The 56070-nt window shown below is 41.3% G+C and carries 60 protein-coding genes and 1 pseudogene (1 of these 61 only partly in view); 13 read left to right on the top strand and 48 right to left on the bottom strand.

Going from position 1 to position 56070, the window contains the following annotated elements:
• From comGB to ACQCVE_RS00275, 7 genes and pseudogenes are all read right to left on the bottom strand, one after another.
• Positions 1–513: the 5' portion of a competence type IV pilus assembly protein ComGB gene (comGB, locus tag ACQCVE_RS00305; RefSeq protein ID WP_426861214.1), read on the bottom strand. 513 nt of this gene lie to the left of the window's left edge; only the first 513 of its 1026 coding nucleotides appear in the window; its start codon is at positions 511–513; its stop codon lies off the left edge, out of view.
• Positions 503–1156, bottom strand: a pseudogene (locus tag ACQCVE_RS00300) (ATPase, T2SS/T4P/T4SS family); the annotation flags it as partial. The gene comGB and the pseudogene ACQCVE_RS00300, both read right to left, overlap by 11 nt.
• A 356-nt stretch (positions 1157–1512) precedes the next feature.
• The gene (locus ACQCVE_RS00295) at positions 1513–2157 is read right to left on the bottom strand and encodes a hypothetical protein (protein WP_426861212.1); all 645 of its coding nucleotides are present in this window, start codon (positions 2155–2157) and stop codon (positions 1513–1515) included.
• Between the two features lie 4 nt (positions 2158–2161).
• Positions 2162–2404 carry a hypothetical protein gene (locus tag ACQCVE_RS00290; protein WP_426861211.1) on the bottom strand — a complete coding sequence of 81 codons (243 nt, stop codon included), beginning with the start codon at positions 2402–2404 and terminating at the stop codon, positions 2162–2164.
• 20 nt (positions 2405–2424) lie between these two features.
• Complete coding sequence (locus ACQCVE_RS00285) at positions 2425–2898, bottom strand: hypothetical protein (protein WP_426861209.1); 474 nt, start codon at positions 2896–2898, stop codon at positions 2425–2427.
• Between the two features lie 45 nt (positions 2899–2943).
• Positions 2944–3336, bottom strand: a complete 393-nt coding sequence (locus ACQCVE_RS00280) for a hypothetical protein (RefSeq protein ID WP_426861207.1) — start codon at positions 3334–3336, stop codon at positions 2944–2946.
• Positions 3333–3590 carry a helix-turn-helix domain-containing protein gene (locus ACQCVE_RS00275; protein ID WP_426861205.1) on the bottom strand — a complete coding sequence of 86 codons (258 nt, stop codon included), beginning with the start codon at positions 3588–3590 and terminating at the stop codon, positions 3333–3335. Before ACQCVE_RS00275 ends, ACQCVE_RS00280 begins: the two co-directional genes overlap by 4 nt.
• 160 nt (positions 3591–3750) lie before the next feature.
• Between ACQCVE_RS00275 and ACQCVE_RS00270 the strand changes: the two genes are divergently transcribed.
• From ACQCVE_RS00270 to ACQCVE_RS00260, 3 genes are all read left to right on the top strand, one after another.
• A complete protein-coding gene (locus tag ACQCVE_RS00270; RefSeq protein WP_426861203.1) occupies positions 3751–4338 on the top strand; it encodes a hypothetical protein in 588 nt (195 codons plus the stop codon).
• A complete protein-coding gene (locus ACQCVE_RS00265) occupies positions 4331–4585 on the top strand; it encodes a hypothetical protein (protein WP_426861201.1) in 255 nt (84 codons plus the stop codon). Before ACQCVE_RS00270 ends, ACQCVE_RS00265 begins: the two co-directional genes overlap by 8 nt.
• Before the next feature lie 512 nt (positions 4586–5097).
• On the top strand, positions 5098–5655 hold the full coding sequence (locus ACQCVE_RS00260; protein WP_426861199.1) for a tyrosine-type recombinase/integrase: 558 nt from the start codon (positions 5098–5100) through the stop codon (positions 5653–5655).
• Between the two features lie 651 nt (positions 5656–6306).
• Here ACQCVE_RS00260 and ACQCVE_RS00255 read toward each other — a convergent pair.
• Entirely contained in the window at positions 6307–7188 is an 882-nt protein-coding gene (locus ACQCVE_RS00255; RefSeq protein WP_426861197.1) for a hypothetical protein, read from the bottom strand.
• Between the two features lie 457 nt (positions 7189–7645).
• The gene (locus tag ACQCVE_RS00250; protein WP_426861196.1) at positions 7646–8590 is read right to left on the bottom strand and encodes a hypothetical protein; all 945 of its coding nucleotides are present in this window, start codon (positions 8588–8590) and stop codon (positions 7646–7648) included.
• A gap of 148 nt (positions 8591–8738) precedes the next feature.
• Here ACQCVE_RS00250 and ACQCVE_RS00245 point away from each other — a divergent pair, with 148 nt between their 5' ends.
• A complete protein-coding gene (locus ACQCVE_RS00245; protein WP_426861194.1) occupies positions 8739–9596 on the top strand; it encodes a DUF5677 domain-containing protein in 858 nt (285 codons plus the stop codon).
• A 42-nt stretch (positions 9597–9638) separates the two neighbouring features.
• Here ACQCVE_RS00245 and ACQCVE_RS00240 read toward each other — a convergent pair whose 3' ends face one another.
• From ACQCVE_RS00240 to ACQCVE_RS00210, 7 genes are all read right to left on the bottom strand, one after another.
• Positions 9639–10211: a hypothetical protein gene (locus tag ACQCVE_RS00240; RefSeq protein ID WP_426861192.1), complete on the bottom strand. Its 573-nt coding sequence runs from the start codon at positions 10209–10211 to the stop codon at positions 9639–9641.
• 357 nt (positions 10212–10568) lie between these two features.
• Positions 10569–12038: a HEPN domain-containing protein gene (locus ACQCVE_RS00235; protein WP_426861191.1), complete on the bottom strand. Its 1470-nt coding sequence runs from the start codon at positions 12036–12038 to the stop codon at positions 10569–10571.
• Positions 12039–12262: 224 nt separating this feature from the next.
• A complete protein-coding gene (locus tag ACQCVE_RS00230; protein WP_426861189.1) occupies positions 12263–12535 on the bottom strand; it encodes a YjcQ family protein in 273 nt (90 codons plus the stop codon).
• Between the two features lie 254 nt (positions 12536–12789).
• A complete protein-coding gene (locus ACQCVE_RS00225; protein ID WP_426861187.1) occupies positions 12790–14265 on the bottom strand; it encodes a recombinase family protein in 1476 nt (491 codons plus the stop codon).
• 25 nt (positions 14266–14290) lie between these two features.
• Complete coding sequence (locus ACQCVE_RS00220) at positions 14291–14767, bottom strand: ATPase, T2SS/T4P/T4SS family (RefSeq protein ID WP_426861185.1); 477 nt, start codon at positions 14765–14767, stop codon at positions 14291–14293.
• Between the two features lie 162 nt (positions 14768–14929).
• Positions 14930–15175 (bottom strand): hypothetical protein, encoded by a 246-nt coding sequence (locus ACQCVE_RS00215; RefSeq protein WP_426845686.1) that lies wholly within the window; start codon positions 15173–15175, stop codon positions 14930–14932.
• Between the two features lie 108 nt (positions 15176–15283).
• The gene (locus tag ACQCVE_RS00210; RefSeq protein ID WP_426845684.1) at positions 15284–15664 is read right to left on the bottom strand and encodes a Spx/MgsR family RNA polymerase-binding regulatory protein; all 381 of its coding nucleotides are present in this window, start codon (positions 15662–15664) and stop codon (positions 15284–15286) included.
• 234 nt (positions 15665–15898) lie between these two features.
• On the opposite strand from ACQCVE_RS00210, the gene ACQCVE_RS00205 reads away from it, so the two are divergent.
• A complete protein-coding gene (locus ACQCVE_RS00205) occupies positions 15899–16144 on the top strand; it encodes a DUF2626 domain-containing protein (RefSeq protein WP_426845682.1) in 246 nt (81 codons plus the stop codon).
• A gap of 126 nt (positions 16145–16270) precedes the next feature.
• Here ACQCVE_RS00205 and ACQCVE_RS00200 read toward each other — a convergent pair whose 3' ends face one another.
• Both ACQCVE_RS00200 and ACQCVE_RS00195 read right to left on the bottom strand, forming a co-directional pair.
• Positions 16271–17326 (bottom strand): SAM-dependent methyltransferase, encoded by a 1056-nt coding sequence (locus ACQCVE_RS00200; RefSeq protein WP_426845681.1) that lies wholly within the window; start codon positions 17324–17326, stop codon positions 16271–16273.
• The gene (locus ACQCVE_RS00195; protein ID WP_426845679.1) at positions 17327–17959 is read right to left on the bottom strand and encodes an MBL fold metallo-hydrolase; all 633 of its coding nucleotides are present in this window, start codon (positions 17957–17959) and stop codon (positions 17327–17329) included.
• A gap of 195 nt (positions 17960–18154) precedes the next feature.
• Between ACQCVE_RS00195 and ACQCVE_RS00190 the strand changes: the two genes are divergently transcribed.
• On the top strand, positions 18155–18328 hold the full coding sequence (locus tag ACQCVE_RS00190) for a DUF2759 domain-containing protein (protein WP_426845677.1): 174 nt from the start codon (positions 18155–18157) through the stop codon (positions 18326–18328).
• A gap of 30 nt (positions 18329–18358) precedes the next feature.
• On the opposite strand, the gene ACQCVE_RS00185 is transcribed toward ACQCVE_RS00190, so the two are convergent.
• The 14 genes from ACQCVE_RS00185 to ACQCVE_RS00120 form a co-directional block, all read right to left on the bottom strand.
• Positions 18359–18676, bottom strand: a complete 318-nt coding sequence (locus ACQCVE_RS00185) for an MTH1187 family thiamine-binding protein (RefSeq protein WP_426845675.1) — start codon at positions 18674–18676, stop codon at positions 18359–18361.
• A 49-nt stretch (positions 18677–18725) separates the two neighbouring features.
• Positions 18726–19781, bottom strand: coding sequence for a hypothetical protein (locus ACQCVE_RS00180; protein WP_426861183.1), 1056 nt, complete (start codon positions 19779–19781; stop codon positions 18726–18728).
• Between the two features lie 166 nt (positions 19782–19947).
• Positions 19948–21069, bottom strand: coding sequence for a M14 family metallopeptidase (locus ACQCVE_RS00175; RefSeq protein WP_426845671.1), 1122 nt, complete (start codon positions 21067–21069; stop codon positions 19948–19950).
• Positions 21070–21202: 133 nt separating this feature from the next.
• The gene (locus tag ACQCVE_RS00170) at positions 21203–23092 is read right to left on the bottom strand and encodes an LTA synthase family protein (protein ID WP_426845669.1); all 1890 of its coding nucleotides are present in this window, start codon (positions 23090–23092) and stop codon (positions 21203–21205) included.
• Positions 23093–23518: 426 nt separating this feature from the next.
• On the bottom strand, positions 23519–24487 hold the full coding sequence (locus tag ACQCVE_RS00165; protein ID WP_426845667.1) for an ROK family glucokinase: 969 nt from the start codon (positions 24485–24487) through the stop codon (positions 23519–23521).
• A gap of 52 nt (positions 24488–24539) precedes the next feature.
• Positions 24540–24749, bottom strand: a complete 210-nt coding sequence (locus ACQCVE_RS00160) for a YqgQ family protein (RefSeq protein WP_426845665.1) — start codon at positions 24747–24749, stop codon at positions 24540–24542.
• 170 nt (positions 24750–24919) lie between these two features.
• Positions 24920–26089, bottom strand: coding sequence for a rhomboid family intramembrane serine protease (locus tag ACQCVE_RS00155; RefSeq protein WP_426845663.1), 1170 nt, complete (start codon positions 26087–26089; stop codon positions 24920–24922).
• Between the two features lie 244 nt (positions 26090–26333).
• Positions 26334–26510, bottom strand: coding sequence for a hypothetical protein (locus ACQCVE_RS00150; protein WP_426845661.1), 177 nt, complete (start codon positions 26508–26510; stop codon positions 26334–26336).
• Positions 26511–26751: 241 nt separating this feature from the next.
• Entirely contained in the window at positions 26752–27549 is a 798-nt protein-coding gene (locus tag ACQCVE_RS00145) for a DUF92 domain-containing protein (protein WP_426845659.1), read from the bottom strand.
• Positions 27542–28108 carry a 5-formyltetrahydrofolate cyclo-ligase gene (locus tag ACQCVE_RS00140; protein WP_426845657.1) on the bottom strand — a complete coding sequence of 189 codons (567 nt, stop codon included), beginning with the start codon at positions 28106–28108 and terminating at the stop codon, positions 27542–27544. Before ACQCVE_RS00140 ends, ACQCVE_RS00145 begins: the two co-directional genes overlap by 8 nt.
• A 452-nt stretch (positions 28109–28560) precedes the next feature.
• A complete protein-coding gene (rpmG, locus tag ACQCVE_RS00135) occupies positions 28561–28710 on the bottom strand; it encodes a 50S ribosomal protein L33 (RefSeq protein ID WP_426845655.1) in 150 nt (49 codons plus the stop codon).
• Between the two features lie 86 nt (positions 28711–28796).
• Positions 28797–31007 carry a sugar phosphate nucleotidyltransferase gene (locus tag ACQCVE_RS00130; protein ID WP_426845653.1) on the bottom strand — a complete coding sequence of 737 codons (2211 nt, stop codon included), beginning with the start codon at positions 31005–31007 and terminating at the stop codon, positions 28797–28799.
• A 17-nt stretch (positions 31008–31024) separates the two neighbouring features.
• Positions 31025–32170 carry a glycosyltransferase family 4 protein gene (locus ACQCVE_RS00125; RefSeq protein WP_426861748.1) on the bottom strand — a complete coding sequence of 382 codons (1146 nt, stop codon included), beginning with the start codon at positions 32168–32170 and terminating at the stop codon, positions 31025–31027.
• Between the two features lie 2 nt (positions 32171–32172).
• Positions 32173–32601, bottom strand: a complete 429-nt coding sequence (locus ACQCVE_RS00120; RefSeq protein ID WP_426845651.1) for a hypothetical protein — start codon at positions 32599–32601, stop codon at positions 32173–32175.
• 183 nt (positions 32602–32784) lie between these two features.
• Between ACQCVE_RS00120 and ACQCVE_RS00115 the strand changes: the two genes are divergently transcribed.
• Entirely contained in the window at positions 32785–33135 is a 351-nt protein-coding gene (locus ACQCVE_RS00115) for a hypothetical protein (protein WP_426861181.1), read from the top strand.
• Positions 33132–33602: a hypothetical protein gene (locus ACQCVE_RS00110; protein ID WP_426861179.1), complete on the top strand. Its 471-nt coding sequence runs from the start codon at positions 33132–33134 to the stop codon at positions 33600–33602. Before ACQCVE_RS00115 ends, ACQCVE_RS00110 begins: the two co-directional genes overlap by 4 nt.
• 28 nt (positions 33603–33630) lie before the next feature.
• On the opposite strand, the gene phoU is transcribed toward ACQCVE_RS00110, so the two are convergent.
• From phoU to ACQCVE_RS00060, 10 genes are all read right to left on the bottom strand, one after another.
• Positions 33631–34290 carry a phosphate signaling complex protein PhoU gene (phoU, locus tag ACQCVE_RS00105; protein ID WP_426845645.1) on the bottom strand — a complete coding sequence of 220 codons (660 nt, stop codon included), beginning with the start codon at positions 34288–34290 and terminating at the stop codon, positions 33631–33633.
• A gap of 326 nt (positions 34291–34616) precedes the next feature.
• Positions 34617–35447, bottom strand: a complete 831-nt coding sequence (pstB, locus tag ACQCVE_RS00100) for a phosphate ABC transporter ATP-binding protein PstB (protein WP_426845643.1) — start codon at positions 35445–35447, stop codon at positions 34617–34619.
• A 30-nt stretch (positions 35448–35477) separates the two neighbouring features.
• Positions 35478–36356 (bottom strand): phosphate ABC transporter permease PstA, encoded by an 879-nt coding sequence (gene pstA / locus ACQCVE_RS00095; protein WP_426845641.1) that lies wholly within the window; start codon positions 36354–36356, stop codon positions 35478–35480.
• Between the two features lies 1 nt (position 36357).
• Positions 36358–37263, bottom strand: a complete 906-nt coding sequence (gene pstC / locus ACQCVE_RS00090) for a phosphate ABC transporter permease subunit PstC (protein WP_426845809.1) — start codon at positions 37261–37263, stop codon at positions 36358–36360.
• A 104-nt stretch (positions 37264–37367) separates the two neighbouring features.
• Positions 37368–38366 carry a PstS family phosphate ABC transporter substrate-binding protein gene (locus tag ACQCVE_RS00085; protein ID WP_426845639.1) on the bottom strand — a complete coding sequence of 333 codons (999 nt, stop codon included), beginning with the start codon at positions 38364–38366 and terminating at the stop codon, positions 37368–37370.
• A 201-nt stretch (positions 38367–38567) separates the two neighbouring features.
• Complete coding sequence (locus tag ACQCVE_RS00080) at positions 38568–40703, bottom strand: peptidoglycan D,D-transpeptidase FtsI family protein (protein WP_426861178.1); 2136 nt, start codon at positions 40701–40703, stop codon at positions 38568–38570.
• 214 nt (positions 40704–40917) lie between these two features.
• On the bottom strand, positions 40918–42210 hold the full coding sequence (locus ACQCVE_RS00075; protein ID WP_426861176.1) for an MFS transporter: 1293 nt from the start codon (positions 42208–42210) through the stop codon (positions 40918–40920).
• 850 nt (positions 42211–43060) lie between these two features.
• Positions 43061–43669, bottom strand: a complete 609-nt coding sequence (locus ACQCVE_RS00070) for a superoxide dismutase (protein ID WP_426861174.1) — start codon at positions 43667–43669, stop codon at positions 43061–43063.
• Between the two features lie 194 nt (positions 43670–43863).
• Positions 43864–44346 carry a DUF456 domain-containing protein gene (locus tag ACQCVE_RS00065; protein ID WP_426845631.1) on the bottom strand — a complete coding sequence of 161 codons (483 nt, stop codon included), beginning with the start codon at positions 44344–44346 and terminating at the stop codon, positions 43864–43866.
• Positions 44347–44483: 137 nt separating this feature from the next.
• Entirely contained in the window at positions 44484–46115 is a 1632-nt protein-coding gene (locus ACQCVE_RS00060; RefSeq protein WP_426845627.1) for a Na/Pi cotransporter family protein, read from the bottom strand.
• Positions 46116–46321: 206 nt separating this feature from the next.
• On the opposite strand from ACQCVE_RS00060, the gene ACQCVE_RS00055 reads away from it, so the two are divergent.
• Entirely contained in the window at positions 46322–47104 is a 783-nt protein-coding gene (locus ACQCVE_RS00055; RefSeq protein WP_426861172.1) for a DUF1189 domain-containing protein, read from the top strand.
• 159 nt (positions 47105–47263) lie between these two features.
• Here ACQCVE_RS00055 and ACQCVE_RS00050 read toward each other — a convergent pair whose 3' ends face one another.
• Positions 47264–49027 (bottom strand): methyl-accepting chemotaxis protein, encoded by a 1764-nt coding sequence (locus ACQCVE_RS00050; protein WP_426861747.1) that lies wholly within the window; start codon positions 49025–49027, stop codon positions 47264–47266.
• Positions 49028–49261: 234 nt separating this feature from the next.
• On the opposite strand from ACQCVE_RS00050, the gene ACQCVE_RS00045 reads away from it, so the two are divergent.
• Both ACQCVE_RS00045 and ispG read left to right on the top strand, forming a co-directional pair.
• A complete protein-coding gene (locus tag ACQCVE_RS00045; RefSeq protein ID WP_426861170.1) occupies positions 49262–49585 on the top strand; it encodes a hypothetical protein in 324 nt (107 codons plus the stop codon).
• 106 nt (positions 49586–49691) lie between these two features.
• A complete protein-coding gene (ispG, locus tag ACQCVE_RS00040) occupies positions 49692–50804 on the top strand; it encodes a flavodoxin-dependent (E)-4-hydroxy-3-methylbut-2-enyl-diphosphate synthase (RefSeq protein ID WP_426845621.1) in 1113 nt (370 codons plus the stop codon).
• A 51-nt stretch (positions 50805–50855) separates the two neighbouring features.
• On the opposite strand, the gene ACQCVE_RS00035 is transcribed toward ispG, so the two are convergent.
• A complete protein-coding gene (locus ACQCVE_RS00035) occupies positions 50856–51170 on the bottom strand; it encodes a DUF4190 domain-containing protein (protein WP_426845805.1) in 315 nt (104 codons plus the stop codon).
• A 240-nt stretch (positions 51171–51410) separates the two neighbouring features.
• On the opposite strand from ACQCVE_RS00035, the gene ACQCVE_RS00030 reads away from it, so the two are divergent.
• On the top strand, positions 51411–51989 hold the full coding sequence (locus tag ACQCVE_RS00030; protein WP_426845619.1) for a hypothetical protein: 579 nt from the start codon (positions 51411–51413) through the stop codon (positions 51987–51989).
• Positions 51990–52425: 436 nt separating this feature from the next.
• Here ACQCVE_RS00030 and ACQCVE_RS00025 read toward each other — a convergent pair whose 3' ends face one another.
• The 4 genes from ACQCVE_RS00025 to ACQCVE_RS00010 form a co-directional block, all read right to left on the bottom strand.
• Positions 52426–52836, bottom strand: coding sequence for a Fur family transcriptional regulator (locus ACQCVE_RS00025; RefSeq protein ID WP_426845617.1), 411 nt, complete (start codon positions 52834–52836; stop codon positions 52426–52428).
• Positions 52833–53675, bottom strand: a complete 843-nt coding sequence (locus ACQCVE_RS00020) for a metal ABC transporter permease (RefSeq protein ID WP_426845615.1) — start codon at positions 53673–53675, stop codon at positions 52833–52835. Before ACQCVE_RS00020 ends, ACQCVE_RS00025 begins: the two co-directional genes overlap by 4 nt.
• Positions 53668–54441 carry a metal ABC transporter ATP-binding protein gene (locus ACQCVE_RS00015; RefSeq protein ID WP_426845613.1) on the bottom strand — a complete coding sequence of 258 codons (774 nt, stop codon included), beginning with the start codon at positions 54439–54441 and terminating at the stop codon, positions 53668–53670. Before ACQCVE_RS00015 ends, ACQCVE_RS00020 begins: the two co-directional genes overlap by 8 nt.
• Positions 54442–54588: 147 nt before the next feature.
• Positions 54589–55470 (bottom strand): YitT family protein, encoded by an 882-nt coding sequence (locus tag ACQCVE_RS00010; RefSeq protein WP_426845611.1) that lies wholly within the window; start codon positions 55468–55470, stop codon positions 54589–54591.
• Between the two features lie 160 nt (positions 55471–55630).
• Between ACQCVE_RS00010 and ACQCVE_RS00005 the strand changes: the two genes are divergently transcribed.
• Positions 55631–55885, top strand: a complete 255-nt coding sequence (locus ACQCVE_RS00005; protein ID WP_426845609.1) for a DUF2624 domain-containing protein — start codon at positions 55631–55633, stop codon at positions 55883–55885.
• The last annotated feature ends 185 nt before the right edge of the window (positions 55886–56070 follow it).

The raw sequence follows: 56070 nt of genomic DNA, 5'->3' as shown, positions 1-56070 counted from the left end.
AAAAAGGACGGGAAAAGCGAAGGAGGCTGCTGCCAGAAATTGAAAGGATGCCAGCAGCACTGTGTTTAAAGGAGAAGGTTTCATATTCATTGACTGATAAACAGAGAGGAATTGGGGAGCGATGATATGCTGTACGACGTACAAAACACCCATCATGATGAAGATTAAGAGAATCGGATACCGCATCATCCGGGTAATTTTTATAAACTGCTCATGCTTCCTGCTGAGCAGCTGCGAGCTCTCGTTTAAAGAGAACGCCAAATCGCCATGCTGTTCGGCAAAAAACAGATAAGTGACGGCATCCCGATGAAAATGCAGCTGCTGGAGAACCTGATGGAAAGGAGTCCCCCTCTTCAGTTCCATTAGGCAAAAGTGGTAATCCCCTCTTCTTTTCTGGGCAGCCTGCAGAGATAGGAAGCGTATGGCTTCATCCAGCGAGTAGCCTTTCTGGACGAGGCTGTTCAGACGGCCAATAAATACGGATTGCTCAGCATTGCTCCATTTATTCTTCATTTGCAAAAATCCACCTGTAATAAGCCGCATGGGATACAAACCCTAGGGCAATTCCTTTTTTGATTACTTCTTTTAGTGTGGCATAGTCGTTCGCTTCTTCCGATCCTCTAGTCTCCCGAAAGGCCGCGTTTAAATTTTTTCCGTATAAGAGTTCAAAAACAGCTGCTTTTCTTGCTTTTCTCATTTTTTTGCAGTAGGGCGAGCATGCTCCCGGGCAGTAAGGACATTTAATATCTACAAGTCTTTGAGCAGAGACAGCAATAAGCGTCTGTTCCATTTCTGCCTGGGGAACACCGAATTCAAGCAATCTGTATAGTGCCCCTTTTGCGTTTCTAGTGTGCATTGTACTCAGGACCAAATGCCCGGTCAGCGAAGCTCTGATAGCGATTTTAGCCGTTTCCGAGTCCCTGATTTCACCTACCATGATGATGTCAGGGTCATGCCTCAAAATCGCTTTTAATCCTGCAGCATAAGTAATTCCAGCTTTTTCATTCACCTGCACCTGCATCATTTCGTCATTTTTTGCTTCTACGGGATCTTCCAGCGTAATAATATTCCGTTTAAAGTGTTTTTTGGCATGGTTGAGCAGCGAATAAAGAGTCGTTGTCTTGCCTGAACCGGTTGGCCCTGTATTTAGGGATAACTTTTATTAAAAAAAAAAAAAAAATAATCCCTAAGTTATTCACTTAGGGATTTGAGGTAAATTGCTGTATTCATAATAGCCTTAACTGAAGGTATGTTAGTGGTAGTTATAATTATTTTAATGGGCTTCTTTGGATTTGTATTTGGCATATTGATTCCCCTTTGTACATTGGATTGTTTTTCAATCCTTTAACAACAAGGGAAATGACTTCAGACAAAATAATATATTGCTGAGAACAATTGCTACTTATAAAACTTAGAATAATTACTCAATAACTAAGCTTGTTCACTTCAGAAAAAAATGCACTTGTCAGTGGGGATTAATTCTAGCAAGTGCTTTTTAAATTTGATATCCAGTTATTTTCCTTCTTTTAAAGCACGTTCAATTTTAGAATCAATTCTACCGTACTGCAAAGCTTCATGGACTGCATACTGATCTACTTGCATATTTATATATGTTCCACCATAAGACAGTAAATTTAACGCATCATAAGAACCTGATTTATAAGTACGTACCTGTAAACCAAGCTTTACTTTAAGATTTTGAAGCTTGTAGGCTGGTTCAGTTACTTTGTAATAACGTTCTCTTGCTTCTGTAAGTTTCTGAAGATACTGGAATTTACTTTCAAGTAGTTCCATTTTAATTTTTTGAATTTCAGCTTGCTGTGCACCTGACCAGTCACTTTTTGATAATTCAAGTTCCTGGATAATTCCCTTTAAATCATCAGTTTTGTATTGTTCTATTAACTGAATATCACGTTCAATCTCTGTAACTTTCGTTTTAAAACCTTCTACATTTTCTTTTTCTTTTTGGTAAGCATCTTGAGTGGTTTCACCTAATAAGGACATTTTGTGGATATCTTTCAATATTGTTTCCCTTTCACTAAGTTTAACTTTTAAAGCAAGTAATTCTTCTTCCTTAGCTTCCAGTGTCTTTACATAGCGAATTTGAGTATTGTCTGCTTTTTTCATAAGTCCATTAAATTTCTTCAGTATTTGCATTATCCTATTCCCCTTTTCTTTCAAGATTAATAGTTAGTTCAGCCACTGCCTTTGTAAGCAGTTTAATTTGTTCTTCTACTGATAATTGTTTTGGAGGTAGCAACGCAAGTTCTTCTGCTTCAGCCTTTTTCCTTGCTTCTTCTTCAGCTTGTCTGATTTCTGCGAACCCTATAGAAAGGTCTTTCAGAGGTTGCTGCCTTTCTTCAATCAGTTTTTGTATATCAATTCGAACCTGTTCTTTTATCATTTTTACTATCATCCTAACTGTTATGATTTTGCTGTTAACCTTGCCATTAAAGCGGCTTTCTTTTCTTCCAACGTTCTAAATGATGACCCCGTACTTCCTTCAGCAATACCAAGTTCAACCATTCTTTCTTTTTTATCTGCATCGGCCACGTAACCAAACACATCATAAAAAAGTTCAATTTCTTTTGGTGTTGGACTTTCCTTATAAGCGAATTTCATGACATGCTTCTTCATGGCATGGTAAGCATTCCGTTCATCATCTGGGATAATCACCTTTCTAATTTCAGTGATATATCGTTTAAAATCAGGAACTTCCAGCCATTGATACCAGGTTTTAGAAGAAATGCTGTTATCCCTACAAAAGTTTGCAATATTAAACCCTTCAAGCATTTGTGCCTTTGTGTATGTTATAGCAAGGGTAGTTTGTCTTTCAGATAGTGTTGAAGGTACTATTATTTCACTAATAAGCTGTTCTGCTGACTTCTTGGTTTTCATTCTGTAATTCCTTCCATCAAATATATATAATCGTTTGCTTTGTTTTTATATATGAGGTGTTTTGCCACTTCCAATAGCTTCTTGCACACCGGCATTGTAAAGTTCTGTTTGCAACATTCTTTGAATTAATACAAGGACACGTTTTTCATTCGTTTTTTTGGATGCAAGTTCACCCCGCACTTCTTCCAGATCACAAAGAAGTTTGGCTTTTGATTGCCTTGCTGTATTAGAAAATGTGTAATATTCATTGGTAAGTTTATTACTGGTATATGGAACTTTGCAAAAGACTTTTGAAACCTTAATTAGATCAAGAGTTTCACAAATCAATAAAGCTAGGATTGCACCACTTTCTTTGTATGTTCCATGTTGTACACACTTTTCAATGTATTTCAGATTCTGTATGATAATTTCATTCGATTTTCTTTCTTCAGGTTTCATTGAAATCTCCCTTCCTTTTTTACTTGTTTCATCTTCCGATTAACAAAGATGGAATGCAGTAAAACAATATCTTGTCCACTGATACCTTCTTCTCCAAATACACGCAGCAGTGCTTTTACTGTTTTTGACTGAATGAAAGTTTCGCCTTTTTCAATTTTTGAAATCAATGTTTGGTGAACACCCACACGATCAGCAAGTTCTGCTTGTGATAGGTCCGTAATACTTCGTAAGTGCCGTACTAAATCTTTGTCCATAAGCTACCCCCCGTGATGTTATTATTAAATTAAGAATTATTATCACAATAAAAAGGATGCCGGTAATAACCAGCACCCAAACTTTTTCACTTATAGGTATTTGAAATATACAAAAAGTAAGACAAAACTGTTGCAAGAATTTTTTTTAGGAGGAATTTTGTTGGAAGGTTCCATATTAAGACCAGCCGATGCTGAAACACAATTTTTAAAAATGTCGTATGACAAGTTTTATGATGTATATGAAGAAGCTTTTACTGATGAATTCTGGCAAAAAGATGCTATTTATCGTTTCTCAAATATAAACACAGCTTTTTCAATCTATGCTGAATTACTAAATTACGAACCGTTGAATTGGGTAATTAAAGCAATAAAAAAACAACGACCACCGATGGAAGCGGAAATTGGAAGTGATCTTTTTAAGTTCATAAGAAATGTTCTTGCACACTTTCCTTATTTTGAAAGCTGGAATGATGTTTGGATTAGCCAATCCATTGTAAACTGGAATAAACCCGGATTAACAATTGATACATTCCTTAAAAAGTATGCTGGAAGAACAGAAGTAAAATATAGGTTTTGGGAACCTGCCAAAAAACAAATGACATATTTAAGCATTAACTTCCCAGAAAGATATTCAGGTGATACCAAGATCTACTTACATGCAATTCTTACAGAAAAAGATGGTATTAAATTTTCATTGATACTGATGAAAAAAATATTAGATACACAAGTGGAGGAAATTAATGAATAAAGAAAAGGAGTTAGAAGCTTTAGATGAAAAAGTTAATTCAATAGTTAAAAAGATAGAAGCATTACATCAGACTATGAATACTGGCTTTGTTGAAGTGAAGGAAAGTTTGGACAGAATTGAAAAGAATTTTGATGACGGAAATAAACAGCTTAAAAATGGTGTATATCTATATGAAACAGGAACTGAAACCACTGCCTACCCCCATCCCCCCAATGGTGGGTATCATTGTTTTAATGTGAAGCTTTGAAAATTATTATTCAATTATTGTTTAAATGGTTCAGAATAAATGCTTTAATCGTTCGTTAACATTTATTTCACTTCAATGGATTCAAGGTTTCAACATATAGACTATCAAACTACATATCTCCAAAGTGATCCTGCATGAAGGCTACATATATATTAAAGACTTATCCAGATAGATAAAGTTAAATACTGTTTAACAGAAGGAACTTATGAAGACTGTTAAGGTTCATTACAACTTCAGTATATATTTCAAAGATTCTTTACCTTCGTTAATACCTTTAATAAATTTACTATTTACCCTGAAACAAGTTGATCTATCCTTTTGTACATCAGTACATGTAAGTATCTGTATAAATAATTACCCCCCTATCTAATACAATCCCGAATGTAAGGTTTTGTTAAAACCATACATTATTTTCGTTGTATTCATTGATATAATTAGGATTTACGTGTATCATTGCATTTATAAACAAAAACCTTACATTCAAATTACTGATAAATAAAGGATTGTGACACATGGTGACAAAAGTACATATTGAAGATGTTCAGCCGATAAGAACTAAACAACAGATAGAAGATATGAAGTGGTCTTTAAAGAAATGGTGTTCTGAACGTGACTACATTCTTTTTGTAATTGGCATTAATACCGGATTAAGGATCAGTGATTTGCTGAAGCTTAAAACAAAGGATTTGATAGGAAAACGGTCAATCAAACTTCAAGAAAAGAAGACGAAAAAGCCAAGAACTATTCACCTAGATAACATCTATGAAGAAGTTCAAATGTATATCGCTTCTAACACATCAGAATGGCTTTTCCCAAGCCGTAAAGGTGATAAGGCTATCACTACAACCCAAGCTTATAGAACACTTGTAAAAGCTGGTGAAATGGTTGATATTGATACAATAGGTACACATACACTACGAAAGACTTTTGGATTTTGGCATTACAAGACACATAACAATATTGCGATGTTACAGGGGTTACTGAATCATTCAAGCCAAGCAATAACATTACGTTATATTGGTATAACTGAAGAAGAAGAACGTGAAAGTATCATAGCACTAAACCTTTAATGCTGAAGAATCGGTAATGCTAGGCATTGCTGGTTCTTTTTTTGTTTCCGTTTTGATTATTAATATTCATTGATACCTTAAGCCGTAAAGAAAAAATACTTTACAGTTATTTTCTTTTCCACCCCTATCCTTTATTTATTGGGTTAAATGCAAGGTTTCAACTGTACAACAAACTTCAACATCATATTCAACACTAACCCCATACATATTTAAACATTTATTAACATTAACTTCATATTAATAACCTAAAATACAGTGGAAAGGCGGTGAAAATATGAATAAATCTTACCAATTACAATTCGTAAACATACTTACTTTGGAGGTCCTTCATGTAGCAGATTATCAGTCACTCACAAGACTTAGTGCAATGATTGACGGTTATGAAAACAGAAAGGAAACTTGTCCTTATTCAATCATTCTGGATAAGCACAACAGTACATGTAGTGCTAAATACATAAGCTGCACCCGTTTCATTCAAAGTACTTCAGAAGTATACAAACTGTTTTTCAAAGTCAAAGCTGTGAAAGGCAATAATTTGCCAATAGCAGCATTCAATAAGTTGGACTAAAACCAGTGTAATTGCTGGTTTTTTATTTTGCAGGATGTTAGATCACCCCATATATATCAAGAGACCAGTAACTATACCAGTGTTCAATCATTATTTATTCCGTACTCTATAAGGTATTCTGAAGCTGTATATATCTTCATTATGTCACTAAAAGGCACTGTAACATCAAAGTTTAGTTGACAAAATAATACCTTTTTATCATATGAACAAATCGAATCACTGATAATTGATAATGATTGGTAAACCAACCACTTTCTTTTTAGTAATTCCAGTTCTTCACTACCAAGATATTTAAAATCGTTACCCGTTAAAGAACCTTGATCTCTTGAGTAAAATGTATCATTTGCACAATTTGATAAGGCTGTTTTGAACTTCAAAACGTAACACTTTTTATTTTCTTGATTCCACCAATTCAAACCAATGTCTTTCGAGTACAAAAATTCTGATAAACTAAAGAGAAATTCAGGCATATTCTGAACCCCATATTCAAGGACATTGTCGTATGAAATAAATGAATTTACCTGGTAATCATTATATATTTTGTGCGGTACAAAATCTCTTTCAGTATCCTCTATACCGCTGTGTTCCTTGTTAATACTGTACAGTTTATCTTTGTACTTTACTTGCTTATTTTCAATATCAATATGCACACCTTGATCCTTCAAGTATTTCCCCAATGGTGTATCCTTCTTTATCGTTTGCTGTAAATTCAGCAACCCATGCTTTTTAATTGCAGCACATCCATCATTATTGGTTGTTACATGCAAGGACACCAAACTAATGTCACTTTCCAAGAATACATTATCATCAATCTGGTAATAGTCCTGAAGGTCAGCCACATTATATGTATTTTTATTTTCTGCTACGTACTTACTAATCTGGGTTTCTCTTAAATTCAAATATTCCCCTAGTGAATCTACTGCATTATGAACAGAAGTAATATCATATAGAACTTCTTTTTTCATTCTTTATCCCCATTTCATCTACTGGTATATTTCCATTATTTATTAATATCACATTCAAATCAACAGTACATAAAGAGAATAAAAGATCAAAACATTCTTGAAAGGTGGAAAGACACCACCTTCCAAGCCATAAAAAATAAATCAATAATAATGTCTTTGATAATCCTGAAGAAAGAAGGACCGGCATAACTTCTATTTTGTTCAGAATAATAAACAAAGTTTCTTGGTTTTGAATTTATCATGGGAAGGTGCTTTTCCTTCCCTGCTGAAGTGAGTTTACGAACTGAAGCATTTCCTTCGCATCCTATCCTTTGTAGTTCAGAATTAAGTACATTGGATTGTAAGAATAAGAGGACCGAAACACCATAAAATACCGATTCAACCTTACAGCCACAAGGGTTTAATGCACTTTCACTTTTGGTAAGTTATTGTGCAGAAACCCTTGTTTTTTGGTAAGTTATTGTGTTCCATTTGATTCCAAATAATTGCGTAGTCTTTTTCCTGGCAATGCTTCCTGCCTACTGATTAAAAATTCTTTAGTTGCTTTGAAAGTTTGTGTTATGGCTTCAGGTGGTTCAGAAGTGTTCCGCCACACAATATATGGATTTACACGCACATATTCCTTATCTGCTTCGGTGATGATGCTAAAAACAGGTGAATCCGCCAGTTTTATATTTAACAGCTTACGCTTCAAACTGGATGATCTAGTTAAACCAAATTGGATTGCAAGTTCCGATAATAATAATGGTCTTGTCTCAGATGCAGGAATATCAGCATTTACCGATAAAAGATTGGTTTCATAATTAACAAACGGCAACATGCAAAACAGAATATACAAATTTGATGGTCTGTACTTTTGCCTTCCTTTTTGATCCTTTGAAGTATATAGTTCACGGAGTTGCCGATCATACAGTTTTATCAGGTTCTTTTCTTTCCTATGAGAAAGTGAAGCTTTTCCTTTGAAGTGATACTTTGAGGTCCAATACAGTTCTGCATTTTTCCCATTACCGTTTTCAATGATAATTTTCTTTTCAATCAACCTGTTGTAAAACTGGTAAAAACTTTTGTTGTGCGTAATCATCAGTAATTTTTGCAAATGCTTCTTTAATATTGGTGTGCCGTTTCCCTTTTGCAGCTTCGAATATTCACTTTCACCATATGTCACGTAAGTTCCTAAAAACATGATTCTTGTCTTTTCATCATCAGTGAAACTTGTATCTTCAATTAGTCCCTGAATACTTGATAAAAGTGTAAAAGTGAAGCTACCGGTCAGTTTTTCGTGTTCTTTTTTTGCCAGCATTTTTTCTTTCCATTTTGACTTTCTTTGTTTATCGTCTTCAGTATCAACCCACAAATCAAATGATTCGCCTGTTTTAGGATCAACCAACTTTTTTTGTGCCATTTGTATCTTCCTCTCATATTAGGTGTCAGCAGTGGTTCTGCTTCATACCTGGAACAACATGAGATATAAATCAAGACAAATACATATATTCCTTTTTAGGATTAAACTGGTTATTATTGAAGGAAGATAGCAATCGGAGGTGCTTAGTTTGTTCGATGAACTATACATTGAGGTGGAAACTCACGCAGGGTTCCCAGTACTTGATACCATTAGTAAAACAATTAGATATGGTGAAAATATCTTAAAAAAGTGTGTTGAAATAAAGGGACTGAAACAGAGTGATTCAATTATTTTGGCTATGTATAGGAAAATTCTTGAACAGACTGATGGTATTTATATACTTGTTGATCATGGATCAAATAGTGCACTTATAACTACGATACGAAGTCAGTATGAGACTACTATAGGCTTTCAGCACATTTTCGAAAAGCCACAATTGATTGAAAAGCGTGCGTTAGCATATCAAGTTTCATATTCAAACGAACATCTTCACTGGTTTAAAAAAGAAATTAATAAAGGGGATATCTTAAAAAGGTTTAAGATCGAAGATTTACGGAGAAGAATTGAATTTATGGAAACCTTTTTGAACAGCAACAAAACAATAAGTTCTGTTAATGAAAGATGGCATAGAAAGTATAAAAGTACAGGTTCAAAAAGATATCCAAAGTGGTATTCACTTTATGACGATAAAGCCAATTCTTTTTCAGCTTTAGCTAGGAGTATAAGAGGAACATCTCCCCTTATATATTCTAGTTATTCTATGGAAGCACACGGATATAACGCATTGGACGGAGTATATAGTGATGAAATAAATAAAAAGCAATACCTTTTTCCATTAAGAGGCATTCCAAAAGAACTTGATAATATCTTGTTAGCATGCCAATTAACTAATATATGCACTATGTTACTTGTGAAAAAATACAAGCCGGAACTATTAGATAACTACCTTGACTTTTACGAATGGTTAAATATGAGAAATGAAAATGAAAACAGTCTCTATAAATGAAAAAGCAAGCAACAGCTGCCTACTTTTCGAACAATTTAAAATTTATCTTTTTAATGCCTTTTTGTAACAAGAAGTACATTGCTTTTTCCACTGATTTTCTACATTCAACCAACGTTGCCTACCACATGTATTGCAAGGAATTTTCACCTTTTCCAATATATATTTCATATTGCTTGTATCAACCTTAAACACTTTTTCATTTGTAGATGGGTTTGGAACTTCACTCATGAATTGCTTTTCAACACAACCTGTGCAGAATGTTTCATTTTTCCACACTTTATATTTGATCTTTCTAAAAGTTTCTAATTCTTTAACACCACAAGCCACGCATGTCCTTTGATTCAGCCTACTATTATTAATATCCACTTCTATCTTTTCAAAATAAGGAACGTTATTTTTGTATTCTCCGCATTTAAAACAGTTTATTTCTGAATACTTTTCAGTTTGTTCCTTAAATTCATAACTGAACATTCCTTTTTTATCGGTATGACCACCAACTTCACTCATAACATATGAAACCATCGTATCAAAACCACATGCTTCACAATGAATACTAAACCTGTTCGTGCGGCAATCAAGACAGTTACAAGGTCTTCCCCAATCACAATTCGGCATGATATCCCCCTTTGAAATTTCTGTATTTTAACTTTTATTAAGAATTTGATTTAAATGACTATAAACATCAAAGGAGTCATTAAGTATTTCTTCGTAAAATACCTGCTTAGTAGCATTTACTCTGTTATTTCCAAACATTGCATTTATATACGATAGATATCTTGCGTTGGATTCTTCGGTGTCTTTAAGAAATGTTTCCAAAGCAGCGTTTTACTATGAACAAAATTATTCCTTATAGAAAATAAATTACTTAGTCTTTTATATTAACTATTGCCTTTCGGGAATTTTACATTATTAATTTTTTCATAAAACAATGCCAACTTTTTCAACGTATTCTCCTTTTCATGTTGAAAATCCCTAGCATTTATTTAATACCTTCTTAGCAGTTGAAATTGAGTTTGAATATTTACTGTTTTCCATTATTTTGCTTAAAATTATATCTTCATCTAAACCGATTTCTTTAAATAACACTATTGTAGAAATTGCCTTCACTCTTTGAAAAGCATAGTAGATCTCATCAGTCTCATGTAAAACGTTTTGTTTGTTTTCTAAGTCATAGTGCGTTAGATAATTCCTTGTTTCTACTAATTGTTGGACAAATCTATTTCTATCATCGCTGTTACCAATTAAAAACGTTTTAGTTTCTGGGTTCAATTCTTTAATAATTGTCCTTAATCTTTTCCCCAGTGAGTACTCGTTACCATAAGTAAGTTTACTTATAATAATTTCAGAAAAGTCTTCCGGAAAGTTGCCTTGGATTTGAAATAATAATTTTTGGCAGTTTTCCATGTACTCTTCGCTATCCATTGGTACATCGTAATTCTTTTTTCTATGGTATATTTCTAAAGTTTGAACTGCATTTAAAAATCGTGTTTCCAAATACATTTCCATATAGAAATCAGTAAAATAAATATCTTTAATATTCTTTAAAGCTTCACTCTTCTCAAACCATAACCCAATCACTTGGCTAAAATTATCCTTTATGGTTTCATAGTTTATTAAAGAATCATGTCTAGTGAAATTATTTATAATCTTCATATCTTTTTGTTTTTTGAAAAAATAATACTTCTTTCTTTGTTCAAATTTATTAAAGGGTGCATTTTCTTCTCCATAAAAAACTACTTTTTCTAAGTATGTAGGTGATCCTACCAGTAATGTGTAAAGTCTTAGAAACTGATATAACACCTCATTAAACTCGTTAAAACTTTTCCATTCATCTGGAATTATTTTCAATCCACCTTTATAAGTGTAGTTGAAATTATCCGAATAATCCCCCGTTACATTTGTAAAGAACACTTCTTTTACTTTAGCATTCATGGAAGGTATATATTCTTCGAATAAATCAACATCCGGAAATGATATATTATTTAGAGTGCCTATAGTGCCATCTTTTAGTCCGTATTCTTTAACAAATGGAGATTTCGAAGTCCACTTTGAGAAGTAAGTTGGATAAATAGCAATCGAATGAAAAGATATTTCATCAACCGAATTAAAATGTCCACCTACAATAATTGAATCAATAGAATAGGTCTCTGTATTAAAGCCATTCACTGTTAAATTAAAAGAAAAATTAGAGTTTGTACAGTTTAAAAGAGTAAATTTTTCACCAGAGTCTGAATCTCCCAATATTATTGGTGCTATATCTAAGTATTTGAATAGTGATTCCTTACTATTACTATCAAGTGTCCCGTTTAGTTCCAGCTTAATTTCATCACTTTTATAAAATAGAATACCTGATATCTTCTTGTCAGAATTAGGTAGTCCCCAGTAACCTTTTATTTGAAACTCGCCAAATAAGTCTTGATCCTTTATTTTAACTTTCCCCATCTTTACCAACCCCTTATGAACTAATTAGATGTAATTCTATTATAATCCATATTATCTATTATTAGGAATTAGCAGGTATTTTAATTTAAGTTGTTTATATTAAGCAGCTGAACATAAAAAGCCTGCATTTCAGTAAATACAATTGAATGTATTACTCTGATCAGCAGACGTTTATTAAAGTTATTTTCACTTTTCAGTTACAACTTAATCCAATCACGTGCTTCCTATAATCCACTATATAGCCTTGCCATTGCGTTATTTGCTTCCAGATATTCAATACCCTTGAAAGTGATCTTTGCTTTATTCAACCAAGCATATACAACTGGATTACCTATTCCGCCACGTTGAACAGTTACACTCTTTGCATAACCTTCATCACGTATTAATTCCAGCATTTCCCCCCACTGTTCATTATCCAGTTCATAGTCTGTTTGTTTCGGTTCGTTACCATCCTGAAGTTCCTTTAAGATGCTGTATAGCAGTTTTCTTCTGTCCACTTATCATCATCCCCTTTCAGCATCATTTCGACAGCTTACATCATAAATCCTTGTTTTTATGTTTTAAGTTCTTGACTATGTTTTTGACTTTTGCCTGAATTTTTTTGAAGGGTGGAAAACGGCTGGACACAAAAATGTCTGCCTTTCAGCAAAAAACCCCTGAAGGTTTCAAGCTAAGAAGCAGACGTTCAAAATTCCCTGAATTCCCCATCAGGAAATTGTGATTTAATTTATACAGAAGGTTTAGTATTACTTTATTTATAAGTTATTTCTAATTTGGGTTCAGTGCCTCCTTTTTTGTAGGTCCACTTAATCTTATCAACTAAATAATGTAACAATCTGTTTACTTCTTCATCACTTAATCCTTTTCCATCAAGGAAATGCCAATTACCAAACAACTTTTCAATAACTTGCATCTGTTCAATTAACGCATCCTTGACAACCCTTTGATCTCTATTTTTTACTTGCTGAAGTTCCGTTTCTATCGCTTCTAACTGTTTCTGCCTTGTTGCCTTTCGTTCTTTATAGGTAAGGAAGTCAATTTCTTCTTCTTCAAAAAGAAAGTCAATATTCAGCAATGCCTTATTTACCTTTTCAATTTGTTTTGTAAGTTGCTGAATTGTGTATTCCGTGGTGTCATCTTTCAACCCATCATCTATCCCTTTAATAACTTGAAGTATCTCCTGCTTATAATCCAATATTTTTTCTTTAACCATTTTTAATACCGGATTGTAATGAAACGTTCTGTTACCACAACTGCATACTTTCACATAAAACTTGTCAATATGCGGATGATAGTTACATCCTTGAACCTTACCACATTGCCCACAAAATAATAGGTTACTTGTTGGGTAAATTCTGTTTTTACTTCTTGGTGCTTTAAAACTGTATTCATTTACAATTTTGTTAGCTTTTTCCCAAACACTTTCACTAACTATTGCTTCATGATTGTTATGGACTACAATCCAATCTTCTTTTGGTCGTACCCCAATATTTTTACCAATACCTCTATTGCTTACCATCATTCCTTTGTAACACTCGTTGTTTACTAATCTTTTAATTGAATTATACCTGAAGGGACTACCCATCTTGGTTTTAATCCCCATCAATTCTAGTTGTTTTAGCAAACCTGAAATAGAAGTACCTTCTACAATTTGGTTAAATATGTATTCAACGTCTTCAGCACGATTATTGGTTACAAGTTTATTTGTCATAGGATTTTTATCATAACCAAGTGGGGGTTGCCCATTGGTCCAGTGTCCTTTTTTCTGTGCAAACATCTTACCCCTTTGCATACGTTTCAGAATCATCTTGTATTCTTGTGAAGCAATCAAACCAGTAATACCTAAAAGTAACGTATCTTCATCACTCCTTAAATCATATAATCTATATGGGGTTACCACATATGTTCCGGTATTGTACAATAGTCTTTTTATATCGCTTTGATCATATTCATTACGGCTTAATCTATCAATATCCATAACAACAATGGCATCAAAATGATACTGTTCAATTCGTTTAATCAATTTAACCATCTCTGTACGTTTGGAAATTGTTTTTGATGAAGCAACTTCTTCAAATACTTCATAAGACCAGTTATTTTTATTAACTAGATCAATCAAGGTTTGCCGGTGGTTTCTTAATACTTCTTCAATACCTTTACCTTCTTCATCTCTTGAAAGCCTTAAATATATACATACATTCTTTATGTTGGATTGGGAATATATCACTCATTTATCAGTCCTTATTTAATGTTTATAATAAAATAATAACATTGTCCCCACATACTAGACAAGTTGGCCCTGTAAAAATCATGAGTCCGTGGGAATGATAAAAAAAAGAGAGAAGTTTTTGAGTAGCGGATGGAAAGAGGGAGATGCGTGCTGCAGGGGGTGTTTGCCCGGAGGATAAGAGTCTGATCACCATGCTTTCTTCGTAGATGGTGGGCAGGGTGGAAAGCCTGACCGGAACTTCCAGATCATCAAGCTTTACTGAAAGAGCACCGCTCTGCGGCTTCCTTCTTTCTCCTATATCCATAGAAGCTTCAAATTTAAGATGAGAGATCAACCGCTGTGATACATCCCGATGAAGCTTCTGCTGATTGAGAAGATCATCGTCTATCCGGTAAAGAATCTCTGTAAATTCTTCCTTTGGAACAATGTGAATGTCAGATGCGTGGAGTTCAATGGCTTTAAGAACGATGCTTGCGCATAACGCTTCAATTTCCTGCAATCAATTCTCTCCTTTCCTGTATTTAAACAGAAGTATAGACGGATGGAGAGATTCTGTCATATTGGCAAAAAACCATTATCCAGGGTGTACAGTTCTTGAAAATCCTTTTTCCTTACAATAGAAAAACCGTTTTTTGAATAAAAAACGGCAAAAGGATTGTTCTTATTTTTCTTCCGTTACATAGTAGATGTATGTTTTTTTGGATTTAAACAGAGAGGACTTTTCATAATAAATCCTGTAGCCGCCTTCTAATTGATTATGTCCTGCGTAAGTGAGTCTGCTTTTCGCTTCAAAGTCTTTTGCTGCTGCTACCAGGCTGCTCTCAGGCGAAGTATAATCGGGTTTCTCATAGCTAACCGACACAGGCTGCATGTTTACACCTTCAAGATAAAAATTGAATCCTGTCATGCTTCCGCCTCCCATTCATTATAAAGAACAACTTGCATTAAATATAGCACAACAGGAAATGTATTCAAAGTAAAAGAATTGAAAAAATCACCCCTCAGGGTGACATGATCAAGAGACGGACATATGAAGCAGGCTATTTTTTGACAGTTTGCTCAACGCCTGCGGATTGTAGCCGACTACAAGCTTCTTCCCGTCAGTCAGGATCGGCCTGCGCAGCAGCTTCGGTTCATCGGTCAGCAGTTTAAGTAAGGTTGACAGGTTCATATCTTCAATATCAAGATTTAAGTCTTTGAACGTTTGGCTTCTTGTAGCCAAGATTTCGTCGATGCCTTCAGTAGTCAGCTCCAGAATTTTCTTGAGCTCCTCTGCATTGGGAGTTTCGCGGAACATGTGTCTTTCTTCAAAATCAACTTCGTTTGCTTTCAGCCAGTGCTTGGTCTTCCTGCAGGATGTACAGCTTGGGTACGTGAAAAAAGTAAGTTCGCTCATTTAAATGTTCCTCCTCAAGGTTATTCAAAGGCTTAATTTATATTTTTTCTATTGATTATTTATCTGTATTTGTATTGTACATTAATTGTACACCTTTTGTACATCAATATGCACAGCCTGTTCATTTTTTTTAAAAAGTCCTTCACAGCTAAATGTAAACGCTTATTTACAATGAAAGGAAGTGTCCTTTATAATAAAGAGGGATGGAATAGAGGGGTAAGGGAGGAATTGCATATGGACCGCATGTTTCGTGTGCTCGGATTCTGGACTGGAATTTTCGCAGTCATGTTTTATTTAGGGGATATGCCGGAAACTTCAATTTTATTTTTTGCTCAAACGGTCTTTTTTGTTTTTTTATCCTATCTTAAATTATCAGAGCGGATGTATATTTATATTTTCGGTGCTTATTTAACCGTTTTCTTTGTAGGCTTTACCTATTGGACCACCTTCATGATGGTGCCTGGCCAGGGAGGCCATTAAAAAACGGGGCTGTCCAGTCAGTTGCCTGCTGCAGGTGATGTCCTTTTCATTTACAAATTAAACCCCCGGTATGCGCAAGCTTCATAAGCATACCGGGGGTTTTTCTTTGCTCTTAGCGGGACTTTTCTAGACTGCCCCTTTTCTATGTACCATAATATAGAACGATTCACTGATCCCTTCATGTGAAAGGAGGGAACGAATGGCGCGGTTCCTTTTTGATGCAACAGAAAACGGATCAGGGTCCTGTACTTCCTGTAAAAAGCCAGCGAGCCCGTTATCCCAGAAAAATTCGGTCTGCTTTTGCACGGCCAGCTCCTCCCAGCCCAGCTCTCCTGTCTTTTTCAAATAGGCTGTGAGCGGAATGTCATACGTTAAATCCATTTCATACGGATAAGCCAGCGGATGCTCATAAAGGATGTGATTTCTGTAGCCGCGAATTGTCCCTTGCTTTCTCTGAACAAGAAGATCCGAAAAATGACCGTAGTCTGCCGTGACTATATAGGCGTTGCCGAGCTTTTCATTCAGCTGCTGCAATTTCTCAAGCATCTCCAGCGGAATCTCTATTCTGCTCTCCTTTTTCAGAGGAATTTCTGCCCATCTGAGGTAGGAGGCAAGCTCACCGTTGTTGTCCTCGCGATGCATAAAAACGAGCTGTCCCTCCTGATCCGCTCCGACGCCTGCTTCCATTACGACTCCTCCAGAGTTTTCTGCCAATTTTACCGGAAGTGCATCCAGCCATTCATTTGAGAAAATCGTTCCTGAAAAGCCGGCTGGAAGATCCTCGATGCCTGGGAGTACCTTTACTCCAAGCTCTCTCGCTCTTTGACGGTGAGCCGGGCTTTTTTCAACACTGAATACGGTCCCCCGTTCAAAGGTTTCAGGAGACTGGGCTTTCCATTCATCAAGAAAAGCGCGGAGAAAGGATCCCGTTCCACTTCCTATTTCACAGAAAACCGGAGGGATTTCATTGGAACGGACTTTGTCTAAAAACCACCCTGCCATCAGGGCACCGTATAGAGAAGAAATGGAGCTGGCCGTATAAAAATCACCGGCCTTGCCGATTTTCGGCCTCCCGGACATGTAATAGCCATGATCCGGGTGGTACAGGGATTCTCTCATATACTCATCAAAGGAAAGGAAGCCTCCCTTCTCCCTGATCAGCTGCACCATCATCCCTTTCATTTAAAACCCGTTTAAAAAAGGGTTTCGGTCCATTTCATCCTGAATGGTCGTTTCAGGCCCGTGTCCTGAAAGCACCATCGTGTCCTCCGGCAGCTGGAGCAGGTGATTATGTATGCTTGAGAGCAATACTTGGTGGTCTCCTCCAGGCAGATCCGTCCGGCCGATTCCCTCTTTAAAAAGCACGTCTCCGCTGAATACCGATCTTGTTTCTTCATGGTAAAAGGAAACACTGCCTGGTGAATGACCGGGAGTATGCAGAACCTTGAAGGAAAAATCACTGATTTTAAGTGTCTCGCCAGTCTGAATGTATTCATCTGCAGGTCTCGCATGGATTGGACCTGCTCCGAAAAAATGAGAGCCGTTAAGCTCCGGCGAAGGCAGCCAGTCTTTTTCTTTTTTATGGATATAGACAGGAATATTCCATCGTCCGCGTATATCATCAACTGCACCAATGTGATCGAAATGGGCATGGGTAAGAAGCACAGCAAGCGGCTTTAAACCTCTTGATTGAATCAGCTGATTCAGCTTGTCTCCTTCACTCCCAGGATCAATAATCATGCACTCTTTATTCCTGCTGCTTACCAGGTAGCAATTCGTTTGCAGAGGACCTAATGGAATTCGTTCCCAGTTCATAATGACAGCACCTCAATTTGATTTTAGTCTACCCCTATTATTAAGGAAAACCGGCAAAGTTTCAATCCGGGAGGGCTATTATGGCATCGCTTTCAAAAGCTTATTTTTACCTCGACATTCATTTTGAAAACGTTTAAAATATGTAGTGAACTTGTTTCATTTTTTTCCAGAAGTGATCGCAAGGGGGATTGGCAAATGGGGTTAGTCATTATCTTTACGTTGATTTCATTATTAGCCGTATATGGACTGCTGCGCGCCTTTAAAGAAAAAAACATGATGGGAATCATGTTTTGCGTGGCTACACTTGGCGTTTTCGGCTGGTTTACTGTTATGACGGTCATTTTCCACGGATATCCGACTCACCATTAAAGAAAAAGCTGGCTTACAGAGCCAGCTTTTTTATGTACGTTTCATATGCTTTTGAACACTCTCAAGCTTTCCTTGCATCGTTGTTTCCTTATCTCTCCGGTCATCAATCCGGATGTTGGTTGCGACCCGGGATATGCCCTCCTGAAAAGGGGCCTCATGGATGGCTTGAATGACCTCAAAGAGCATCGGCAGCTCCCCTTGGATTAATGTATTCATCGGGGTAAGCTGATAATCGATTTTTCCTTCCGCTTTATAGGATTCCAGAATGTTCTGGATCCCGGCAACGTACCCGCTCACACTCGGAGTATCTGTTCCTATTGGAATGATGGTTACATCTGCAATGGGCATAATTTTGACCGCCTTTCGTTTTCATCAGTATATCACATCCCTAAAAGGGCTAAAACGTAACAAGAGTTTTCAGGCTCCCCGTCAGCAGGTTAATGACCTTCTCCAGCTGAAAGCCGTATAACACTCTGGTACCGTCCGGTGAGTACATTAAAGGCATATTCAGTGCGTCCTTAATGTGAACGGTTTTCTTTTGATCCAGCAGAGAGAAACTTACAAGATTCAGACGGTCAGATTCTTCGTTGTACTCGTAGGTTATGAATTCATGCTCAGATGGGCTGATTTCTATTTTAGGAAGATCCAGGCTTCCTTCTGATTCTTTAAGAGAAGAAGGAAAGCGCTGTTTTTTTATGCCGTCCTGAACGATAAAGACAGGGCTGTCGTTTTCATAGCTCAGCGTAATCCATGTATGATTCCTGGAAAAAACGGATAAAACTTCATCCGCCATCTTTTTTTCTTCCTGCTTTTGAACATCATACTGATAAAGCGGAGAGCCCTTGCCTCCTCCATCCTTCGCAAAAAACAGGTTTCCGTTCCCGCTCCATTCTGCAAAAGGAGCATCGATCGGATCAGCATCCTCGAAGCCGGTCAATGGATAGTAAATGGCGGTCTCATATGTCCAGTCTTCATTGAACGCGGTCACGAACAGCCGGTCCGGATTCGCCTCGCTCCACGAAAATGACAGATCGTGGGAGGAAAATTCCTTTTCAAACCGCTTGGTCCCCTTTGAATCAATCAGCAGGAGATTCGTTGTATTGGCTGAAGAACTACCCTGCATTAAAATATAGGTTCCGTTCACCTCTACATGCGTTACTGCCATGTCCGCCCTGTAAAGTTCTTTTTTGCTTCCCTCCGAAAAATCATAGGTAGACAAAGTGGTCTCTTTTTTATCATATTCCGCCAGAACAACCGTCTTGTCATCAAGCCAGCCCCCTACTGTTTGAAAGGTTTGCTCATCCGCCTCATATGGTATCACTGTCTGTTTATCTGTTGTCTGCACGTTGGCATCAACAGCCGGAGCCTTTTTCTCCGGTTCATTTGCACAGCCTGCTGCTATCATTGCCAGGGCCAGCACTGCCGCCAATAAACGGCCTTGTTTTATACTCATTCCTGCTTCACCTTTCTTTAACGTGTGCCGACTTAACGGACCATTTAACGCGGATTTCAAGCTGATAGAACATTATGTACCCTTATGGGAAGAGCAGAGGGAAATGGGTGAACGGTTCTTCCATCAGGGGCTGAATCCCCTGATGAAAGCCTCATGGATCGTTCCTTTACATATACAGGGCAGCCCGGAAAATGCCCTCCCCTCTTTGAAGGATGGTTTCGTATTGGTCAAGCGGCAAAGGATTGACCCCAGACCCAAGCTCAATGGTGTACCCTGCGCGGCTCCATTCATGAATAAACCAGTCCCTGTAGCCGGCATGACTGTCTATGTTCCGAACCTCCGTATACTTGCTCAGGATGGCAAACTCCTTGACGATTAATGAGGCCTCTTCCGGTTCTTTGTTTAAGTAACCCCAGTAAATCTCTTCACCTTGTGTGTGGAAACAAAGCAAACGGTCAAACTGTTTCCTCTCAGCAAGAGCAGCCATAGCGGCGGATTCGGGTTCAGATAATGGGTATTCTCCCGGATAATCTCTTGGTGCTGGTGATTTAGGGATTTTTCTTTCCTTTTCAATTTCCCAATAAGCCGGATACTGATTGTTTAAATCGACTCCTCTGATGTTTGCTTTCCATTGAGAAAAGTCTGTGGATTCATTATTTATTGGAAGGACGAGTTTACGTATACTGTCTTCTTCCGGAAGACCCTGCAGGACTAAGTCAACGCCGTCAGGATTGACCATGGGTACGATGGATAGAGCATTTAGAGTGTAAAGCTGAAGAGAAGGATGGCCGAACCTGGATTCCCCGTAAATCAAGTCATTAGCAAATTGTTCCAGCCAATCCATTAATACAGCGGAAGTAATCCATTCATTCGCATGGAAGGAGGCATTCATATGAACGAGTCGTTTTCCTGTTCCAAATGTTAACTCTATTATAGGCTTATCCCTCACACTTTTTCCAATTATATGCTGCTGAATAAACGGGTACTTTTGTACTAATTTTTCTATATCTGCATACAAACAGGAGGAGGTGTACGGTTTTTTCCTTGATGAAAGATGCCGCTCAGCCTTAACCGCTGCCACAAATCCTTCTCCGGGATGAGCCGGCTCATAAAACCTTTCAATTTCACCATGTGTCTGTTTCCACTCAAATCCTGGAATCTTTAGTATTTGACCAGCCTGAAACGAATCCTTTTTATCCGGATTGGATTGTTCAATCAGAACCGCCGGAAGCTCAAAATGCTCTGCCACCTCGGTTAAGCCTGTGCTTTTTTTCAGTTTAATTTCCAATGATAATCCCCCTTTCCTTACCATTCATTTTATGAGCGCTGCACCCCTTTCTGAACCCTTGAAAATAAGGAGAAGGCCGTATGCTGTTTCCGCTAAAAAAGCTTTGGCTGTTAGGCCAAAGCTTTTTAGCTTGCTATTTTGATTCTGCCGGATTCTTTTCGTCTTCCTTGTTGTAGAATCTTAGCAGGTCACTGTAGATAATTTTATCGGAATAGTCGAGTTCTTTCTTCGCTTTTTCTAAATAAGGCTCACAGACTCCTTTATCTTCTACAGGCTTGCCGGTGTTCTTATCGTAGCAAATATTATCCGTATAAACATATTTGTCGGTTACGAAGCTTCCGTCACGCATTACGGTAAATGGGAGCCGGTCTTTGGAGAACAGATCGTTTCCAAATTCCACTTGATCCTTCGTGTCTGCTCCCAGCATGTTCATGATTGTCGGCCGAATGTCAATCTGGCCGCCAACTGTATCGATTTCCTTCGGATTCTTGTCCGTCACGCCCGGAATGTGGACGATAAACGGTACACGCTGAAGCTGCTGCGATTCGAAAGGTGTAATTTCTTTGCCAAGATATTTAGACATCGCTTCATTGTGATTTTCAGAAATGCCGTAATGGTCGCCGTAGAAGACAATAATAGAGTTCTCATAGACCCCTTCTTCTTTCAGCTTTTCGATAAATGCTTTAACCGCGTCATCCTGATATTTGACAGTTGTAAAATAGTTGTTCAGCGTTTTGCTGTTTGAATCGAACTTATCAATGGATTGATCTTCTTCACTCAGCTCAAACGGGAAATGATTTGTCAGCGTTATTGACTTAGAGTAAAACGGCTGAGGCAAATCCTTCATGAGGGTGGCAGTCTGTTCAAAAAATTCTTTATCCTTCAAGCCCCACCCTACAGATGTTTCAGGTGTTACTTTATAGCTGTTCACATCGAAGAATCGATCGTATTCGAATGAATCGTACATTAAGTCACGATTCCAGAAAGACTTGTTGTTCGCATGAAAGACAGCGGATGTATAGCCCTTATCCTTTAAAATTTCCGGAGCTGAATTGTATTCATTATCCGGGTTTGTAAAGAAAACAGCTCCGCGTCCGAGCGGGTAAAGAGAATTATCTGTCAAAAACTCAGAGTCAGATGTTTTACCCTGACCGGTCTGGTGATAGACATTCGTAAAATTGTAGCTCTGTTTCGCGAGATCGTTCAAATAAGGAGAAACTTCCTGTCCATTCACTTTTGCTCCGTCCATTACGAAGTTCTGTGTGGACTCAAGTGATACCATAATGACGTTTCGTCCTTCGGCAATCCCCTTCATATCCTGATTTGGTTCTTTTTTGTTTGCTTTAATGTAGTTTTGGATTTCAGTTAAATTCGTACTGTCAGCCATTGCACGCTGTGCTGAGGTTTTCGACTGAATAATCCCGTCATATACGTGGAAATTGTACACACTGATGTTTTTAACAAGCATTTCACGGTCAAATGATCTCGTGAGCAGCTGTGGACGTTCTGTTTCAGCAAGTCCCAGGTTAAAGAAAAATACGGCTGCGACCATTAGATAATAAGCAGAACGCTCTTTTCTTGTAGCACGGATATCCGTACGGAAAGCTGGCTTGCGAAGAAGCCAGAACAGAATGACTAAATCAACAAACAATAAAACGTCAACCGGCTGGAACAGGGATGAAATACTGCTCCCAAGATCTCCCATGTTGCTGGACTGAAACAGGACCGGTATGGTCAGGAAGTCATTAAAGAACCGGTAGAACACCATGTTTGCCAGGAGCACCCCTGTCAGAACGATGCTTGTTATGAATACAAAACGGTTTCGGTTCCGTTCCTTCATAAACAGCCCGATTCCATAAATGAATAACAGGAAGCTTAAGGGATTAATGAAAAGGATCACTTCCTGTGTCCAATTTTCAATTTTAATGTCAAAGCTAGTTTTATAGACAATGTACGTTTTAAGCCACATAAATAATGTAGCTATAAGTAAGAATGAAATTTTTGATAGTGAATTTTTACGCATTCGTTGACCTCCTCATCCGGCAGAACTGCGCATGACTATATCTATTCTTTTCCCAATTTAAGTAAGCAGGTTATAAACAAGCTAAATCATATCTTAATACTTCGTTTACAAAAAATCAATGCTTTTAATATTAACATTACAATGAAATGGTAGAATTATATGTTGACTGTAATCTTTACCCCCTGTATTTAGGGGGCAAACCCCCTTTACATTACAGCTTTTTTAAATAAATTTTATTATGTTACGTAAGTTTTCAAAGGTTTTCTCATCGTAAAAGCGTTTATTCCTTTTTGAGGGAGGAATTTCTGCTTCACTGATTCAACGATGGCTTATATACTCCCGGCCGCAGCATCAGCTTCGCGATTCCTAAAAAAAGAAGCCTGTCAGCAGGCTCCTTTTTAATATACGCTTCTTTTTCCGTCTTCATTAATAATCCGTAAGCAGTGTTTTAGCCAGCCATGCTCCTCCGATGACCCCGGCATCATTGCCAAGTGTTGCGATTTCAATGGCCGCTCCCTGTGCAACCCTTGGGAAGGCAAACTGCTTGAAATACTTTTCAACATGCACCCGCAAGTATTCTCCCGCCTGGGATACGCCCCCGCCGATCACGATTTTCTCAGGATTAAGTCCATTCGCAAGGCTTGAGAGCGCCAGCCCGAGATGGAAGGTGACGAACTCTACAACCTCCTGAGCAATCGGATCGCCCTTTGCTGCAAATTCAAAAACATCTTTTGAAGAAATTTCTCCTGCCTCTTTAAGAACATTCCGCAGCTTGCTTTCCTGAGTGGACAGGCTGATTTTCTCTTTTGCAATCCGGACGATTCCTGTAGCTGATGCTACCGTTTCAAGACAGCCGGTTTTCCCGCAATTGCATGGTGCCCCGCCTTCCGGGATTGAGGTAATATGCCCAATTTCTCCCCCGGCACCGTTCACTCCATGAATTACATCGCCGTTTGAAATGATTCCTCCGCCTACTCCCGTACCGAGAGTGACTAAAATGACATCCTTCGCACCGTCGCCTGCACCCTTCCACATTTCCCCAATTGCCGCGATATTGGCATCATTATCGATAACAGCGGGAAGTCCTGTTTCTACCTCTAAATGGTCCTTAAGCGGGTAGTTCAGCCAGCCGAGGTTGACGGTCTGATAAACAAGGCCTGACGCAAGGTCTACAGGCCCTGGAGCCCCCATACCGATTCCCGCGAGCTTCGACTTCGTTTCGCCCCGTTCAATTAACTTGGCATCAATTGCTTTTGCAATATCAAGCGTTATGTTCTTTCCTGTTTTATCTGTAGGGATTTCCCACTTCTCAACCAGCTCGCCATAAAGGGAAATAAAAGCCATTTTTATCGTGGTGCCTCCCAAATCTACTCCAACCAGCAACTTTTCGCTCATGTCTCTCCGTCCTTTATCTATCGTATTAGGAAACCGCTTGCACAAATATGTATCAGTTCATTGATCTTTTCCTGCGTTCCATCTGAGCTTCCTGCCGCAGAATGAGCAGCGACATTTGAAAGTCCTGAGTCTCAATCAGCTTTGACTCATATAGCTGTCTGACCTCATCTTCCATCAGCTCTAAATCAGCCACCCGGTCACCGACATATATAATGGTTCCATACTTTTTTAAAAGCTGCCGCACATCATAAACCGTTTTCAAACCTTCACCTCATTTAACGACAGTACATCCATTTATAAGGTAACTAAGAACCGTGCTTGAGTCAAGCATTAAATAAGCGCCGTCTCCAGGCTGAAACATACAAGCTGCTGTGCTGGCAGCTTGTATGGCGGGAGACCCAGTTCAGCATGCATGCGCCGTCTAGCTATGCTTTAGTTTATATTCGAAAAATACCCAAACGCAGCCAGGGAAACAGCAACTGCCAGCCCTGAGGCTGCTGCGAGACCCTGACGGAACGATTTTGGCTGGGAAGGAAGCTGCACGGCAAACGCTGCAGCCAGGCCGCCAATCAGCCCTCCGATGTGGCCGGCATTATCAATATTTGAAATGGTAAAGCCCAGCGCCAGATTAATGCCGATCACGACCAGTATATTCGGTCCGATGGTGCGGAGAAAAAGATCGCGCTCCACGACTCCCAAGTAAAGCAGTGCACCGAAGCATCCAAAGATTGCTCCGGAAGCTCCGGCGGAAATAGAATTGCTGAAGGCAAAGCTTGCAAGGGTCCCGAGGATGCCCGAAAAGAAGTAAATGGCCAGAAACCGGGCGGATCCAAACATTTTTTCCACTGCGTCCCCAATAAAATACAAGGCTACTGAATTCATTAGCAGATGAATAAAGCCGATATGAAGAAACATAGGCGTAACGAGCCTCCACCATTCCCCTTCAACAATGTACGGATTGAATTTAGCCCCAAAATCAACGAGCGTCTGATTGTTCTGGCTTCCTCCGGAGAGTTCCATTAAAAAGAAAAGAATAATTTGAATAGCGAGCAGGATTTTCGTGAATTTCGGCTTTCCATATTCAAAAACCTTTCTTTCTTCCTGAATCCGGTGATTTTCTTTTTCTATGACTGTCGTTTTATAGCGATTGAGTTCCTCATAGCTGTCTATCTCCGGAGCACCGGCATGAAAACGGACGGAAAGCATATCCTCTATCGTCATGAGTGCAGCAGACCGGTTTTCATCATATACAAGGACATTTTTTAAAACCGTGTTTCCGCGGGAATACGGTTTTTCGACAAGATGCTCCCATTCATCCACCGGCGGATAAGATGAAAGATAAACATTCAGGATGTTCATTGATTTCCGGCCTGAACTTTTCCTGATTTCCTCAAATTTTTCTGCAGCCCGGGACACGTCTTGCTCCAGCTGATTTCCCCAATCGGTCTCTTTACGTGAAATCCGAAGCAGCTGAAAATCTGCTCCCCTTTGACTTTCAAGCCAAATTTCACTGTGATCTTCAGCCAATGAGACGATACGAAACTTCTTTTCAATCAGCTGATTGATTAAATTCCAGTGTAATACTTCCTGTTCTAGTGACATCGCCATCTCTCCAGCGTCCATTTTTGTTATGGATATTATAGCAAGACTGCATAGTAAATAGAAAGGCAAAGCACTTCGGCCTAAAGGGTTCAGGGTCCTTTATGGCTGCGGCTCAAGGTGAGAATGTTCTCTTATTTTCATCAGATGCCCTATGTACTGTCCTATTATCTATGCAGGAGGTACCACGCCATAAGCGCATCAAAAAAGCACCAGGCATGCCGGTGCTCTTTATCCAAATATTGCATTAGAAAAAGGCTTTGTGAATAAACTTATCTCTTACAAAAGGAAGCCTTAAAGAAAGCCTGATAAAAAATGCGCGCATTGCCGGGTTTCCAAGAATCATGTTCAGCAAACGGTATCTAAACTGATATAGCAGAAAGCCGCCAATGATTGCGAGCAGGTAGCCAGTCAATCGATTCATCGTAATCCCTCCTGCTCATACTTTTTACCGCTTCTGCCTATTTTATCCGTATCTTTTGAATATGGCTCTGATTAAACAGGAAGCTGACCCCAAACCCATGCTGATTGATGCGGAAGGCTTTAGACTGATTATGGACCCCACAGAAGTGAGCGCTGAGGTCTGCCCTGCATAACCATCCGCTGGAAAGCGTTAACAGATCCCGATGTTTCACCGAAACGCTTGTTATACGCGGTGCTCTTCGTCAAAAAGAAAAAAAGATGAAAATTCCAGCTGACAATACGGCTGCAAATCCAATGGAAATGATGTTGACTGCATCATTATTAAAAAAAGAATAGCCTTGAAAGACGTGTCCTTCGACACCACAATGTAACCGCCGCTCTGTGATTTTTCCGCAGGCTGGACATTTATATTTTACCTGGACGGATCCGCCAAGAACTGTATCCGCCAGATTGCCGCAGAATCCAATCAAGGCAATCATGACTCCCCATTGCACGCTCAGGTTAAATACCATAACAGACAGGATGGCGATGAAGGCTGCCCCGGCGGCAGCCGCTCCTGTTCCAAGCATCGAAACCGCACCCGATGTCCCTCTTACTGTTTTTCTTAGTGAAAGCAGCAGTCTGGGATTTCTTTTACTAAGGGTTCCTATTTCCGAAGCCCACGTATCCGAGTTTGCCGCGGCGATTGACGTGCAAAAGACAGCCGTCCATAGATCTGCACCGGTCAGCCAGAACATGAAACTGGCAATGGAGGCAATCCCTCCGTTTGCAAATACCTGGACTGAATCCCTGCGGTCCCCTTTTTCCAACAGTTCATCGACAGCTTGTTTCCGGTTTCTTTTAAATTTACTCAGCAGGCTTGAGCTTGCAAAAAAGGCTCCAAGCAGCAGCAGACCCTGGTACCCATACCCCAGATAGATCAGCATTCCTGTCAGGAACGCTGCAGCTGCTCCGGTTAGAGTCAGGGAGCGGATCTTCCAGCCCGCAAGAGAAATGAAGCCGATTAAAAAGATCCCTATAATGTGAATCGGATTAGTCACAGCAATGAAGCACCTCTTTTTCAGTTATGATCCTTTGCACCGGAACATCAAAGGGTTCAGCAGGAACGAGAGGAAGAACCTGGAAAGAGAAGGCTAGTGAAACTGTTTGTCCCCGGTAATCCTCTAAAAAGCGGTCATAATACCCTCCGCCATAGCCGATCCGGTAGCCTCTGGAATCAAAGCACAAACCCGGCACAGCGATGGCATCGATTGAACGTTTATCCGCCAACGCAGTCATCTCCCGGATTGGCTCCTTTAACCCGTAATAGACCGTTTCCAGCTGATCAAAGGAGGTAAGTACTCTGAATTCCATTTTTCGTTCAGCAGGAAAGCATTTTGGAATAACCGCCTGCTTCCCCTCGCTCCATGCTCTTCTGATGATGTTTCTTGTATTTGGTTCCCTGTTTTGAGAGATTGTTAAACCGATAACGGCGGCATTCTTCCACAACGTGCTTTGAAATAACTGCTTTTCCAGACGGTCAGAGTAAACGGAGTATTCATGGTCGGTCATTTTCTGCAGCTGAATTTTCATTTGCTCCCGCAGGCTTGTTTTATTCATTTTGATTCACCGCTTTTATATGTATTGGTTTCATTATATATGTTCGAAATCGTATTCACAGCAAATCCGCTGAAATATTTTATGAGGTGCCGGGGCTGACCTTGCACTGGTGAATGTTCAGCGTTTTCCGTTTACCGGTATGCTGGGGCGGTGCCGGAGCTTTAGTACATTAAAGGGCCGGGGGTCAGAGACAAAATGCAGTCAGGCGTTATGTGGCAAGGTCTGCCGGATCAGGTGCCGGAGCTTTAGTACGGCAGTGAAGGTGGGGTCAGGCACTGTGCCAGGCCCCTGCTGCTTTAACGCACAGCGGTACGGGGACTTGGACTTTTAGTGCCTTGCTCCGTATGGGATTGGTGAGGTGGTGCCAGAGCTTTAGTGCTTTAGCAGAGTGAGGGTCAGGCGCATCAGCAGCTCCGCACACAAAAAAACAGCAGGAATAAATTCCCTGCTGCTTACTTTGTTTCACGGTGCGTTGTCATTTTTTTCTCTCTGGAGCAGTATTTTTTAAGCTCCATACGATCCGGGTTATTACGTTTATTCTTTTTAGAGATATAGTTACGCTCACCACAGTCAGTGCAAGCAAGTGTAATATTCACACGCATGTTTATCCCTCCAAACTCTTCAATCGTTAAATCTAATCAGACTTTAACATCATACCATTGTTGTTTAAGAAATTCCACTTTATTTTTTATTTTTGAAAGTGTTTTATTTTCCTTGTGTATTTCTCATTTGTTTTTAAGGCTTCTTCGGGCCGGCTGTTGACTGTTATTACGGAAAAAGCCGAGCGGTCCTGGAGAGCCGATATTCTCGTCCAGCTGTCATCTGCATGGTGGATGTTGACTCCTTCAGAAAGACGGAGCCGGTCAAAATCCTCGTCTGAAATCAGCCTGCTCAAAACTCTGGTTTCCTGTCCGTGCTGACACGAAATATGCTCGTAAGCAGCTTTTGAATAGAGTATGAGTTTCGTCTTAACGGCCGGCTTCTCTTTCATTCCTTTCAGCAAATAGATCAGCAGCTGCAATGGGCTGTCGGTCTCCGGAATAGACTGACTCTCCTGCAGGAGCTCTGATAAGACGGAAGCCGTGATGGGCAGGTCTCCGTTCTCCCCTTTTAGCTGAAGGCTTTGATCTTTTTCATTTAGAAGAAAGACAAGATCGGCATTTTTAAAATCACGGGCTTCAGCCGGTGACAGCCTCACTGTAAAATTTGCCCGCTCCAGCCAATCCCTGTGAAAACGGTATGAAAGCGCATCAAGCTCCGCTCCGTAAGTTTCACTCTCATTAGGGAAATAAGCATTTAGAAATGAGCTCTCATATTCAAAGGCAAGGCCCGCTATTCTCGTTTTTATGCCAGGCACCTCGGTTGTAACCATTGTCGCTTTTGAAAAATGATGCTGCATTGATTTTTCTATTTCAGATGGAAGGAGCTGTCCCCCTCCGTCGAAGAAAAGAAAGGAGCACGAATCTTTGGAAGAAACCGCATAAACCCCCATCCTGTTCAATTTGCTGCATCCGAACCTTAACGCGGAAGGTGAAAGCGGATCCTCTTCTGCATAGATTGGACAGCCGAACGATCGGAGCGATTCGGTGAACAGACTCAAGAATAAGGAAGAAAGAGCACTGCCGTCACTTCCGGCAATGACGCCTGCTTTTCCGCAAGAGGCGGCAAATGCCTGTGCAAGTTTCGCCGCTTTAACGCCTCCTCCCTCTGCGATGGCAAGATGGATATGGCCTCTTTTTCTGAAAAGCAAAGCATCTGCCAGATACCTTGCAGAAAAGGTATCATTCAATATAACTCCCGGTGCTACCGTTTGGTCAGGCCAGATCCGAACCTGCTCCTTCACCACGTTATCCCCCTCCAGAACTACATTTTCGCCCAGAACGGACCCATTTTGCAATTCACTGAAGGACTTTATTTCACAGCTGCTTGCCAAAACGGATCCCCGGACGATGGCATATGAGTGAATACGCTGATGATGCCAGAAAATAGAGTGTTCAATCTTCGACCCCTCAGCTATGTGTGTACTGTCACCCAGTATCGCATACGGGCCGATTTTGCTTCCCTTTTCGATTACAGTACCCTTCCCTATAAATAGAGGGCCGGTGAGTATTGTTCCGGGCTCTATGACAGCTCCCTGTTCAATATGGATTCTCTCCTCACTGGAAGTTGAAGCAAAAATCCATTCAGGTGAGAGGCCTTTTATGCCGTCGAGCAAATCGTATTGCGCTCCCCTGTACTCTGAATGAGTGCCTATATCGGACCAGTATCCAGCAGCTTGATGCATATGAAGACCATCCGTGAGAAGCTTGGGCATGATATCCTTACTGATATCCTGAGGTGTTCCTCTTTTGATATAATTGAAGACCTCTGGCTCAAAGATATACATGCCGGTGTTAATATACTCACTGTAGACTTCGGTCCGGCTTGGCTTTTCTGAAAAGCCGAGAATCCGTCCATTCCTTCCGGCAATGACGCTCCCATATTCTCCTGTTTGGTTCTTCTTCACACCAAATACCGTTGCGATGCAGCCTGATTCCCTATGAGCTGATATTCCTTCTCCGAGGTTGAAATTGCTGATCGTATCGCCGCTGACGACCAAGAAAGACTCTTTGAGGAAGGGCTCCGCAAGCTTGATGCAGCCGGCTGTGCCAAGCGGCTTTTTTTCAATCAAATAAGAGATCTGGACGCCGTGCCGGGAACCATCTCCAAAATACTCCTCAATGACCCGGCTATTCCAGCAAAGGGAAAGGAAAATACTCGTAAATCCATTCTCTCTTAAGTGGAGGATGACATATTCAAGGACCGGTTTATTCAGCAGCGGAACCATGGGTTTGGGCAATCTTGATGTAAGGGGCTGTAATCTGGTACCCATTCCTCCTGCCATGATTATTGCTTTCATATGAAAACCCCTTCCCTTCACTTTCTCTGAAGCAGCTTATTGTAAACAGCCAAGGTTTCTTCACCCATTAAGGACCACGAATAATTTTTGGACTCCTTTAGCGCATTTTTTCCAAGGAGCTGAGCCTTTTCTGGTTTACTCAGCATTTCCGATAAAACTTGGATGAGCTGATCTATTTTCCCGTTCTCGAATACCCATCCATTTTCATCATGGGAAACCAGCTCAGGAAGGCCACCCGCGCTTGAAACAGCAACCGGTTTACCTGCAGCCATTGCTTCAAGGGCAGCAAGTCCGAATGGCTCATAGCGGCTTGGTATGCATATTCCAGCCGCATGCTGTATATATTTATTCAGCTCGGTACCCGAAATAAAACCAGGAAATGTTACATCTTCCTGGAGATTGAGTTCTCGTACTAGCCCTGTGCAGCCAGCTAAAGCAGGACCTTCACCGGCTATGACGAGTTCTAAATCTGGAAACGAGGGTTTAAGCTTAGAAAAGGCCCTTATGAGATCCTCAAATCCTTTTTCGGGAACAAACCTCCCCATAGAAAACAGATACGGTTCAGCCGGCTTCCCATTCTCTGCAGGCGGAGGGATCGAAACGCCATTTTTCACTTGCGTGATGGCTCCCGGGTCTGCACCTTCCCGAATCAGGGCCTGCTTCATATACTGGCTGCACACAATTAGGTGATCCGCTTTGCGGATTAATTCCATCTCTGTATCGTGAATCCATTTTTCTGCAGAAGTAGTAAGGGTGTTTTTACGGCCGCTTTCCAGGGAATGAATCGTTGCAACGAGCGGAACATCGAACGTTTTTTTCGCATAAAGAGCGGCTCCTGCTGTCAGCCAGTCGTGGGCGTGTACAAGCGTAAACGGAACGTTCATATCATGTAAAGCTTTAATCCAGGCGAAATTGGCATTCAGCATCCATTCAAAGGAGTGGCTGTAGCGCTCAAAAGCCATGGGCGGGCGGATGATCGAAAACGATTTTTCTTTCCCAGCACTTCCGGCTGCTTTGGAAGGAAGAGTCACGAGTACCCCGCTTCTGTCTCTGACTGCAAGCTCCTTCACTAAATGCTTCACGTGTGTTCCAAGCCCGCCCCATATTTCAGGAGGATATTCAGATGAGAGCATTAGAATGGATTCCGGACCGTCATTTTGCATGTTCAATCCCTTTCTCCGTAATCTGTATAGGCGGAAAAATACAAGCGGTAATCTGCGTTTAGAAAATCGCCCAAGACGTCGGTGCGGGCAGAGGGCAGATCAGGAGTTTTGGCTGCAAACAGCTTCAGGTTGGAGGAGTTGATGAGAATCAGATGCAATTGGAAGGCAGAAAAGCCCTTTGGAAAAAAAAGCTTCTTTTTCCCTGCTGAGGAATGGATCGGGTAATCGTAGGTTACGGGCTCTTTTCCATCATGACGGTAAAGAGATAGCTTAACTATTTTGTAAAGGCTTTCATATTCTTCTTTCATAAGATGTGATGAGGCTTTCTCTGTTAAAGCAGAAATGTGCCATTCTGTAAAAAGAAAGGAAGAAACCTGCTTTACTTGAATCCAGTCTGTTCGTGATGCCGCAGAAGCCTTTTCAAAATCCAACCGTCCGCTCCTCATTTCTCTATTTTTCTCTACTATAATTCAAAATCCGCGATCATACAACCAGAAGCTTGAAACTGGAATAAAATTAAGCAAATCCGCGGTTTTCTGACAAAAACCATTAAAATATTCGACATTTTATGATATAAATAATAAGGGAAAACTTAATGAGAAGGTGGAAATGAGATGGAAGTTGTCATTGTGATTTTACTGGCTGCCGCCATTGGCCTGCTGGCTTATTCATTCACAAAAAAAGATAAGGTTCAAGAAATAGAAAAAGATCTCGATCAGCTTCAGCTGTCTTCAATGCAGGAGATTTACAAGCTAAAAAAGAAGGTCAAGGTGTTGGAAGAAGAAATTCTGCAGGATGACATTCAGTCGATCCCTGAAGAAAAACAGCTTGACTACTATATCGAGAAAAAAGTATTAGCGAAATACCAGCACGGGATGACCGTTGATGCCATCGCCAAATCCGAGAATATTTCTGTAAAGCAGGTTCAGGGTATGATTAAACGGAATGAGAGGATCTTAACATGAGCAGAAAAAGCATTCAGGCTTTCTCCGCAGGAATTATCTCCGCTACCGCTATTCTATCCGCTGCCTATTTTCTTTCTCCCAAAGAAGAAGCTGTGCCTGCAGAAATAACAAAAAAACAAGTCCAGACCTACTTAGGCAGTGAAGGCGAAGTCGCCCTCCCAAGAGATCAGTACGAGGCGCTTGTTAAAGCCAAAGAAGAGGCCGTTTCAAATGATAACAAGCAGAAAGAAGCAGCCAAAACGGAGGAAGCTCCCAGACAGGAAACTTATCGATTCAGCATCGGGGATGGGATGAGTACCGGCGAAGTGGCCCAGATCATGGAAGAAGGCGGCATCATTCCATCGGCTAAAGAGTTTGCCAGCTATCTGATTGATACAGACCTGCACCGGAAAGTACGCCAGGGAAAATACAACCTCCCTACCGGTCTGACGAATGAAGAAGCAGCCAAATATCTTGTAAAGCAGTAAAAAAATCCGCTGGGATCAGCGGATTTTTTTAATTATTCAAATCGTAATGTCTTCCTTTTACAAGGTAGAAAATATTTTCTGAGATGTTTGTGGCGTGATCCGCAAACCGCTCTAGATACCTGCTTACGAATAGAAGCTGTGTAATCTGAGGCATCGATTCACGGCTGTGCTGGGTAAGCTCGAGAAGCTCTCTGATCGTCTGACCATAATAATCATCAACCTGATCATCCATATCCGCTACTTTTTTTGCCAGCACGACGTCCTCTTCATTAAAAGCTTTTATCGATAATGAAAGCATCTCGCTTGCAATCGAATGCATACTCTTTATCGTTTCAATCGGTTTAATGAGAGGATCGTCTCCAATCCGTATCGCAGACTTAGCAATATTCACTGCAAAGTCAGCCATCCTTTCCATCTCATTGGAAATTTTAATCGCAACCATAATCCTGCGCAGGTCGGTAGCCACCGGCTGCTGCTTCGCTATTAGAAGAATCGAGAGATCATTGATCTCTTCATCCAAATTATCAACCGTTTCGTCCTCTTCCATAATTTCAAGAGCCCGTTCAATATTCTGGTTCTCAAGAGCATCGATTGCCTTAGACAGTGCAATTTCAGTAAGGCTGCCCATTTCAATCAACTTTTCCCGCAATGTATTTAAATCAAAATCAAATTGTCCGCGTACGACCATATTTATCTCCTCCTTCTATTTCTATCCCCTTATTTCACCATTTTTACTCATTTTCATTTAAGACAATGATAGGATGCTCTGTTAAACTTGGCTGTTAACTGGATCAAGCTGGCGTTCGCTTATGCTCGGGCGGACGGTTGAGCCTCATGCTCCCGGCACCACTGCCGGATATTACCTGTCCCGCTGCTCTTATCCCGGAAACTCAAGCCTTCCGCTTCGGTGTTAAAATCAACACCATCCTTTGACAAAGCTTGTTGATAAGGTGTTTTACAGTAAAAGCTATCTGAATAAGGAAAAAGCCGTGCTGATATGCACGGCTTTTAATTTTAGCCAAAACGGCCAGTAATATAATCTTCAGTACGTTTATCCGATGGAGTAGAGAACAGTTTGTTCGTATTCGAGTACTCGATTACTTCTCCGTTTAAGAAGAATGCAGTACGGTCAGAAATACGGGCGGCCTGCTGCATATTATGCGTTACGATGATAATGCTGTAATTTTGCTTTAATTCTTGAACCAGCTCTTCCACTTTAAGCGTAGAAATCGGATCAAGTGCGGACGTAGGCTCATCCATAAGAATAACATCAGGTTCAATTGCCAAACAGCGCGCGATGCAAAGACGCTGCTGCTGTCCCCCTGAAAGGCCGTATGCATTTTCCTTAAGACGGTCTTTTACTTCATCCCAGATCGCAGCACCCTTTAAGCTTTCCTCTACAATCTGGTCCAGCACTTTTTTGTCCCGGATTCCGTGAATTCTAGGTCCATAAGCGACATTGTCGTAAATGGATTTCGGGAAAGGGTTAGGCTTTTGGAATACCATTCCAACGTGTGTTCTCAGTTCTTCTACACCGTAGGATTTCTCAAAAATGTTTTGGCCGCGGTAAATAATTTTTCCTGATGTGCGGACAATTGGAACAAGTTCAACCATGCGGTTCAACGTCTTGATAAAAGTGGACTTACCACACCCGGAAGGTCCGATAATTGCGGTTACTTCGTTTTCATACACATCCAGGTCAATATTTTTCAATGCCTGGTTGCTGCCGTACCAAAGGTTTAAATTATCTGTGTTGTACACAATGTTTTTGTTATCGTTTGTGTTTACGGACTCTGTATTTGCACTTGATGCTTTTGTATCTTTCACAATTGTTTTTACTTCCATTGCGAAAATCCTCCTTCACCTAAAACCGGTTTAGTATCTGTTGGAAAACTTATTTCGAATCAAAACAGCTATTGAATTCATAACGATCAAAATAATAAACAGGATGATGATGCCCGCTGCTGCTAATGTCTGGAACTCAGCCTGCGGTCTCGCTGCCCATTGATAAATCTGAATTGGCATAACCGTGAACGTACTTAGTAAATCGTCCGGAATATACCTTACAGCTGCATATGCACCTACTACGAGTAATGGGGCTGTCTCCCCTACAGCTCGGGAAAAGGCAAGAATACTTCCAGTTAATATTCCTGGAACTGCGGTTGGTAAAACCACCCGGTAAATAGTTTGCCATTTGGTAGCCCCCATCCCATAAGAAGCTTCACGAAGCTGTCCGGGTACAGAACGAATGGCCTCTTGAGATGCTACTACTATTACTGGAAGAATTAAAAGGGCCATAGTTAGTCCGCCGGCTAAAATACTTCGATCTAAATCGAAGAAACGTACAAAAATGGTCAAACCAAGTAATCCAAAAACAATGGATGGCACACCGGCCAAATTAGAGATATTCATTTGAATAAAAGTAGTAAATCTATTTTTTGACGCATATTCTTCTAAATAAATAGCGGTTCCGACCCCCAGAATGAGTGATACAGGAATCGTTACTGCCATGACCCACAACGTTCCGTAAAGTGCTGCTTTAATACCAGCCTTTTCAGGTATTACAGAAGTGAAATTCTGTAGAAAATCCCATGATAGGTATGCATATCCTTGAGTGAATATCCGAAACAGCAGAATTGCCAATACGATAAGTGAAAAAAGAGTGGCCAGCAGGTAAATACCTTTAAAAACTTGATTCTTTGCAAGTCTGCCTCCCATTTTTCTCTTTATCAGAGCTTGGTCGATTAACTTCATCTTAATACTCCTCTCTGAAACGGCGCGAAATAAACTGTGCCAATATATTCATAATGAGAGTAAAGACAAACAGAGTCATTCCTACAGCGTAGATGCTATAGTAAATTGGAGTTCCGTAACCTGCGTCACCCGTACTGGCCTGAACGATATAAGCTGTCATAGTCTGAATCGTTTCAGTAGGATCGAGTGTTAGATTAGGGTTAGAACCCCCTGCAAGCGTTACAATCATCGTTTCCCCAATTGCGCGTGAAATCCCAAGTACGAAAGAAGCAATAATCCCTGATATTGCTGCAGGTAATATTATTTTAATAGCAACTTCGAATTTGGTGGCACCCATTGCCAGTGCACCTTCACGAATGGAGTTTGGCACAGAACTCATTGCATCGTCAGAAAGAGATGCAATCATAGGAATAATCATAATTCCTACTACAATACCTGGACTTAGAGCATTAAAGAAGTTAAGACCAGGAATCACGCTTTGAAGGAGCGGGGTGACAAAAGTTAATGCGAAAAAGCCGTAAACAATTGTTGGAATTCCGGCAAGAATTTCTAGTATCGGTTTAACAATTCTTCTGACTCGGTCAGTAGCATATTCACTCAAATATATGGCTGCTCCAAGCCCAATAGGAACGGCTACAATGGTAGCAATCAGCGTTACAAGGAGTGTACCAGAAATTAATGAAATAATTCCGTACTTTGGATCCCCTGCAAAAGGAAGCCATTTTAGTTCCAGGAAGAAATTCGAAAAAGGAACTTTTGAAAAGAAAGTGAACGTTTCAACGATTAATGTGTAAAGAATTCCCAATGTCGTAAGTACCGACACAATGGCAGTAAACAAAAGAATATAAGGTATTACTTTCTCAATAATATTGCCAGCGCTGTTTTTTGATTTTTTCTCTTTTATCATTTCTCGAACAGACCGGCTGTTTTCCATGGCCATTTTACAAACCCCTTTCTACATAGAAAGATGAGAAGCAAAAGATGCTTCTCACCTATGTGGTTGTATTGCTATTATTTCGTTGCTTCTTCAAATGCTTCCATAGCAGCATCTGTTTCTTCCTGAGGAAGACTTACGTATCCAACTTGGCTAGCAAGCGTGCTTGCTTGCTCAAGGTAGAACTTAACAAATTCTTTAACTTCTTCTTTTTCAGTCAAAGACTCATTTTTCACGTAGATGAATAGTGGACGGGATAGCGGGTTGTAAGAACCGTCTTCAACAGTTTCGTCAGTAGGCTCTACTGCCTCGCCTTCTTCATTTACAATTGGAACAACTTTGAATGTATCTTTGTTTTCTAGGTAGTAAGCATAACCAAAGTAGCCGATTGCGTTTTTATCGTTTTGTACGCCTTTAACCAGAACGTTATCATCTTCGGAAAGAGTAGCAGCTGTTGTAATTTCATTTTCTTTGTCGTTTGCTTCTAGGATTACTTCTGTGAAGTAATCAAAAGTACCAGAGTCCGTTCCTGGGGAATAGAATTTGATTTCTTCTTCCGGCCAAGATGGGTCAATGTCGGACCACATTTTCGCTCCGCCTTCGGACCACATTTGCTGAAGCTGATCTACAGTAAGTTCATTAACCCAGTCGTTTTCTTGGTTAACAACTACAGATAGTCCATCGTTGGCAACTTTGAATTCTGTGTATTCGATGCCAGCATCTTCAAGAGCTTTTTTCTCTTCGTCTTTGATTGGACGTGAAGCTTGGGAGATGTCAGTTTCGCCTTTAATGAAACGCTCGAAACCGCCGCCTGTACCGGATACACCGATAGGAGCTTTAACATCAGGGTGTTCTGCATTGAATTCTTCAGATACAACTTCACCGATTGGTGCTACTGTAGAAGATCCATCAATCGCAATTTCACCGGATAGTTTCTTTTCAGCAGATTCCTCAGCTGGCTTTTCGCTGGAGCTGGAACCGGAACCTCCGTTAGTGCCTTCTCCGCCGCCGCAAGCTGCAAGCGCAAGGAAAGATGATGCCATGATGGATACAGCCATAAATTTCAAGCTTTTCATTATTTCTATTCCCCCTAAAATGGTGTTTTTGTCCTACGTGAATAAGAATACAGGCTTACTATTAACTTGGTTTTAACCAAATGTTAAGACTTTGTAAATCCGTGATGCTTTTTGTCGGTTTTTAGGGATATCCCGCCCTTTTTTTCCAGAAAAAGAGCACTCTTGGTTGAGTGCTTTTATTATGGCAATAGTCCCGGAAGTTTATTCAACTTCTTTTTTTATCGCCTTTTCTTCAATTTTATCTATATTTTTTTGTTCTAAATTTTCTTTATCATGTTTTTCCTTTAGCTCGAAATATTTATCCATGATTCGTTTGCTGATCACTTTGTTGACAGAGTTTGAATTTGAACTTTTGTCATAAGCCCAGGGCACTACTACCGAGAATGCCACTTCCGGCTTGTCATGCGGCGCGTAGCCGACCATGGTGAGGTTAAAAGTGGGAGCTAAAAATTTGCTTTTATTTGGTCCATCATAAAATGCCTGTGCCGTTCCTGTTTTTCCGGCTGGGCTGTAATCAGCCCCCATAAAGTATCCGTAGCCGGTCCCTTTTTTCTCCTGCATCACTTGCCTGAAGCCTTCCTGCACCCGCTCAATCTGATCTTTGTCCATATCCAGCTTGTTCAGAACGTGCGGCTCTGAGGATCTGACTGCCGGTCCAATTCCTTCAGAAGGGTCGGGCTCTCGGATTTCCTTCACCATCTGCGGCTTCATTCTATAGCCGCCATTCGCAATGGTTGACACATATTGTGCGAGCTGGAGCGGTGTGTACGTATCATACTGTCCGATTGATAAATCCAGCAGAAGCCCGGGGGTTACGGATGTTCCCTTGTATCCTGTGGCTTCATTCGGAAGGTCGATCCCTGTTGGAACACCGAGTCCAAATTGGCTGAAATAGTTTCGCATCTCGCTGAAGGCTCCTGTATCAAGCGGAAGTGAGCTGTTTTTTTTGTATTCTCCATCTCCCATTTCGATAGCGGTCTTGAACATGTAAACATTAGAAGAACGTTTCAGCGCTTCCAGATCGTTTACTGTTCCCATCGTCTCGTAGGATTTTTTTGCGGGCGAGCCTTTAATGTAAAGCGGTTCATCCAGCAGGGAAGTGCCTGGTTTGATTGCACCTGACTGATAGCCCGCAAGGACTGTTGCTCCTTTAACGGCAGAACCCATCGTATAGGAGGATGTCATCGCTCCCAATGAATAGTCATTAATTTTCTGGACTCCGCTGTCATCTTTTACAATTTGCTTGCCGGCCATGGTAAGGACTTCACCATTTCTCGGATCCATCATAACAACAAAGGCACGGTCAAGCATTTCAGTGCCTGATTCCTTTTTAGCGGCCTTAAGCTCTTCTTCTATAATTTTTTCCACTTCCTGCTGCAGTTCAACATCCAGAGTGAGGATCAGGTCCTTTCCACTTTTTCCCTCGGAGATGATTTGGGTCTCCAGAATGTTGCCTTCCCGATCTGTAATGTTTTTAGCCCGTGCTTTTTCTCCTTGAAGAACATCTTCATACTGCATTTCAAGGTAGCTGGTTCCGACACGGTCATTTAGGCTGTACCCTTTGGCAAGAAACGTATCCCGCTGCTCCTTCGGGATTCCCTGCTCAGGTGAAGATATGCTGCCTATCATCGTCCGAAGCATCGACTTATAGGGGTATTTTCTCTCCCAGTCCGTCGTAATATCAACGCCCGGCAAATCTTCAAGCTGTCCGCTTACTGCAGCAACTTCCTCTGGAGTCACTCCTTTGTTTTTGATTGTTTGAGGAGTCATCGCATACCCAGCATCCATCTGGCGTTTAATGGCCAGCACTTCAAGCTCCTTTTCCGAAATGTCCGCAAGATCCTGTTCTGTAATTCGGCTTAGCTGCAGCTCATACAGCTTATCTTCCGGAATTTCGCCGTCCTCGACCTTTTGCCGGTCTTCAGAAGTGATCTTTTTCTTCGCTTCATCCGGCCGCGTCATGATCCAATAATCTTTCTTGTCTCTTTCTGTCACCTTGTCCGTATTCTGCTCAATGAGTCCGCTGAGCGCCTTTGCAATCGCTAGTCGATCTTCCTGGCTTGTTGCGGATGATCTCGTATATGTAATGGCGTTGAGGGGTTCATTATCTACGAGCGGCGTATAATTCCTGTCGTACATTTTTCCTCTCGGAACCGTTGAACTGACATCCGTCTCTTCTTTTCTTTCCAGTTCCTTCTTGTAATCCTGGCCGTAAACAATCTGGACCACCCCGAGCCTGAGAACGATCCCGCAAAAGATGAAAAAGACAACCAAAAATAAGGCATTTAGCCGAACTGGCAGCATCTTTCTTTTTCGCTTTTTTTCTTCTTTCGTCATTTGACACCACCCTGTATTTCGTTTTATGTGGAAAGGCTTGATTTTGAATGCGACTGTAATTCCTTAAATCGTTCACCCAGTGCCCATCGTACCATACATTTTCTGCCCTGTTAAAAATAAAAAGACACCTTTGCAAGTGCCTTTTCATTGTATTCTTTTTCCGTTTTTATTTCTACCGGCCGATCGGTTTGTTACATAATTGTAAGGAATCCGATTAATTTCCGTTTTCTCCATCCATTAAATTGGATTCTGCAGCGATAATCTCTCCATCTTCGCTTTTAATTGTATGAACCGGCTCAGGAAGCTGAATCTTTCTTACAAAAAAATAGATGCACGCATGCCCCGCCCCAATGATGGACAAAAATACAGGCAAAGCTTCCTGGACATTGAATTGGGTGACCACTGCAATGAACCCGAGAATCGATACCACTCTTCCCGCGTTCAGAAAAAGTTCCCTTACTACCATATACTCTACCCGTGCTTTTGCTGCATTCCATGCTCTGCCAATTACATCATAGGTCAGGGAAGCGTAAGGAACCAGAAGAACTGGATAGGCAACGGCGATGCAGACTGCATAAATGAGCAGGTTTTGATAAGACATGCTGAATAAAATGAGGAAAATGGAGGAGTAGAGCAATAAGCCTCCAAGCAATATCGCTTTTTTCCGTTTGTTTTTTGTAATCAGCCTCGAGGCTGCATAGTAAGCGACAAAGGCCACTGCAGAATTAATCATGCCAAAGGTGCCTAATGCCAGTTCACTGCCCGTTGTGATGAATACGAAAACCCCGATTACGAAAATAAAGGTCCCTTCTCTTAAGCCTTGAAAAAAGTGTGCCCCGGTGATCAGCTTCCAGTTTGCATCATGCTTTCGTTCATAAAACACTTTTTTTATTAAATATTGCCCGCTCGACGGCCTTCTTTTCAATTGCAAACTTAAACCGACCGCACTGGCAAACAGTGCCAGAGATATAGCAAAAATTACGTTATACCCGCTGTCCCCTGCGAAATAGGAAATAACCAGGCCGGCCGCTATCGGTCCGATCATACCGGCGGATGACGTCAAAACGCCTAAAAAGCCGTTGAAAAAATCCCTTGTTTCCGGTTCAGTAATCTCAAAGGTCAATACATTGAAGGCCAGCCAGTAAAAACCGTAGCCTACACCGAGAAGCGCCCCCATTACTATGAGGTACTCACTGGCGCGGCTTCCTATGATCAGCACAAGAATATAAAATACGGAAAGAAAAAACACTCCAAGCCTCAGTACGATGACCCTGTCCACTTTCTTCGCCCACCTGCCAGCCAGAATAAAAGTCAGCGGCTGCATCACGACAATGCATAAGTTGTAAACGCCAAGGTCGGCAAACTCTCCAGTCTGCTTCCATAAAAAGACGTTAACAAACGAATTGGACAGCGAAATGCTCAGGGAGTAGAGGCCCCCTATCGTAAGAAGAAGCAGGAGATCTTTGTTGACTTCAATATCCCCGAAGAGTTTTTGCAGTTTAGCCATAGCAAAACTTCCTTTCTGTCTCGTCATAGTGTGGCACGAAGGAAAGGAGTTATGTATTTAATTTGGATTTAATGAGGGTATCGAAACGAATGGAATTAGATCAGCGCCTCGTAACCATGTGCAGCGACCAGAAGTTTTGTCGAATTTGCTCGAAAAGTCTTTATATGTGTGAGTTAGGACAATAAATCTGGAATACGGACAATAAATTGGAAATACGGACAATAAATTAGAAGTACGGACAATAAACCTGTAAACGGGACGATATTTTGTGAAAATGTAACGTGAACTCAGCTAAAAGGGTGAATCCGGGACGTCCACAGCCGCAAGCATGTTCAAATCCTTCTGAAAACGTAATATCTCGAATGATTAAGGCCATTTTCATGTGAAAAATAGCCGCTATCCTTAGCGGAGCCTGTGAATCAGGTACAATACCTCCCCATACTTGGCCGGAGCTTAGATTAGCAGCTATCCACTGCAGAAATCTCTTCAAAAATTTTCTGAACCCACTTGAAAGATCTGATTATTCTACAATCAGCCGCTATACTGTTGGATCATCAAGTACGGTGTCAGCCTCAGGGTCACCCCTGCAAGTAAATTGTTATCGGGAGCGCAATATTTCTGAGCAGCAGTACAAAAATGCATTTTCCTAATGTTTCCGCTACGAAAAAAAGCAGGGCTGTTACCCCCTGCTTCTCATACTGCACATCTTATTTTGCTGATTCGCAGCGGTTGGAAACTTCGTCCCAGTTCACTACATCCCAGAAGGATTTGATGCAATCCGATTATCTTTTCATTGTTCCCATTACAAAAAAAGCAGGGCTTTTACACCCTGCTTTTCATACTGAACTTCTTATTTTGCTGATTCGTAGCGCTTGGAAACTTCGTCCCAGTTTACTACATTCCAGAAGGATTTGATGTAATCCGGACGGCGGTTTTGATAGTTCAGGTAGTAAGCATGCTCCCAAACGTCTAATCCCAATACAGGTGTTTTGCCTTCCATGATTGGAGAATCCTGGTTAGGAGTACTTGTTACTTCAAGCTCGCCGTTATGAACTACAAGCCATGCCCAGCCGGAGCCAAAGCGTGTTGTTGCAGCTTTCGCAAATTCTTCTTTGAAAGCGTCGTAGCTTCCGAATTTGCTGCTGATTGCGTCAGCAAGAGCGCCAGTTGGCTCTCCGCCGCCGTTTGGTGAAAGGATTTGCCAGAAGAATGAATGGTTAGCATGTCCACCGCCGTTGTTGCGTACAGCTGTTCTTTTTTCTTCAGGAATTGCATCCAGGTTGGAGATCAGGTCTTCAATGCTTTTGCCGGCAAGGTCATCGTGACCTTCAAGTGCAGCATTGACATTCGTTACATATGTGTTGTGGTGCTTCGTGTGGTGAATGTTCATTGTTTCCTTGTCAATATGAGGCTCCAATGCATCATAAGCGTAAGGCAATTGCGGTAGTTCGTAAGCCATTTAAATCTCCTCCTTGAATTAGTATGTACTAAGCAAGCAAAGGGGCTTGCCCTTTTGCTGTCTGAGTTCAGCGTACCAAATTTAAAAAAATGTTTCAATGAATATGATTGCGGTTTGGTACCGCTATCATAGTGAATTGGAAAAATGAGGATATACTCGTGCGTTTTGCGGCTAAGATTATCGGCATTATTTGCTTAAAGAACGACATATAAGAAATAACCGATCATGATCAGCTGGATCACACTTTTCGCAGCCACTCCTGAAATAAATCCGACAAGTGAGCCGAGACCCACTTTTACAGAGGTCGTGAAGTCTTTTTTATGTACGAGCAGCTCGGCCAGAACGGCCCCAATGAATGGCCCGATTAATATACCGGCAATCGGAATGGCAAATGGGCCTACAAGGAGTCCAATCGTGCTTCCCCATATGGCCGCCTTGCTCCCTCCCACTCTTTTCACACCGATTAAATTTGTCACGTAATCAGCCGCAAAAAGGACTGCTGTGAAGATCCCTTCTATAATCCAAAACGTATAGCCATATTGATCAAAGCCGTAAAACCAGCCGTAAAGAAGAAATCCTCCAATTATAAACACGACGCTCGGTATAATCGGATATATCAGACCAACAAAGGCAATGACAAAGGCAGCAATAATTAACGCCCAATATAAAAAGTCCATCTTTTTACCTCCTATTATAAAAGTTTTGATACCGGAGTGGTTCCATGATGTTCAGCATGACAGGGATTTCATAATAAAAGCAAGCGCAAACAAGTGCCCTTGCCTTCATTATATCTTAAACTGCTGCCGCTTAACCTCTATTTGCGATAGCCGAGAACCGCTTCGGCTACATTGACACAGTGATCCCCGATCCGTTCAAGATTGCTGACGATATCAACAAAGATCATACCGGCCTGTGCGGAGCATTCTCCGCTGTTCATCCGCAGGATATGCTTTTTCCTGAGGGTTCTCTCCATCCGGTCAATCCGGTCCTCTGCTTCAAAAATACGGTTTGCCAGCCCATGATCCCGGTCATCGAGCGACTGAACGGCGTAGCTGAGCGTTTTGACGGTCAATTCAAACATTTCATCTAAGTCATCTAGCGCTTCATCCGTTATCTTTACTTTATTGGACAATTTATAATCAACCAATTCAATGATGTTTTCAAAATGATCGCCCACCCGCTCAAGATCTCTGACGGTATCGATCAATACCGAATGCTCCGAGGTTTCATCTTCATTCAATTCATTCCGGGAAACGAGAATTAAATAATCCGTAATTTTACGGTCCAGATTATTGATTGCCTCCTCGATCTGCAAAGCTCTTTGTGCATGCTTCTGCTGACTTCCTGTCAAGTACAGTTTAGCCTCTTTTAACCCCTGCAGCGAAAAGCGCCCCATACGAAGAACTTCTTCTTTCGCCTGTCCGAGTGCGATGGAAGAGGATTGTTCAATAAATAAAGGATCAAGGTGTTTGGCCCTGTATTCCACAGATGAATCCTCGCCCGGGATGACTTTCGATGCTGCCCATGCGATCGAGCTGATAAATGGAAGCTGAATGAGCGCATTTGTTATGTTAAAGCTTCCATGGGCAAACGCAATCGTCATGGCCGGACTTAAATTTAAATTTTGCTCCAGCGACTGAATAAACATGGTGAAAAGCGGCAAAACAACCAAGAAAAGTGAGGTGCCTGCAATGTTAAAAACAACATGGGCGAGAGCGGCCCGCCTTGCAGCGAGCGAGGCTCCGATCGAGGCGAGCACGGCTGTCATGGTTGTCCCAATATTATCTCCGAACATAACAGGAAGAGCAGCCCGTAAATCCACCAGACTCTGGCCATACAGCTCCTGAAGAATGCCAATAGTTGCACTTGAACTCTGGACAATACCAGTAAACAAAGTTCCTGCCAGTACCCCAAGAAGCGGATTTGAGCTAAGCATCAGGGTAAATTCAGTGAAAAAATCAAGGCTTGCCAGCGGGCGCATTCCATTGCCCATTAATTCAAGGCCAAAAAAAAGAGCTCCGAAGCCGAAAACAACCTGCCCGGCATGATGAATTTTTTTATTTTTGATAAAATAGAGCAAAACCGCTCCGATTGCAAGAATTGGCAAAGAATATTCCGCTACATTGATCCCGATTATAAAAGCCGTTATGGTGGTTCCGATATTCGCCCCCATAATTACGCCAATAGCCTGGTTCAACGTCAGAAATCCTGCACTGACCAGACCTACAGCGATTACCGTAGTCCCGCTGCTTGACTGAATTAAAACAGTAACCAGCATTCCGGCGATCACTGCCTTAACCGGATTTGCTGTAAACTTATCAAGCATATCGCGAAGCCGGTTTCCCGCAGCCCGCTGCAATCCTTCTCCCATATACTTTATTCCAAATAAAAAGATCCCCAGACCTCCTGCAAATTCAAAAATCATCCTTTGGAGATCAATAGCCATCCAAATTCCCTCCAGCTGTTCTCTATCTCTCTTTATTACGTTAATCAAGTCAATTATTAATGAATTGTATATTTATTGTAAAGCATTTTTCGCTTTTTGTTTAATTTTTTTACAAAAGATCGCGTCTTCCTCTATTCACTTCACTTGTTTAAGTAATTTATGAAAGGTAAAATGAAAATTGGATTGAAAGAAAAGGAAGTGAACTTGTGAACGTATTTAAACAATTAGTTAAAAGCCTCTACTCCCCAAAGGATATTGCTTCGTTCAGATTCCAGGGAATAGGGAAAACGATTCTTATTGTATTTATTTTATGTGCGGCAGCCATCATCCCTGCTTCTATTTTACTCGGGCTGACAATCAGCAGCAGCATCGATGCCGTTCAGGAAAGCATCAGCAGCGACATCCCGGACTTCGCCATTGAAAACGGCGAGCTGACGTCTGAAGCAAACAAACCGGTCGAAATTAAAAGCGGCGATATGATCATTGTCTTGGACCCCACTGGTACATACACAGAAAAAGAGATTGAACAAAAACAGAATGCCATCGGCATCCTGAAAAATGATTTCGTACTGGCTTCAAACGGAACTGCGCAGGTTTTTCCTTATGATCAAGCAGGAAATCTAACGGTAACGAAAGATCAGATAACAGACCTCGCTAATCAGACGGGCCAATTAAAGCCCGTCATTGTATCCGCAGTTATCATGATCCTTTACCTGATTACAGCATTCTCTAAATTCGTGGAAGTGACTATACTTGCTCTGCTTGGGCTGCTGATCCGCAACCTGGTGAAGAAGAAGGCGAACTTTAAACAGCTATGGGTTATGTCAGCCTACTCCATTACCCTGGCTACCATTTTTATCGCTTTAATGACTTCGCTTCAAGCGGCCGTGCCCAGCCAGGGACTTGTCGTCTGGTTCGTGCATCTCGTTATGCTGTATCTGGCTATGAAGGAGCTTCCTGCAAGAAAAGAGCCCGCCCTCCCTGCTTAAAGCAGGACTCTAAATGATAGGGCTTTTTTGAAAAAGTTCATAGGTCGAATCATAAAAACCCAGGAATTGCTTTTACAGCAAGCATTCCTGGGTTTTTGTCCCGTTTTAGATTCCGCCTTCATTTATTCGGCGGGTAAGAGGACGGATCGATCAATAGAATTATCTTGCAAGCTCCTTCGTCAGGTCTGAAAGCTCACCCGACAGGTTCGTCAGCCTGTTTCCAATTTGATGAGTCAGGTTGATCTGAACCATTTGTTCTTCTGAAGACGCAAGCATTTGCTCGGCACTTGCGAGAGTCTCTTGGGAAACAGAAACAAAATTCTCGGTTGACTGCTCCATGAGGGGCAAACTCTCCTGCAAAGCATACATGTTGTCGTTCATTTGCTTAAGCTTTGAGTTTACGCTTTCCATTTCCTTCATTAGATGGTCAAAGGAGAATCTTGATTCTTCAGCCGCTGTTAAATGGGATTTCAGGCTGCCGTGAAGTTCGCCGAATTCAGAAGTAGCTTTGTTTGAAATGCTCTCCATCTTTTGAACAGAACCTTTTATTTCTTCCGCGGCCTTTGAAGACTGATCTGCAAGTTTTCGTACCTCGTCCGCTACGACTGCAAATCCTTTACCTGAATCTCCTGCCCTTGCTGCCTCAATAGCGGCATTTAAAGCAAGCAGTTTAGTCTGCTCGGAAACTTTCTGAATCAGGTTTACTACTTTGGAAATTGATTTTGAATGGCTCTTTACTCCGTGGATGGTTTCATTCATTTTTTCAAATTCTTGCCCAAACGTAAGAATTTCATGAATAAGCCCTGCAATTTTCTTTTCTCCGTGGTCTGCTGAATGATTCATTCCATCCGCACTTTTAAAAAGGTACTCCATACTCTTAATGGCAGTATGAATTTCACTTTTCATCTGATTAAATGCAGCCGAGCTCATTTCTGATGTGGCGGCTGTCTGCTCTGCCCCCATTTTAACCGTCTTAATTGCTTTTACAAGCTGTTCGTTTTGTTCAAGTACATCTGTTGAAGCATTTGTAAGATCAGCTCCTGTTTCAGATAAATCCAATGTCGTATTTTTCATATTCGAAAGCATCGTCCTCATTTGATCAATCATTTGATCAAAGCTTGTAATCAGTGATTTTATTTCAGGAATATTTGTTTTTATGCCTTTTCCTGAATCAAGCTTCCCTTCCCTTACGCCCCTCATCACTTTTCTTAAGTGGGTGAGAGGTTTTGTTAATCCTCTGACAAAAAACACGATTAGAAGGGTCGCAATTACAATACTTGTTGCAGCAGTCCAGGCGGTGAAGCTTCCAAGTGCATCAATAGGGGCTAAATAGCTGTCTGTTTTAACCGCTATCACCAGAATGCCCTTAAGCTCCTGAATTTCTTTTATTGAAAGGGTGTAATCTGCACCATTAATCACCCGGTGATGAATTGTCTGTGTTTCCTTCTCATTTAGATCTTTTAACTGATCAAACTCTAGTTTCGTTTTGGATTGGCCTAAAATTTCAAGGCTTTTATCATTTAGCAGATAAAAGTCTGCATCCAGACCATCTTGAATAAGCTCACTGGACTGATTAGGAAGAACTTTAGTGTTGAAGCGTTCTAAAAAAGCTTCTTCATCCCCTATATAGGCAAACATTAAATTTCCAGCAATTTCATTTGTAGTATTTACCTCTCGTTCAAGCCGGTTTTCAATAATTGAAACGGTCGTTTCTTTTGCTTTCTGATAAGATGTTATGCCGACCACCAAAATTGAAGAAATTAAAATAAAAAGAACAAGGCCAATGATCCGTGTTTGAAGGCTTAAGCCATTTTTCAAGCCTGGGCGCCACTTGCTTGCATGTTTAACCGTTCGTTCCATTGACTTCCAATAACTAAGCAGTGTCTGTTGAGAAGGCAGCAGCCTCGACCATTTCTCTTTCATCAATGGTAAATTCTCCTTTTTGTGTTCATAATGTGTAATCTAATTAAATTATCCCAAAAAAATGTTAAGGAAGTGTAAACTCCGTATTAAATTTAGCAGGATTTGTCGAAAAAGCAGACCATTTTTACTTGTTTTAAAAAAAATAATAAGCACAAAGACCCTCTTTTTCGACCTGCATAATTGAAGTAGGACAAGCATATGCTTTAGTATTCCTGGCAAAAGGGTGAGAGGCTAATGAAAAGGCTATTCCTGCTGTTTTCCATCACACTGCTGACATATATCATTTATTATGATTTAAAGGTAGGCACAATCCCGAAGCAGGAAGCGGAAGAAATCATGACTACTTCCCAGCCTGTTAAAAGCGAAAGGAAACAAAGCTATAAAGAAATCCGCGTACAGGACGGTGAGTCTGTACTAATGATTATCAATAAAGTAAACGGCCATTCCATTCCTGTTCCTCTAGAAACGGCAGCAGGAGATTTTGAGAAACTTAATCCCGGTTCTAAGGCTAACAATATTCTGACAGGAAACTCTTATAAGTTCCCTCTGTATGAATAGCGGGTATGTTTAATTCCTTGTCAATACCGTCAAAAGGCTGATACAATGTGTAAGGAAACAAATCATTCTGGTTAATAAACCAATATGAATAAGGAGCGATTCACTCGTGGGTGAAATTACACATCGTACGAAGACTCGGCCCGTCAAAGTTGGAAATCTGACAATAGGCGGCAGCAATGAGTTAATTATACAAAGTATGACGACAACTAAAACACATGATGTCGAAGCAACGGTTGCAGAAATTAACCGGTTAGAAGAGGCAGGATGCCAGGTTGTCCGTGTTGCATGTCCGGATGAGCGAGCAGCCAATGCCATCGCTGAAATAAAAAAACAAATCAATATCCCTCTTGTCGTTGATATTCATTTTGATTATAAACTTGCTCTTAAAGCGATTGAAGGCGGAGCGGACAAAATCCGGATCAACCCGGGAAACATCGGCCGAAAAGAAAAAGTAGAAGCTGTAGTGAATGCAGCAAAAGCAAAGGGCATTCCGATTCGTATCGGGGTAAATGCAGGGTCTCTTGAGAAGCGGATTCTTGAGAAATACGGATATCCTACAGCGGATGGAATGGTGGAAAGTGCTCTTCACCACATTAAGATTCTTGAAGATCTGGATTTCCATGACATTATTGTCTCCATGAAGGCTTCCGATGTGAATCTGGCTGTTGAAGCATATGAAAAAGCATCTAAAGCATTCGACTACCCGTTGCATCTTGGAATTACTGAATCCGGAACCCTTTTTGCAGGAACCGTGAAAAGTGCTGCAGGTCTTGGGGCCATCCTGCACAAGGGAATCGGAAATACACTCCGGATTTCATTAAGCGCCGATCCGGTTGAAGAGGTCAAGGTAGCCAGAGAGCTTCTGAAATCATTTGGGCTGGCGTCCAATGCTGCAACGCTCATCTCCTGCCCTACATGCGGACGGATCGAGATCGATTTGATCAGTATTGCAAATGAAGTGGAAGAATACATTTCCTCCATCAAAGCTCCGATAAAAGTTGCTGTGCTTGGCTGTGCCGTAAACGGTCCTGGTGAGGCAAGAGAAGCAGACATCGGAATCGCCGGTGCGCGCAAAGAAGGTCTTTTGTTTATGAAAGGCCAAATTGTCCGTAAGGTGCCGGAAGCAACGATGGTTGAAGAGTTGAAAAAAGAAATTGACAAGCTTGCTGAAGCTCATTATGCAAAAGAAGCGGCTGAAAAAGCAAAAATTGAAGCTTAAAAAGTAAAAGCGGGCAATCCCATATGGGATCGCCCGCTTTTTTTGACGCAATTAAAAGAATGGGGTCACAAACAAGCCAAGAATCAGGGAAACAGCTCCGATTCCGATGGCCCAGGAACCTAGTGTCCGGGCCCCTTTTCTTCTTGCAACAAACCCCACAATGATTCCCGCCGCTCCTAATATGACGGGAAGCAAGAATAAGGAGATGACAGAAAGCGCAATCGCTACATACCCAGTCGTTCTGCCTTCTGCAGCGCCCCGGTCTGCATCCGTGTCAATGCGCTCCTCTTCGCGGTACGCATTAACTGGCGGCGCTATTTCTGCTGCCGATTCTTCCTTATATTCACGATGCTTTTCTATTTCCATTAAATCATCACGGTTATTCAGCCCGTTTACGGTATCCGAGTTCGTCATGTTGCCATGGTCCTCGAAGTGTCTTTCATCTGCCATTCCTTTCCCCTCACTTTCAAGTATAAGGAGCATTCCTTAGTATGCAGACCCGCCGGTTCAATTATGCCCCGTTTCCTTCTTTTTTTAGGAGGCATTGTGATACACTGGGAAAAGACTGTTGCAACAGTCAGTCATTGAAGGAAAAGGAGTGCCCGTATGCTGCGTTTAGGAATTGACATAGATGGAACGATTACACCCCCCGAAACATTTGTCCCTTACTTAAACAAATCGTTCAAAAAACAAATCACACTCGATGATATAAAGGATTACGACCTCACGAAAGCACTAAAAGTAAGCTATGAAGAACTCGGCCGGTGGATGGACGAATTTGAGCCGGTCATATATGGAGAAGCTCCTGTATCAAAAGGAGCCAAAGAAATCCTGAATAAATGGAAAGACATCCACAAACTGATCTTTATCAGTGCACGCGGACTTCATCTGAAGGATACTACCGTAGATTGGTTTGAAAAAAACAAGGTTTTTTACCATCATATTGAGCTAGTGGGCTCCCATGATAAGCTCAAGGCAGTCGACCATCATCAAATTGATGTATTTTTCGAAGATAAACACGATAATGCCTGTATCATCAGCGAAACGTTCAATATCCCCGTGATTCTTTTTAACACTCCCTACAATCAGGATCCTGTACCAGAGCAAGTCATCCGGGTAAACAGCTGGTATGAAGCGGAAAAGTGGATGAAGGATTACGAAAAAGAAGCGAATGTCAGAAGATAGGCTTAATGGATTAAGGCCCATATTGAGGAGAGTGAAGGCTGCGAGGTGCCTTCTTCCGGTGCCGGTGCCTGTCCCTCACTCTGATAAAGCGATAAAGCTCCAGCACCTGATCTGCAATCCGTTGCAGCACAAGGCTTTATAAACGTAAGTCTCCGGCCCGCACCACGTTAAAGCAGCGCGGGCCAGGCACGGTGCCTGGCCCCGCTTTCGATGCCGTACTAAAGCTCAGGCACCTGATCTGTCAGGCCTTGGCTCACAAGGCCTGATTGATGGATGCCTATGTCCCTCGTTCCTTTAAAGCACCAAAGCTCCGGCACCCCCGCTCACCAAGCGCTTCGAATGGTATTCTCCTCCGGCATCCGGCTAATAAAACAAAAACACCCAAAATTGCTGGGGAATTCAGCACTTTTGGGTGGATTGGTTAATGATTCTAATGTCAATGGCACTCCGGGCATTTACCGTAAATTTCGAATTTATGCCCGCTCACATCGAACCCTTTTAGATCATCCTTCAGTTTTTCCATTGGACAGGAATGGAGCTCCTTCGTTTTGCCGCAGTCCATGCAAATAAAGTGATGGTGGTGATGGGAGTGGTTGCATGTAAACCGGAAGTGCTTTTCTCCTGATAATTCAGTGGTTTCCAAAATGCCCAGTTCTGCAAATAAGGACAAATTCCTGTAGATGGTGTCAAAACTGAGGCCGGGATAATTGAATTTCATGCTTTCGAGCACGTCCCGCGCTGTCTGGTATTTGTTTGAATCCGCAAAAAAGGAAAGCATATCTTCCCGCTTATTCGTATATTTGTACCCGGAGTCTTTAAGCATTTGGAGTGCTTCGGTAATATTCATTGCACATGTCCCCTTTTAAGCTTGCTTGCTAAAATGGAAAGCGCCAGAATGATGATGTTCAGTACGACAATGGTTCCTCCTGGTGCAAGATCCAGCTGATAGGCTAGGATTAACCCTATCATAACAGACAATTCACCAAAAAGAACAGATAAAACGATGGCCTGTTTAAATCCTTTGGCAAGCCTGATGCTGGCTGCGACGGGCAATGTCATCAAAGAGGAAACCAGCAGAATGCCGACAATTCTCATGGAAGCTGCAATGACTAGTGCCACAGTTAAAATAAACACGAGGTGGATCCACTTAGCCTGGATACCGGAAGCCGCTGCATGCTCTTCATCGAACGAGAGGACAAAAAGTTCTTTGTACAACAGACCGACTACAAGCAGGACAAAAACAGAAATACCAGCGACTACATATAAATCGGACCGGGTTACAGCGGAGACGCTTCCGAATAAATAATTCAGCAGATCTGCGTTGAAGCCGTCAGCGAGGGATATAAATATCACTCCGATGCCGATTCCTCCTGATAAAATAATGGGAATGGCAAGCTCCTGGTAATGCTTGTAAAGCCCACGCAGCCTCTCAATCATAAGGGAGCCCCCAACGGAGAAAGCCATCCCCATATAAATAGGATTCACACCTGTGAGGATGCCCATTTTTTTCTCCAGGAACAGACTTGCTGCAATTCCGGTCAGTGTCACATGGCTGAGCGCATCTGCAATGAGTGACAGCCGCCTAACTACAATATATACGCCGAGTAAAGGAGCAATGAGTCCTATTAGAATTCCGGAAAAAAAAGCGTTCTGCAAAAATTCATATTCAAGGAATGGACTAAACATGGCTGTGGTCCTCGTGATCATGAGTAAGGACATGGACGGGATGGCCGTAAAATTCCGATACGGATTGTCCGTTCAACTCATCAAATTCCTTTGGTGATCCATGAAAATGGAGTGTTTTATTCAGGCAGGCTACCTGAGTCACCTTGTCGGTAATCGTCCCGACATCATGTGTGACTAATATCAGGGTAATTCCAAGCCTTCTGTTTAACTCCTCCAGCATGTTATAAAAATTCTGAACGGATGAAGCATCGACTCCCACAGTAGGCTCGTCCAAAATTAAAAGCTGTGGCTCGCTGACGAGAGCACGGGCGATAAAGGCCCTTTGCTGCTGTCCTCCGGAGAGCTCACCGATATTTCTTCTCATAAAAGAAGCAAGTCCGACTGCCTCAATGGCTTCTTCTACCTTTTTTCTGTCCGGAGCCTTCATCGTGCGGAACAATCCAAGCTTGCTTGAAAGGCCGCTCGCGACCACTTCAAATAAAGAGGCAGGAAAGCCAGTATTAAAGCTGTTTGCTTTCTGCGATACGAACCCGATTTCATGATGGTTTTTAAATTTCCTCAAATCTTCCCCGAACAAACGGATGGTCCCCTCAGTGGGCTTCAGCAGTCCCAATATACATTTTAGCAAAGTCGTTTTCCCTGATCCGTTTGGACCGACCAGCCCGAGAAAAGCTCCTTTTTCCACTTTTAAGTTTATATCTTCAAGCACATTTGTCCGGTCATAGGAATAATACACGTGACTGATATCAATTATAGGCTGTGCCACATTTTTCACCTCATACTTTATCAATAGATGTGGAGTCAGAACGATTCCGATTTAAACTTCAAAAATAAAATGGCTGCAACAAAGCAAGCCATTTTATACAACTATGAAATTATACAAGCCATCTGCGTTTTTGTAAAGTTATCTGCATCAATGAATGGCTGATTTGAATCTGGCCCCTTTTGTTTCCTGGGTATTCATGATCGTTATGAAAGCATTCTCGTCAATCTCATGGATAATGGATTTCAGCTTTGTGACTTCAAGCCTCGTGACTACCGCATAAATGACTTCGGTGTCTTCATCGGAGTAGCCTCCTTTTCCTTTCAGCTTGGTTGTTCCTCTCCCAAGCCGGTGCAGGATGGCATCAGATACTTCCTTATACTGTTCAGTCACAATGATGACAGCCTTTGTTTCATCCAGTCCCTGAATCACAGTATCAATCGTTTTAAATGCAATGTAGTAGGTCATCACCGAATACATCGCCTGCTCGGGACCAAATACGAATGCAGCCCATCCAAAAATAAAGATGTTGATGAACATGACAAATTCCCCAACGGAAAAAGGAAGCCGTTTTGTCATTAAAATCCCGAGGATTTCTGCTCCATCGAGAGATCCCCCATTACGGATAACAAGCCCTACCCCAAGTCCGAGGATCAGTCCGCCAAAAACCGTTGCAAGGATTGGCTCGCTGGTGAATGGATCCATATGGTGAAGGGACTGTTCAATGATGGCCAAAGCAATAATTCCAAATATAGAAGATATCATGAACGTTTTTCCAATATGTTTGTAGCCTGAATACATAAATGGGAGATTGAGGACGACGACAAGCGTACCAAAACTGATAAATGCCAGCTCTGCAGGTGCCAGGTAATCCAGAATGAGGGATACGCCGATGATTCCTCCATCAATGATGCTGTTTGGGATTAGAAATAGCTCAATGGCGATTGCAGCTAATGCTGCACCAATCGTGATCATAATAAAACGATACAATGTCCTGCCTAATTTTTCTTTTCGATGCTGTCTTTTTTCCATAGTCCTCTCCTTTTTCTCTTTATATTTTGTTCATTAGACGAGCTAAAGCCCATATGTATAAGGTATCCCTCTTCATGATAGAGGTTTTAGAGCGGTGAAGTCTCATCGTTCCGCACAGCTTTCGGTTGCCTTTGATAATGTAACGAGAGGAGGGTTTCAATTGATTTTATTTCAGAAAATAATCAATCAAAAAGTCAATTCCATTACCGCGAATGAATTGCTGCAGCTGGCTAAGCAAAATCAGCTATCCATTGACCCGGCACAGGCTGCTCAGATTGTGAAAGTCATAAAAGGGAAAAACGTGGATATCTTCAATGATCATGACCGCAGAAAGCTCCTGGCAAGCATTGCCGCCATAACTTCACCTGCTACTGCCCAGCAAGTGGACCTGCTGTTTAAACAGTTTGTAAAATAGCTTATGCTGAAAGTTGGACGGCTATAACAGTATGAAACAAAAACCTTAGTAAATGGAGAAGAGGCTGGGACATATCTAAAATTGATGTCATTAAAGCCGAATATTTCTTTTGAAAAAGCTCTTTAACTCGGCTGTTGATTGCAGTTAGCAGGCATTCGCTTATCCATGGGCGGGCGGTGAGCCTC

This window comes from Metabacillus sp. 113a, assembly GCF_050107635.1.
Classification (GTDB): Bacteria; Bacillota; Bacilli; order Bacillales; family Bacillaceae; genus Metabacillus_B.
Note: the sequence above shows the minus strand (reverse complement) of the source record. Positions and strands in the feature narration are given on the sequence as shown.

What these genes read in the sequence shown, in the direction of transcription:
- ACQCVE_RS00170 (WP_426845669.1), bottom strand. Translation starts at nt 23,092, where the DNA reads ATGCGTAAAAATTCACTATCAAAAATTTCATTCTTACTTATAGCTACA.
- ACQCVE_RS00290 (WP_426861211.1), bottom strand. Translation starts at nt 2,404, where the DNA reads ATGATAAAAGAACAGGTTCGAATTGATATACAAAAACTGATTGAAGAA.
- ACQCVE_RS00255 (WP_426861197.1), bottom strand. Translation starts at nt 7,188, where the DNA reads ATGAAAAAAGAAGTTCTATATGATATTACTTCTGTTCATAATGCAGTA.
- pstC (WP_426845809.1), bottom strand. Translation starts at nt 37,263, where the DNA reads ATGATAAAAGAGAAAAAATCAAAAAACAGCGCTGGCAATATTATTGAG.
- ACQCVE_RS00085 (WP_426845639.1), bottom strand. Translation starts at nt 38,366, where the DNA reads ATGAAAAGCTTGAAATTTATGGCTGTATCCATCATGGCATCATCTTTC.
- ACQCVE_RS00235 (WP_426861191.1), bottom strand. Translation starts at nt 12,038, where the DNA reads ATGGGGAAAGTTAAAATAAAGGATCAAGACTTATTTGGCGAGTTTCAA.
- ACQCVE_RS00280 (WP_426861207.1), bottom strand. Translation starts at nt 3,336, where the DNA reads ATGAAACCTGAAGAAAGAAAATCGAATGAAATTATCATACAGAATCTG.
- ACQCVE_RS00205 (WP_426845682.1), top strand. Translation starts at nt 15,899, where the DNA reads ATGGACCGCATGTTTCGTGTGCTCGGATTCTGGACTGGAATTTTCGCA.
- ACQCVE_RS00295 (WP_426861212.1), bottom strand. Translation starts at nt 2,157, where the DNA reads ATGCAAATACTGAAGAAATTTAATGGACTTATGAAAAAAGCAGACAAT.
- ACQCVE_RS00210 (WP_426845684.1), bottom strand. Translation starts at nt 15,664, where the DNA reads ATGAGCGAACTTACTTTTTTCACGTACCCAAGCTGTACATCCTGCAGG.
- ACQCVE_RS00030 (WP_426845619.1), top strand. Translation starts at nt 51,411, where the DNA reads ATGCTGCGTTTAGGAATTGACATAGATGGAACGATTACACCCCCCGAA.
- ACQCVE_RS00010 (WP_426845611.1), bottom strand. Translation starts at nt 55,470, where the DNA reads ATGGAAAAAAGACAGCATCGAAAAGAAAAATTAGGCAGGACATTGTAT.
- ACQCVE_RS00140 (WP_426845657.1), bottom strand. Translation starts at nt 28,108, where the DNA reads ATGAATAAAACAAGCCTGCGGGAGCAAATGAAAATTCAGCTGCAGAAA.
- ACQCVE_RS00130 (WP_426845653.1), bottom strand. Translation starts at nt 31,007, where the DNA reads ATGAAAGCAATAATCATGGCAGGAGGAATGGGTACCAGATTACAGCCC.
- ACQCVE_RS00155 (WP_426845663.1), bottom strand. Translation starts at nt 26,089, where the DNA reads ATGTCACTAGAACAGGAAGTATTACACTGGAATTTAATCAATCAGCTG.
- ACQCVE_RS00275 (WP_426861205.1), bottom strand. Translation starts at nt 3,590, where the DNA reads ATGGACAAAGATTTAGTACGGCACTTACGAAGTATTACGGACCTATCA.
- ACQCVE_RS00065 (WP_426845631.1), bottom strand. Translation starts at nt 44,346, where the DNA reads ATGGACTTTTTATATTGGGCGTTAATTATTGCTGCCTTTGTCATTGCC.
- ACQCVE_RS00025 (WP_426845617.1), bottom strand. Translation starts at nt 52,836, where the DNA reads ATGAATATTACCGAAGCACTCCAAATGCTTAAAGACTCCGGGTACAAA.
- ACQCVE_RS00080 (WP_426861178.1), bottom strand. Translation starts at nt 40,703, where the DNA reads ATGACGAAAGAAGAAAAAAAGCGAAAAAGAAAGATGCTGCCAGTTCGG.
- ACQCVE_RS00075 (WP_426861176.1), bottom strand. Translation starts at nt 42,210, where the DNA reads ATGGCTAAACTGCAAAAACTCTTCGGGGATATTGAAGTCAACAAAGAT.
- ACQCVE_RS00215 (WP_426845686.1), bottom strand. Translation starts at nt 15,175, where the DNA reads ATGACAGGATTCAATTTTTATCTTGAAGGTGTAAACATGCAGCCTGTG.
- ACQCVE_RS00265 (WP_426861201.1), top strand. Translation starts at nt 4,331, where the DNA reads ATGAATAAAGAAAAGGAGTTAGAAGCTTTAGATGAAAAAGTTAATTCA.
- ACQCVE_RS00125 (WP_426861748.1), bottom strand. Translation starts at nt 32,170, where the DNA reads ATGCAAAATGACGGTCCGGAATCCATTCTAATGCTCTCATCTGAATAT.
- ACQCVE_RS00035 (WP_426845805.1), bottom strand. Translation starts at nt 51,170, where the DNA reads ATGGAAATAGAAAAGCATCGTGAATATAAGGAAGAATCGGCAGCAGAA.
- ACQCVE_RS00240 (WP_426861192.1), bottom strand. Translation starts at nt 10,211, where the DNA reads ATGCCGAATTGTGATTGGGGAAGACCTTGTAACTGTCTTGATTGCCGC.
- ACQCVE_RS00200 (WP_426845681.1), bottom strand. Translation starts at nt 17,326, where the DNA reads ATGAAAGGGATGATGGTGCAGCTGATCAGGGAGAAGGGAGGCTTCCTT.
- ACQCVE_RS00180 (WP_426861183.1), bottom strand. Translation starts at nt 19,781, where the DNA reads ATGAGTATAAAACAAGGCCGTTTATTGGCGGCAGTGCTGGCCCTGGCA.
- ACQCVE_RS00020 (WP_426845615.1), bottom strand. Translation starts at nt 53,675, where the DNA reads ATGTTTAGTCCATTCCTTGAATATGAATTTTTGCAGAACGCTTTTTTT.
- ACQCVE_RS00110 (WP_426861179.1), top strand. Translation starts at nt 33,132, where the DNA reads ATGAGCAGAAAAAGCATTCAGGCTTTCTCCGCAGGAATTATCTCCGCT.
- ACQCVE_RS00165 (WP_426845667.1), bottom strand. Translation starts at nt 24,487, where the DNA reads ATGAGCGAAAAGTTGCTGGTTGGAGTAGATTTGGGAGGCACCACGATA.
- ACQCVE_RS00060 (WP_426845627.1), bottom strand. Translation starts at nt 46,115, where the DNA reads ATGGCTATTGATCTCCAAAGGATGATTTTTGAATTTGCAGGAGGTCTG.
- rpmG (WP_426845655.1), bottom strand. Translation starts at nt 28,710, where the DNA reads ATGCGTGTGAATATTACACTTGCTTGCACTGACTGTGGTGAGCGTAAC.
- ACQCVE_RS00285 (WP_426861209.1), bottom strand. Translation starts at nt 2,898, where the DNA reads ATGAAAACCAAGAAGTCAGCAGAACAGCTTATTAGTGAAATAATAGTA.
- ACQCVE_RS00250 (WP_426861196.1), bottom strand. Translation starts at nt 8,590, where the DNA reads ATGGCACAAAAAAAGTTGGTTGATCCTAAAACAGGCGAATCATTTGAT.
- ACQCVE_RS00190 (WP_426845677.1), top strand. Translation starts at nt 18,155, where the DNA reads ATGGGGTTAGTCATTATCTTTACGTTGATTTCATTATTAGCCGTATAT.
- ACQCVE_RS00150 (WP_426845661.1), bottom strand. Translation starts at nt 26,510, where the DNA reads ATGAATCGATTGACTGGCTACCTGCTCGCAATCATTGGCGGCTTTCTG.
- ACQCVE_RS00045 (WP_426861170.1), top strand. Translation starts at nt 49,262, where the DNA reads ATGAAAAGGCTATTCCTGCTGTTTTCCATCACACTGCTGACATATATC.
- ACQCVE_RS00185 (WP_426845675.1), bottom strand. Translation starts at nt 18,676, where the DNA reads ATGCCCATTGCAGATGTAACCATCATTCCAATAGGAACAGATACTCCG.
- ACQCVE_RS00050 (WP_426861747.1), bottom strand. Translation starts at nt 49,027, where the DNA reads ATGAAAGAGAAATGGTCGAGGCTGCTGCCTTCTCAACAGACACTGCTT.
- pstA (WP_426845641.1), bottom strand. Translation starts at nt 36,356, where the DNA reads ATGAAGTTAATCGACCAAGCTCTGATAAAGAGAAAAATGGGAGGCAGA.
- ACQCVE_RS00195 (WP_426845679.1), bottom strand. Translation starts at nt 17,959, where the DNA reads ATGAACTGGGAACGAATTCCATTAGGTCCTCTGCAAACGAATTGCTAC.
- ACQCVE_RS00070 (WP_426861174.1), bottom strand. Translation starts at nt 43,669, where the DNA reads ATGGCTTACGAACTACCGCAATTGCCTTACGCTTATGATGCATTGGAG.
- ACQCVE_RS00115 (WP_426861181.1), top strand. Translation starts at nt 32,785, where the DNA reads ATGGAAGTTGTCATTGTGATTTTACTGGCTGCCGCCATTGGCCTGCTG.
- phoU (WP_426845645.1), bottom strand. Translation starts at nt 34,290, where the DNA reads ATGGTCGTACGCGGACAATTTGATTTTGATTTAAATACATTGCGGGAA.
- pstB (WP_426845643.1), bottom strand. Translation starts at nt 35,447, where the DNA reads ATGGAAGTAAAAACAATTGTGAAAGATACAAAAGCATCAAGTGCAAAT.
- ACQCVE_RS00260 (WP_426861199.1), top strand. Translation starts at nt 5,098, where the DNA reads ATGGTGACAAAAGTACATATTGAAGATGTTCAGCCGATAAGAACTAAA.